The organism is Kluyvera ascorbata ATCC 33433 (genome assembly GCF_000735365.1).
Taxonomy (GTDB): domain Bacteria; phylum Pseudomonadota; class Gammaproteobacteria; order Enterobacterales; family Enterobacteriaceae; genus Kluyvera; species Kluyvera ascorbata.
Window position 1 is genome coordinate 1 of the sequence record NZ_JMPL01000025.1, and the last position, 46,789, is coordinate 46,789.

45 protein-coding genes and 1 pseudogene are annotated in these 46,789 nt (G+C 55.8%); 35 read left to right on the forward strand and 11 right to left on the reverse strand.

Features of this window, described 5'->3' with window-relative positions; translation table 11 throughout:
• Together dsbB and nhaB are read right to left on the reverse strand one after the other, a co-directional pair.
• A partial coding sequence (dsbB, locus tag GKAS_RS08680) for a disulfide bond formation protein DsbB (RefSeq protein WP_035893497.1) occupies nt 1–445 on the reverse strand: 445 nt, incomplete at its 3' end.
• Between the two features lie 146 nt (nt 446–591).
• The gene (nhaB, locus tag GKAS_RS08685; RefSeq protein ID WP_035893498.1) at nt 592–2,136 is read right to left on the reverse strand and encodes a Na(+)/H(+) antiporter NhaB; all 1,545 of its coding nucleotides are present in this window, start codon (nt 2,134–2,136) and stop codon (nt 592–594) included.
• 212 nt (nt 2,137–2,348) lie between these two features.
• Here nhaB and fadR point away from each other — a divergent pair, with 212 nt between their 5' ends.
• A complete protein-coding gene (gene fadR, locus GKAS_RS08690) occupies nt 2,349–3,068 on the forward strand; it encodes a fatty acid metabolism transcriptional regulator FadR (protein WP_035893499.1) in 720 nt (239 codons plus the stop codon).
• 570 nt (nt 3,069–3,638) lie between these two features.
• Here the strand turns inward: fadR and GKAS_RS08700 are convergent.
• The gene (locus GKAS_RS08700; RefSeq protein WP_035893502.1) at nt 3,639–5,171 is read right to left on the reverse strand and encodes a SpoVR family protein; all 1,533 of its coding nucleotides are present in this window, start codon (nt 5,169–5,171) and stop codon (nt 3,639–3,641) included.
• Nucleotides 5,172–5,491: 320 nt separating this feature from the next.
• On the opposite strand from GKAS_RS08700, the gene GKAS_RS08705 reads away from it, so the two are divergent.
• The 3 genes and pseudogenes from GKAS_RS08705 to GKAS_RS25535 all read left to right on the forward strand — a co-directional run.
• A complete protein-coding gene (locus GKAS_RS08705) occupies nt 5,492–6,790 on the forward strand; it encodes a D-amino acid dehydrogenase (RefSeq protein WP_035893504.1) in 1,299 nt (432 codons plus the stop codon).
• Nucleotides 6,791–6,799: 9 nt separating this feature from the next.
• The gene (gene dadX / locus GKAS_RS08710) at nt 6,800–7,870 is read left to right on the forward strand and encodes a catabolic alanine racemase DadX (RefSeq protein WP_035893507.1); all 1,071 of its coding nucleotides are present in this window, start codon (nt 6,800–6,802) and stop codon (nt 7,868–7,870) included.
• Between the two features lie 10 nt (nt 7,871–7,880).
• Nucleotides 7,881–8,012: pseudogene (locus GKAS_RS25535) on the forward strand (hypothetical protein); the annotation flags it as partial.
• Here GKAS_RS25535 and GKAS_RS08715 read toward each other — a convergent pair.
• Both GKAS_RS08715 and ldcA read right to left on the reverse strand, forming a co-directional pair.
• Complete coding sequence (locus GKAS_RS08715; RefSeq protein WP_035893509.1) at nt 7,950–9,683, reverse strand: potassium/proton antiporter; 1,734 nt, start codon at nt 9,681–9,683, stop codon at nt 7,950–7,952. The pseudogene GKAS_RS25535 and the gene GKAS_RS08715 sit on opposite strands and share 63 nt — an antisense overlap.
• A gap of 95 nt (nt 9,684–9,778) precedes the next feature.
• Nucleotides 9,779–10,693 carry a muramoyltetrapeptide carboxypeptidase gene (gene ldcA, locus GKAS_RS08720; RefSeq protein ID WP_035893511.1) on the reverse strand — a complete coding sequence of 305 codons (915 nt, stop codon included), beginning with the start codon at nt 10,691–10,693 and terminating at the stop codon, nt 9,779–9,781.
• Nucleotides 10,694–10,786: 93 nt separating this feature from the next.
• Here ldcA and emtA point away from each other — a divergent pair, with 93 nt between their 5' ends.
• Nucleotides 10,787–11,401: a membrane-bound lytic murein transglycosylase EmtA gene (gene emtA / locus GKAS_RS08725; protein ID WP_035893513.1), complete on the forward strand. Its 615-nt coding sequence runs from the start codon at nt 10,787–10,789 to the stop codon at nt 11,399–11,401.
• Here the strand turns inward: emtA and ycgR are convergent, their stop codons facing one another.
• Nucleotides 11,402–12,133, reverse strand: coding sequence for a flagellar brake protein YcgR (gene ycgR, locus GKAS_RS08730; RefSeq protein ID WP_035893515.1), 732 nt, complete (start codon nt 12,131–12,133; stop codon nt 11,402–11,404). It abuts the gene before it with no gap.
• A gap of 270 nt (nt 12,134–12,403) precedes the next feature.
• On the opposite strand from ycgR, the gene GKAS_RS08735 reads away from it, so the two are divergent.
• Together GKAS_RS08735 and GKAS_RS08740 are read left to right on the forward strand one after the other, a co-directional pair.
• On the forward strand, nt 12,404–12,658 hold the full coding sequence (locus tag GKAS_RS08735; protein ID WP_035893566.1) for a GlsB/YeaQ/YmgE family stress response membrane protein: 255 nt from the start codon (nt 12,404–12,406) through the stop codon (nt 12,656–12,658).
• 149 nt (nt 12,659–12,807) lie between these two features.
• On the forward strand, nt 12,808–14,922 hold the full coding sequence (locus tag GKAS_RS08740) for a TonB-dependent siderophore receptor (protein ID WP_035893568.1): 2,115 nt from the start codon (nt 12,808–12,810) through the stop codon (nt 14,920–14,922).
• A gap of 74 nt (nt 14,923–14,996) precedes the next feature.
• Here the strand turns inward: GKAS_RS08740 and hpaX are convergent, their stop codons facing one another.
• Nucleotides 14,997–16,409, reverse strand: a complete 1,413-nt coding sequence (gene hpaX, locus GKAS_RS08745) for a 4-hydroxyphenylacetate permease (RefSeq protein ID WP_035893518.1) — start codon at nt 16,407–16,409, stop codon at nt 14,997–14,999.
• Between the two features lie 260 nt (nt 16,410–16,669).
• On the opposite strand from hpaX, the gene GKAS_RS08750 reads away from it, so the two are divergent.
• The 14 genes from GKAS_RS08750 to catA all read left to right on the forward strand — a co-directional run bounded on the left by GKAS_RS08750 (nt 16,670) and on the right by catA (nt 28,462).
• Entirely contained in the window at nt 16,670–17,131 is a 462-nt protein-coding gene (locus GKAS_RS08750; protein WP_035893520.1) for a MarR family winged helix-turn-helix transcriptional regulator, read from the forward strand.
• Between the two features lie 333 nt (nt 17,132–17,464).
• The gene (locus GKAS_RS08755; protein ID WP_035893522.1) at nt 17,465–18,589 is read left to right on the forward strand and encodes an amidase; all 1,125 of its coding nucleotides are present in this window, start codon (nt 17,465–17,467) and stop codon (nt 18,587–18,589) included.
• 101 nt (nt 18,590–18,690) lie between these two features.
• Nucleotides 18,691–19,818 (forward strand): acyl-CoA dehydrogenase family protein, encoded by a 1,128-nt coding sequence (locus GKAS_RS08760; RefSeq protein ID WP_035893523.1) that lies wholly within the window; start codon nt 18,691–18,693, stop codon nt 19,816–19,818.
• A 22-nt stretch (nt 19,819–19,840) separates the two neighbouring features.
• Nucleotides 19,841–20,200, forward strand: coding sequence for a hypothetical protein (locus GKAS_RS08765; RefSeq protein WP_035893525.1), 360 nt, complete (start codon nt 19,841–19,843; stop codon nt 20,198–20,200).
• Between the two features lie 8 nt (nt 20,201–20,208).
• Nucleotides 20,209–20,763, forward strand: coding sequence for a nuclear transport factor 2 family protein (locus tag GKAS_RS08770; protein ID WP_246870727.1), 555 nt, complete (start codon nt 20,209–20,211; stop codon nt 20,761–20,763).
• Entirely contained in the window at nt 20,753–22,063 is a 1,311-nt protein-coding gene (locus GKAS_RS08775) for an aromatic ring-hydroxylating oxygenase subunit alpha (protein WP_035893526.1), read from the forward strand. The genes GKAS_RS08770 and GKAS_RS08775 overlap by 11 nt, the downstream gene beginning before the upstream one ends.
• On the forward strand, nt 22,064–22,546 hold the full coding sequence (locus tag GKAS_RS08780; protein ID WP_035893528.1) for an aromatic-ring-hydroxylating dioxygenase subunit beta: 483 nt from the start codon (nt 22,064–22,066) through the stop codon (nt 22,544–22,546).
• 10 nt (nt 22,547–22,556) lie between these two features.
• Entirely contained in the window at nt 22,557–23,297 is a 741-nt protein-coding gene (locus GKAS_RS08785) for an SDR family NAD(P)-dependent oxidoreductase (RefSeq protein ID WP_035893530.1), read from the forward strand.
• 10 nt (nt 23,298–23,307) lie between these two features.
• A complete protein-coding gene (locus GKAS_RS08790) occupies nt 23,308–24,240 on the forward strand; it encodes a PDR/VanB family oxidoreductase (protein ID WP_035893532.1) in 933 nt (310 codons plus the stop codon).
• 10 nt (nt 24,241–24,250) lie between these two features.
• Nucleotides 24,251–24,745: a flavin reductase gene (locus GKAS_RS08795; RefSeq protein ID WP_035893534.1), complete on the forward strand. Its 495-nt coding sequence runs from the start codon at nt 24,251–24,253 to the stop codon at nt 24,743–24,745.
• A gap of 21 nt (nt 24,746–24,766) precedes the next feature.
• On the forward strand, nt 24,767–26,110 hold the full coding sequence (locus GKAS_RS08800; RefSeq protein ID WP_035893536.1) for an MFS transporter: 1,344 nt from the start codon (nt 24,767–24,769) through the stop codon (nt 26,108–26,110).
• Nucleotides 26,097–27,209 carry a muconate/chloromuconate family cycloisomerase gene (locus tag GKAS_RS08805; protein ID WP_035893572.1) on the forward strand — a complete coding sequence of 371 codons (1,113 nt, stop codon included), beginning with the start codon at nt 26,097–26,099 and terminating at the stop codon, nt 27,207–27,209. The genes GKAS_RS08800 and GKAS_RS08805 overlap by 14 nt, the downstream gene beginning before the upstream one ends.
• Before the next feature lie 12 nt (nt 27,210–27,221).
• Nucleotides 27,222–27,500 (forward strand): muconolactone Delta-isomerase, encoded by a 279-nt coding sequence (gene catC / locus GKAS_RS08810; protein WP_035893537.1) that lies wholly within the window; start codon nt 27,222–27,224, stop codon nt 27,498–27,500.
• A gap of 35 nt (nt 27,501–27,535) precedes the next feature.
• Nucleotides 27,536–28,462: a catechol 1,2-dioxygenase gene (gene catA / locus GKAS_RS08815; RefSeq protein WP_035893539.1), complete on the forward strand. Its 927-nt coding sequence runs from the start codon at nt 27,536–27,538 to the stop codon at nt 28,460–28,462.
• Nucleotides 28,463–28,584: 122 nt separating this feature from the next.
• On the opposite strand, the gene proX is transcribed toward catA, so the two are convergent.
• Both proX and GKAS_RS24810 read right to left on the reverse strand, forming a co-directional pair.
• Nucleotides 28,585–29,580 carry a glycine betaine/L-proline ABC transporter substrate-binding protein ProX gene (proX, locus tag GKAS_RS08820; RefSeq protein ID WP_035893541.1) on the reverse strand — a complete coding sequence of 332 codons (996 nt, stop codon included), beginning with the start codon at nt 29,578–29,580 and terminating at the stop codon, nt 28,585–28,587.
• A gap of 688 nt (nt 29,581–30,268) precedes the next feature.
• Nucleotides 30,269–30,550 (reverse strand): hypothetical protein, encoded by a 282-nt coding sequence (locus GKAS_RS24810; RefSeq protein WP_147281556.1) that lies wholly within the window; start codon nt 30,548–30,550, stop codon nt 30,269–30,271.
• Between the two features lie 358 nt (nt 30,551–30,908).
• Here GKAS_RS24810 and GKAS_RS08825 point away from each other — a divergent pair, with 358 nt between their 5' ends.
• From GKAS_RS08825 to GKAS_RS08870, 10 genes are read left to right on the forward strand one after another with little or no spacing between them, the layout of a single operon-like run.
• Nucleotides 30,909–31,481 carry a fimbrial protein gene (locus GKAS_RS08825; protein ID WP_035893543.1) on the forward strand — a complete coding sequence of 191 codons (573 nt, stop codon included), beginning with the start codon at nt 30,909–30,911 and terminating at the stop codon, nt 31,479–31,481.
• 53 nt (nt 31,482–31,534) lie between these two features.
• A complete protein-coding gene (locus GKAS_RS08830) occupies nt 31,535–32,080 on the forward strand; it encodes a fimbrial protein (RefSeq protein WP_035893545.1) in 546 nt (181 codons plus the stop codon).
• A gap of 41 nt (nt 32,081–32,121) precedes the next feature.
• Entirely contained in the window at nt 32,122–32,838 is a 717-nt protein-coding gene (locus tag GKAS_RS08835; RefSeq protein ID WP_035893547.1) for a fimbria/pilus periplasmic chaperone, read from the forward strand.
• Nucleotides 32,839–32,862: 24 nt separating this feature from the next.
• On the forward strand, nt 32,863–35,493 hold the full coding sequence (locus GKAS_RS08840) for a fimbrial biogenesis usher protein (protein ID WP_035893549.1): 2,631 nt from the start codon (nt 32,863–32,865) through the stop codon (nt 35,491–35,493).
• Between the two features lie 16 nt (nt 35,494–35,509).
• Nucleotides 35,510–36,523, forward strand: a complete 1,014-nt coding sequence (locus tag GKAS_RS08845) for a fimbrial protein (RefSeq protein ID WP_051910739.1) — start codon at nt 35,510–35,512, stop codon at nt 36,521–36,523.
• Between the two features lie 9 nt (nt 36,524–36,532).
• A complete protein-coding gene (locus GKAS_RS08850) occupies nt 36,533–37,069 on the forward strand; it encodes a fimbrial protein (RefSeq protein ID WP_035893551.1) in 537 nt (178 codons plus the stop codon).
• A 30-nt stretch (nt 37,070–37,099) separates the two neighbouring features.
• Complete coding sequence (locus GKAS_RS08855; RefSeq protein WP_051910740.1) at nt 37,100–37,591, forward strand: fimbrial protein; 492 nt, start codon at nt 37,100–37,102, stop codon at nt 37,589–37,591.
• Nucleotides 37,591–38,100, forward strand: coding sequence for a fimbrial protein (locus tag GKAS_RS08860; protein WP_035893553.1), 510 nt, complete (start codon nt 37,591–37,593; stop codon nt 38,098–38,100). The genes GKAS_RS08855 and GKAS_RS08860 overlap by 1 nt, the downstream gene beginning before the upstream one ends.
• Before the next feature lie 14 nt (nt 38,101–38,114).
• A complete protein-coding gene (locus tag GKAS_RS08865; RefSeq protein ID WP_035893555.1) occupies nt 38,115–38,786 on the forward strand; it encodes a fimbrial biogenesis chaperone in 672 nt (223 codons plus the stop codon).
• Nucleotides 38,787–38,790: 4 nt separating this feature from the next.
• Nucleotides 38,791–40,479, forward strand: a complete 1,689-nt coding sequence (locus GKAS_RS08870) for a PglL family O-oligosaccharyltransferase (RefSeq protein ID WP_051910742.1) — start codon at nt 38,791–38,793, stop codon at nt 40,477–40,479.
• A gap of 2 nt (nt 40,480–40,481) precedes the next feature.
• On the opposite strand, the gene GKAS_RS08875 is transcribed toward GKAS_RS08870, so the two are convergent.
• Nucleotides 40,482–41,168: a helix-turn-helix domain-containing protein gene (locus GKAS_RS08875; protein WP_035893557.1), complete on the reverse strand. Its 687-nt coding sequence runs from the start codon at nt 41,166–41,168 to the stop codon at nt 40,482–40,484.
• Between the two features lie 241 nt (nt 41,169–41,409).
• Between GKAS_RS08875 and GKAS_RS08880 the strand changes: the two genes are divergently transcribed.
• From GKAS_RS08880 to GKAS_RS08890, 3 genes are all read left to right on the forward strand, one after another.
• Complete coding sequence (locus GKAS_RS08880) at nt 41,410–42,024, forward strand: hypothetical protein (protein WP_035893559.1); 615 nt, start codon at nt 41,410–41,412, stop codon at nt 42,022–42,024.
• Nucleotides 42,025–42,105: 81 nt separating this feature from the next.
• Nucleotides 42,106–43,032 carry a LysR family transcriptional regulator gene (locus GKAS_RS08885; RefSeq protein WP_035893561.1) on the forward strand — a complete coding sequence of 309 codons (927 nt, stop codon included), beginning with the start codon at nt 42,106–42,108 and terminating at the stop codon, nt 43,030–43,032.
• Between the two features lie 115 nt (nt 43,033–43,147).
• Nucleotides 43,148–44,305: an NADH-dependent flavin oxidoreductase gene (locus GKAS_RS08890; protein WP_035893563.1), complete on the forward strand. Its 1,158-nt coding sequence runs from the start codon at nt 43,148–43,150 to the stop codon at nt 44,303–44,305.
• 9 nt (nt 44,306–44,314) lie between these two features.
• Here the strand turns inward: GKAS_RS08890 and GKAS_RS08895 are convergent, their stop codons facing one another.
• Nucleotides 44,315–45,271: an AraC family transcriptional regulator gene (locus tag GKAS_RS08895; protein ID WP_035893564.1), complete on the reverse strand. Its 957-nt coding sequence runs from the start codon at nt 45,269–45,271 to the stop codon at nt 44,315–44,317.
• 115 nt (nt 45,272–45,386) lie between these two features.
• Here GKAS_RS08895 and GKAS_RS08900 point away from each other — a divergent pair, with 115 nt between their 5' ends.
• Nucleotides 45,387–46,583: an MFS transporter gene (locus GKAS_RS08900; RefSeq protein WP_035893565.1), complete on the forward strand. Its 1,197-nt coding sequence runs from the start codon at nt 45,387–45,389 to the stop codon at nt 46,581–46,583.
• Nucleotides 46,584–46,789 lie beyond the last annotated feature (206 nt).

The following is a 46,789-nucleotide window of genomic DNA, read 5'->3' on the forward strand; positions in this document are numbered from 1 at the left end:
TACCGACCAGCCACTGCGGCATCTCCAGCGATAAGAATTCCCACTGACGAACAGAACAGTCACCTGACGCGACAAATACCTGCGGCAGCCACTTATCGAGCGGCAGCCAGCTTGGGAAACGCGCCATAAAATCACAGGTCATAAACGGCGACGGGTGAAGCTGAATCATGGTGTGTTCCCACGCCAGCTGTAACCCTCTGAAAGCGCTGTACAGCCAGATAAGCAGGGCAACATAGCGTAACGGACTTTTCGGTGCGATGGCACCCACCAGCCCCGCGCCCATAATCCCAAACAGCGCACAACGCTCGTAAATACACAGTACGCACGGTTTTAATAACATCACGTGCTGGAACCATAATGCCACTAACTCAAGCGCAAAAGCGGTTAACGCCAGTAATAACCAGGCACTGCGGCCACGTGAGCTCTGGTTTAAATATCGCAACATATACATTTCCCTGGAACGTGCTTTGAAAGCGCAGTGTAAACGAAAACGATAGCTGTGCCATCCGGCTATACGTAATTATTCATAAATAACGAGTCAACGCCCGAACAAAGTTTGTCGGGCGATAATCATTGGACGTTATTAAGTCGTTACTTAGGCAAAACTAATAACCCATTACTCATCATCCAGTCTATCGACGGCTGCAGCGTGAATTCAACGCACAGCAGACCTACCAGCGTCAGGACTATCGTATACGGCAGCGCCATCCACACCATGCGTCCGTAGGAGAGGCGAATCAGCGGTGCCAGCGCTGAGGTGAGCAGGAACAGGAAGGCTGCCTGACCGTTTGGCGTCGCTACCGACGGCAGGTTGGTGCCGGTGTTGATGGCCACCGCCAGCAGTTCGAACTGTGGCAGGCTGATAGCACCGTTATCCAGCGCGGCTTTGGCTTCGTTGATATAAACGGTACCGACAAACACGTTATCTGAGATAGACGACAGAACGCCGTTAAAGACATAGAACAGCGAGCGCTGGGCATGCGGTGAAGCCTGGAGCACAAAGTCAATAATGGGCGCAAAGAGGTGCTGGTCAATAATGACCGCGACGACGGCGAAGAAGACCGTCAGCAAGGCGGTGAAGGGCAGCGCTTCGGTGAAGGCTTTACCAATAGCGTGTTCGTCGGTAATGCCGGTAAATGAGGTGGCGAAGATAATCACCGACAGGCCAATCAGCCCAACCTCAGCCAGGTGTAACGCCAGCGCCAGCACCAGCCAGACGCCGATGACGCCCTGCACGATCAGCCGCATATTCTCTTGCTTTGAGCGTTGTACGCGGCTGCGTTCATCAAAGTCGTACAGGATTTTACGCACCGGCTCCGGCAGTTCGGCGCCATAGCCAAATACTTTGCATTTCTCCAGCAGCCAGCAGGTCAGTAGCCCGCAGATAAACACCGGCACGGTAACCGGTGACATGCGCAGGAAAAACTCACCGAAATGCCAACCAGCGACTTTAGCAATGATCAGGTTCTGTGGCTCGCCGACCATCGTCATCACGCCGCCGAGCGCCGTACCGACGCCCGCATGCATCATCAGACTGCGTAAGAAGGCGCGGAACTGTTCAAGCACGATGCGGTTATGCTTGTCGATATGGCTGTCGTCGAGCAGGTCGTCATCGTCGGGGCGCGATGATGCCACCTGGTGGTAGATGCTATAAAAACCAACGGCGACGCTGATAATCACCGCCACTACCGTCAGCGCATCAAGGAACGCTGACAGAAATGCGGCGGCCAGACAGAACGCCAGCGATAGCAGGCGCTTGCTGCGAATGGAGAGCAAAAGACGGGTGAAGATAAACAGCAGAAGCTGCTTCATAAAATAGATGCCGGCGACCATAAAGATCAGCAACAGTAGCACTTCGAGGTTGGCCGCAATCTCATCACGCACGTGGTTAGCGGAGGTCATGCCGATAAACACCGATTCAATCGCCAGCAGCCCGCCAGGGATCAGCGGGTAGCACTTCAGCGCCATCGCGAGAGTGAAGATAAACTCCACGACCAACAGCCATCCGGCGACAAATGGATTAATTAAAAATACCAGCGGATTGATGACTAAGAAAATAATCAGCAGCAGTTTGTACCAGTCCGGCGACTGGCCAAGAAAGTTACGCCATAGCGCGCGACCGTAAGAGATTTCCATAACAACCGTTTTCCTCCCGAAAAGATGTCATTTTTTACCACTAAATCAGTGCTACTTCCAGAATTCAGCCTTTGTGGGTACTTTCCACTACGACAAAGAAATGTGAAAAATGAAACGGCGATCCCTTTTTAATTCATTTGTCCTGCTACCTGCACTATGTTGCCTCTGGTATGATGAGTCCAATTGCAACGCTGTGTAATGGAATTTTTACTATGGTCATTAAGGCGCAAAGCCCGGCGGGTTTCGCGGAAGAGTATATTGTAGAAAGCATCTGGAATAACCGTTTTCCTCCAGGGTCTATTCTTCCCGCTGAACGTGAACTCTCTGAATTAATTGGTGTGACTCGCACCACCTTACGTGAAGTGTTGCAGCGTCTGGCTCGTGATGGCTGGTTGACTATTCAGCACGGTAAGCCGACGAAAGTGAATAACTTCTGGGAAACGTCAGGTCTCAACATTCTGGAAACGCTGGCGCGTCTCGATCACGATAGCGTACCGCAACTGATTGATAATCTGCTGTCCGTGCGTACCAATATCGCGACCATTTATATCCGTACCGCTTTCCGTCAGCACCCGGAAAAAGCGCTGGAAGTGCTGGCCGCGACACGTGAAGTCGAAGACTACGCTGATGCGTTTGCCGAACTTGACTACGGTGTGTTTCGCGGTCTGGCATTCGCTTCCGGTAACCCTATCTATGGGCTGATTCTTAACGGGATGAAGGGGCTGTATACGCGCCTGGGGCGTCATTATTTCTCTAGCCCGGAAGCGCGTAGTCTGGCGCTCGGTTTCTATCATAAGCTGGCGGAACTGTGTGAGCAGGGCGCGCACGATAAGGTGTATGAGACGGTGCGTAGCTATGGTCATGACAGCGGTGAGATCTGGCATCGTATGCAGAAGACGTTGCCGGGGGATTTGGCGATTCATAGCCGGTAGTTATCTGTTTTATGGAGTGCGTTGGTTCCGTTCACTTTGCATTGGTGAAAGGTTTCGTTATCTTTGTATTGGTGAAGGGTTCCGTTCACTTTACGTTGGGTGGAATATGAAGTCCCTTCACCGGTGAACGGGCCAAGGGGTGCAGCCGCGCACCCCTTCGCAATCCCCGCGGCCTCGCAGGGAAATCGGTGCTTCGCACTACGCTCGCCTACGACTCCAGCCTGCGGCACGGCGAAACTCGACATCCTGTCTCGGTTCGCCTCAATCCGCCATCCCTGGCAGATTGACCTTGTCTTTCGTGCTACGGCTCGCCGATTTCCAGCGGGGACTCGCCGTTCCAGAAGCATTTGTACTGGTTCCAGTAACGTTGGTTCTTTTGCTGTTAACTGAAAGACCGCACGGGTGCAGGCGGCGGCGATTGGCCGCCCCTTGCGCGCTCTCTGCGCCCACGCAATTTATATGGCAAGAGCTGGAAGAGAGCGCAACCAGGTGATGAATCCACAAAAGTAATTGCGAATCCGAGTTCCCCGGAGTCGGTGCATCGCACCTCATCCGGGCTACCATGATAGGTTACAGCGCGTTTGGCCGCGGCGGGCAACGCTCCAGCAACTCCACGCTACCATCCGCATTCTGCTGCTCCAGATGCACATCAAACCCCCACAGACGATGCACATGCTTAAGCACCTCACGACGCCCCTTATCCAGCGGCGCGCGGTTATGCGGCACATAGCGCAGCGTCAGCGAACGGTCGCCGCGAAGATCCACGTTCCACACCTGAATATTCGGCTCCAGATTGCTGAGGTTGTACTGGGACGAAAGCTGCGAACGAATCTCCCGATACCCCTCCTCATTATGGATAGCCGAAATTTCCAGATAGTTATTACGATCGTCATCCAGCACCGTGAACAGACGGAAATCGCGCATGATCTTCGGTGACAAGAACTGGCTGATAAAGCTCTCGTCTTTAAAATCACGCATCGCGAAGTGCAGGGTAGTGAGCCAGTCGGAGCCCGCGATATCCGGGAACCAGTACTTATCTTCCTCGGTCGGATTCTGGCAGATGCGCTTAATATCCTGGAACATGGCAAAGCCCAGCGCATATGGGTTAATTCCGCTGTACCACGGGCTGTTGTACGGCGGCTGGTACACCACGTTGGTATGGCTGTGCAGGAACTCGAGCATAAAGCGTTCGGTCACTTTTCCTTCATCGTACAGATGGTTAAGGATGGTGTAGTGCCAGAAGGTGGCCCAGCCTTCGTTCATCACCTGGGTCTGCTTCTGCGGATAAAAATACTGGCTGACCTTGCGCACGATGCGCAGGATCTCACGCTGCCAAGACTCCAGCAGCGGGGCGTTTTTCTCCATAAAGTAGAGCAGATTTTCCTGCGGCTCGGACGGATAGCGGTGGGCAGACTCGATGGCTTTCTCTTCATCGCGTTTCGGCAGGGTGCGCCACAGCATATTCACCTGGCTTTGCAGATACTCTTCACGGCTCTTCTGCCGCGCTTTCTCTTCCTGCATGGAGATTTTGGATGGTCGTTTGTAGCGGTCTACCCCGTAGTTCATCAGCGCGTGACAAGAGTCGAGCAGACGCTCCACCTCGTCCACGCCATAGCGTTCTTCGCAGTCGGCAATGTATTTGCGGGCGAACAGCAGATAGTCGACGATAGAGCTGGCATCGGTCCAGCTACGGAATAGATAGTTATTTTTAAAGAAGGAGTTGTGGCCATAGCAGGCGTGCGCCATCACCAGCGCCTGCATGGTGACGGTGTTCTCCTCCATCAGATAGGCGATACACGGGTTGGAGTTGATGACTATTTCGTAGGCCAGCCCCTGTTGTCCGTGCTTATAGCCGCGCTCGGTCTCAATAAATTTTTTGCCAAACGACCAGTGGGTGTAGTTAATCGGCATCCCGACGCTGGAGTAAGCGTCCATCATCTGCTCGGAGGTGATGACTTCAATCTGGTGTGGATAGGTGTCCAGCCGATACAGCTTCGCTACCCGGTCGATCTCTGCCAGGTAGGTTTCGAGCAGCGGAAACGTCCAATCGGGTCCATCGCTCAGACGAGTGGTGTCCTTATTCATCGAGTCAATCGTAGCCATTAGCGCGCCCTCATTGTTGGCGACTCTCTCTGTCTGGAGAGCCTCTCTTCAAGAATAGAACACCGCAGAAATTCTGTAACAAGCGGCATTTCTTTTCTTCATGATTTATTCATTTTGATAGCGACTATTTTTCAATTTTGCAGAATTTAATGCTGACAAAAAATAGAGGGTAGCAGGAGATGTCAAATTCTCCGCCACCCCGTGTAATGGGCACTCTGTGAGGTAAGTCACCATAAAAAAAGCATATGTTGAATAATATTTTCATCTGGGTTATCAATTTGTAATTAGAAGATTGTTCTTTTACTCATTCTGGAGTGGCTATGCACATTGTCATACTGGGAAGTGGCGTGGTTGGCGTAACCAGCGCCTGGTATTTAAGTCAGGCGGGGCATCAGGTTACGGTAATTGACAGGGAAGCCGGTCCGGCGCTGGAAACCAGCGCGGCCAACGCGGGGCAAATTTCGCCGGGGTATGCGGCACCCTGGGCAGCACCTGGTGTGCCGCTGAAGGCGATTAAGTGGATGTTCCAGCGCCATGCGCCGCTGGCAATTCGTCTGGACGGCACCGGTTTTCAGCTGAAGTGGATGTGGCAGATGCTGCGCAACTGCGACACCCGCCACTATATGGAAAACAAAGGTCGGATGGTGCGGCTTGCCGAGTACAGCCGCGACTGCCTGAAGACGCTACGTGAAACCACCGGTATTGCTTATGAAGGGCGTCAGGGAGGCACGCTGCAGCTGTTCCGTACCGAACAACAGTATGAAAATGCTACTCGCGATATCGCGGTGCTGGAAGATGCGGGTGTTCCGTATCAACTGCTGGAAGCCTCGCGACTGGCGGAAGTTGAACCGGCGCTGGCGGAAGTGGCCCACAAGCTGACCGGCGGGCTGCGCCTGCCAAACGATGAAACCGGCGACTGCCAGCTTTTCACCCAGCGCCTGGCGAAAATGGCCGAACAGGCGGGCGTACAGTTCCGCTTTAATACTCCGGTCGACAGTCTGATTCAGGAAGGGGACCGCATCGTCGGCGTAAAATGCGGCGATGAGCTGGTGAAAGCCGATGCCTATGTGATGGCCTTTGGATCTTACTCTACCGCCATGCTGAAAGGGCTGGTGGATATTCCAGTTTACCCGCTGAAAGGCTACTCGCTGACCATTCCGATTGTTGAAGAGAGCGGGGCGCCAGTCTCGACCATTCTCGACGAAACCTACAAAATTGCCATTACCCGATTTGATAACCGCATCCGCGTCGGCGGCATGGCGGAGATCGTCGGTTTTAACACCGAACTGCTGCAACCGCGTCGCGAAACGCTGGAAATGGTGGTGGGCGATCTCTTCCCGCGCGGCGGTAAAATCGAAGAGGCTACCTTCTGGACCGGCCTGCGCCCGATGACCCCAGACGGCACGCCGGTGGTGGGCAAAACCGTGTTCAAAAACTTGTGGCTCAATACCGGGCACGGCACGCTGGGTTGGACCATGTCCTGCGGTTCTGGACAGTTGCTGAGTGATTTAATGTCTGGCCGAATGCCGGCTATCCCCTATGATGATCTTAGCGTTGCACGCTATTCGCCGGGCTTTACGCCAGCACATCCTCAGCATTTGCATGGCGCACACCAATAAGGAGAACGCATGTCACGTCCCGTGCTCGCCACGATTGATTTGCAGGCGCTGAAGCAGAATCTGGGCATTGTCCGCCGCGCGGCGGGCGGTGCTCGCGTCTGGTCGGTGGTGAAAGCCAACGCCTACGGCCACGGATTGGATCGCATTTGGAATGCGCTGCGGGAAACCGACGGTTTTGCGATGCTCAATCTTGAAGAGGCCATTTTGCTGCGCGAACGCGGCTGGAAAGGGCCGATTTTGTTGCTGGAAGGCTTTTTCCACGCCGATGAGCTGGAGCTTTTTGATAAGTACCGGCTGACCACCAGCGTGCACAGCAACTGGCAAATTAAGGCGCTGCAAAACGCGCGCCTGCATGCGCCGATTGATATCTACCTTAAGGTTAATAGCGGCATGAACCGCCTCGGCTTTGCGCCGGAGCGCATCCATACCGTCTGGCAGCAGCTACGGGGCATTAGTAACGTCGGGGCGATGACGCTGATGTCACATTTTGCTCAGTCTGAACTGACCGACGGCGTAGCCGAGCCGATGCAGCGTATTGAACAGGCCGCCGAAGGGCTGGAGTGCCCGCGCTCGCTCGCTAACTCTGCGGCAACGCTCTGGCACCCGGAGACCCATTTCGACTGGGTGCGTCCGGGGATTGTGCTCTACGGCGCTTCACCGTCCGGGCAGTGGCAGGATATTGCCAATACCGGGCTCAAACCGGTCATGAGCCTCAGCAGTCAGATAATCGGGATTCAGAATCTGAAGCCCGGCGATGCCGTCGGTTATGGCAGTCGCTATCGTGCCAACGAGGAGCAGCGCATAGGCATCGTAGCCTGTGGCTATGCTGATGGTTATCCGCGCATTGCTGCCAACGGCACGCCGGTGCTGGTGGACGGTATCCGTACCGGCACCGTTGGGGCGATTTCGATGGATATGCTGGCGGTGGATTTAACGCCGTGTCCGCAGGCCGGAATTGGTACCGCCGTTGAGCTGTGGGGGCAGGAGATCAAGATTGATGAAGTGGCCGCCAGCGCGGGAACCGTCGGTTATGAGCTTATGTGTGCTCTGGCGCCGCGCGTGCCAGTTGTGACAGTGTAACTTTTATACCATTGCCCGGTGGCGCTTCGCTCACCGGGCATGTAGGCCGGATAAGCGCAGCGCCATCCGGCACAACAAACTACTCCGACTCTTCCTCAGCGACCCGCACGCCAACCTTCAGCACCTGATTTTCCTCTTTCTCGGCCACCGTCCACACCATACCGGCAAACTCCACCTGGTCACCCACAACCGGTGCTGCGCCTAACAGGTGTTCGACAATGTCCCCTAGCGATTGCTGGTTATCGCGGAACTCTTCACCGCCGTCCAGACCATAAATCATGGCAACGTCGGCAAACTTCGCCCCGGCTTCCAGAATAAAATCACCAAAGAAGCTTTGATCCAGCGCGACCGGCGGCGACTGGCTGAACATTTTGCCGAGCGACGGCAGGTCACGTTCACGACCAATCACGCACAGAATATCGTTTTCACGCAGGCGCGTGCTGCCGGTCGGGTGGAGCATCACGTTATCGCGGAACAGCGCGGCAATACGCGTTTCCGGCGGCATATGCAGGTCGCGCAGGGCCGCCCCCACGCACCACTTTTCGGCGCTAAGTTGATACACAAACTGTTCCCACGGATTCTCCGGATGAATATCCAGACCCACGCGGGAAATCGGCCAGCCGACCGGCGGCACCACGACTTTGGCCTTCTTCGCCGCCCAGGAGAGCGACGTCCCCTGCAACAGCAGCGATACCAGCACCACGAAGAAGGCGACGTTAAAGAACAGGCGGGCGTTATCGAGCCCGGCCATCATCGGGAATACCGCCAGAATGATGGGCACCGCGCCGCGCAGGCCAACCCAGCTGATAAACGTGCGCTCGCGCAGGTTAAACCCGCGGAACGGCAGCAGCCCGGCGAACACCGACAGCGGGCGGGCGACGAAAATCATCCAGATAGAAAGCAGCAGCGCCGGAATGGCAATAGGCAGGAGATCGGAAGGCGTTACCAGTAGCCCCAGCACCAGGAACATACCAATCTGCGCCAGCCAGGCAAGGCCATCGAAGTTTTGCAGAATGCCAAAGCGGTTACGAATCGGCCGATTGCCGAGCAGGAAACCGCACAGGTAGACCGCCAGAATGCCGCTGCCGTCGAGTTTAGTGGTGACGGCAAAAATCATGATCCCGCCGCTCAATGCCAGCAGCGGATAGAGCCCGGCGGGCAGGGAGATGCGGTTGATCATCTGCAACAGCAGGTAACCGCCGCCGATGCCAATAATAATCCCCAGTCCAAACTGTTGGAGAATGTGCACGAGGAACATCCAGCTCAGCCCGGTTTCATGCTGCTGGATCATCTCGATAAGCGTGATGGTCAGAAACACCGCCATCGGATCATTGCTGCCGGACTCAATCTCCAGGGTCGAGCCTACGCGCTCGTTAAGGCCTTTACCGCCAAGCAGCGAAAACACCGCGGCGGCGTCGGTGGAGCCGACGATAGCGCCAATCAGCAGCCCATCCATCAGATTGAGGTTAAACAGCCAGGCCGCCATCATCCCGGTGAGCCCGGAGGTTATCAGAACGCCAACGGTTGCCAGCGACAGCGCCGGGCCTAAAGCGACGCGAAAGGAGCTCGCCTGGGTGCGCATCCCGCCATCAAGCAGGATAACCGCCAGCGCCAGGTTACTGACCATATAGGCGAAAGGGTAGTTATCGAAGGGGATGCCGCCGATGCCGTCGACGCCCGCCAGCATGCCGATGGCTAAAAAGATAACCAGAATAGGGATACCGAGACGGGAAGAAAATGAGCTTAAGAGAATACTGCAGGTTACTAAGACCGAACCCAAAATAAAGAGACTAATGACTGCCGTGGCGTCCAATGTTCACGCACTCCCCGATAACGTACAAGCTAGTTACAAAACGTTACCATAATTGCGGCGCGAACATTGGACTAATAAACGGTGATTATTGTTTTTTATTCAACTAATACAGGATGACCGGTTATCGTCAGCCGGGATTGCCCGTCGGCGTGGGCCAACTGTGCCTGCGCGCCAAGCGCCAGCGTCACCGTGCGCTGTTCATGGCCAAAGTCGAGGCCGGTGATGACCGGAATAGACAGCCGTGAACGGAGGTACTCATACATCGACTCAAGGGAATATCCGGCGTCGTAGTCGTTCGGCGTCGCGCCGGTAAAACTCCCTAATACAATGGCGCGCTGGCGCGGCAGAATGCCCGCATAAAGCAGCTGTAATAGCATGCGTTCGACGCGGAAAGGATGTTCGTTGATATCCTCCAGCACCAGAATGCCGCCTTCAATATCCGGCATCCACGGCGTGCCAATCAGTGACACGAGCATCGCCAGATTGCCGCCCCACAGCGTCCCTTGTTCATCGCATACCGGGCCATCGCCGTTCCACTCAACGCTATAGCGTGGTTGACGCAGGGCGCGCCAGAAGTGCTGTTCGGTAAACGCATTCAGGGTTTCCGCGCCGAAGTTTCCGGCCAGCATCGGGCCGCTGAAGGTAATCACGTTGCCTTTTGCCAGCAGACCGGACTGAATGGCGGTGAAGTCGCTATGGCCGCAGATAAGTAGCGGATCTTGCCGCTGGCGGGCTGCCAGTGCCTGCCAGTCAATGGTATCCAGCAAACGGCTGGCACCATAGCCGCCGCGTACTGCCAGCACTATCTGATTCTTCTCTTTGAGGGATGCCAACGCGTTGATATCGTGCAGACGTTCCGCTTCCGTTCCGGCAAAACGGCGGTCGCGACGAGTGATAACCTGCTGGTTATTCACCCGATGCCCGGCCTCTTCTAATCGCTTGACCCCGCACTGCGCGGCGGACTGATTGATGCAATAACCGGAAGGGGCGACGAGATGAAACTGAGACATGGCATTTCCTTGCAGAGAATGAAACGAGTATCATGCCGCCTGAGCCCATGGTTGTCATTAACGGCGGCAAAGTTCAGCTAAAAGGATAGATGCGTGAAATTGAGATGGTTTGCTTTTTTAATTGTATTACTTGCTGGATGTTCTTCTCACCAATCGGATTATCGCAACCCACCCTGGAACCCCGAAGTGCCGGTGAAGCGCGCAATGCAGTGGATGCCAATCAGTGAAAAAGCCGGTGCGGCATGGGGCGTAAGCCCGCGTCTGCTGACGGCGATTATCGCCGTGGAGTCAGGCGGCAATCCGTCGCTTGTCAGTAAATCAAACGCGGTAGGGCTGATGCAGCTTAAAGCCTCTACGTCTGGTCTGGATGTTTATCGTTACATGGGCTGGAGTGGACAACCGTCGACCAGCGAACTGAAAAACCCGGAGCGGAATATTTCCATGGGAGCCGCTTATCTGAGCATTCTCGAACATGGTTCGCTTGCTGGGATAAACGATCCGGAAGTGATGCAGTATGCGCTGGTGGTCTCCTATGCTAACGGTGCCGGCGCGCTGCTGCGTACCTTCTCATCGGATCGTAAAAAGGCGATTGCCGAAATTAACGACATGGATAAGGATGAGTTCTTCCAGCACGTCGTGAAGAATCACCCTGCACCGCAAGCGCCCCGTTATATCTGGAAGGTTCAGAAAGCGATGGACGCCATGTAATCAGCGGACGTTATTCGCCCGTTCGCGCGCTTCACGCTCCAGTGCAAAGATAATGCGCTGGAGCGAGCGCTCAAGCACCGGATTCATATGCAGAAAACGGAAGCTTAAGCGCGGCGTGACGATGGTTTCGTTCTTGCTATCCACCACTTTGCGCTCGCTAATTCCCAACAGCTGCGCATCAAAGCGAAAGCGCCCCCACTGCGCCATATCCAGCTCAATCTCGTTAAGTTGCATACCCGGAACTAATCCATCCGGTGCTGGCGCATCCAGCAACGCCCCCATACCGCCGAGCGAAAGATCGTACAGACGAAAGCGCAGCGTGCTTTTATCCGGTAACGTGGCTTTGCCGAAATAGGGCGGATGCAGCGGAGCAGGAATGCGGAAAAACTCCCGACGCTGGATAAACCAGACTGCCGCAGGCGTAGGCATCACGAAAGCCGGCAAGTTCTGATAATCCTCGACCGCCATCGCTGGTACCGTGAATTCAATTTTGGCACCGTTGGTTTCGGCGACGATGGTGATATTTTTTGCCGTTCTGGCCGCAATGTTATCTTCCTCCCGACTGCCAAAATCAATCACCAGCCGCTGCTGGCTGGCATCAAGAATACGGCTAATAAACTGTCGGGACGACCAGCTGACGCGCAGCGCGGCGTTAGCCTGCTGAAGATCGCGCAGAATACTTAATACAGCTAATGGGTTTTGCTTTAGAAACTGTGTGTTGTGCTCACTCACGTGGAATGGCTCCTGAATGGCAGAGGCTTAATTATGTATCGGCGTAGCAATCTATAACTTCAGCGCCCAAATGAAAATATTTAACATCTTCGCAGCTTTAGGCTGACCAAAGCACTTAAGACAGTGCTTACGTCAAAATTCGTATTTATCCGTATAAAATATCATCGCCTTTCCAGGTTTTTTAAGAACAATTACCTATACTTGAAGTATTAGCGGCGCAGAATGTCGGCGCTTTTATGGCTGTTTAATGGAACTGAAGAGGTGGGAAAAATGGGTATTATTACCTGGATTATTTTTGGTCTGATTGCCGGTGTTATTGCCAAACTGATTATGCCGGGGCGCGATGGGGGTGGATTCATCCTCACCTGTATTCTGGGGATAGTCGGTGCGGTTGTGGGCGGCTGGTTAGCGACCACGTTTGGCCTCGGCGGCAGCGTCACCGGGTTTAACCTGCACAGCTTCCTGGTTGCCGTAGTCGGTGCCATCGTTGTGCTGGTGGTTTTCCGCCTGATTCGCCGCGAATAATGTCTCTCAACGGCCCCGCAAGGGGCCGTTCTTCGTTTTATCCCCCGCGTGTTTTTCCACTTTTTATCGTTGCCTGCATTTTTATGTTGAACTAAAAACACAAATGATAATAATTATCGTTCTTTGTGCGTTTTGAGTTCACCTATAAAATGAAAAAAACCGTTTTTCGTCGTTGTACGCTTTCAGGGATGATTGCCGTTGCGCTCTCCACGTCGGCCTGGGCTGATAAAAATGAAACCACGATGGTCGTCACCGGGTCGGGCGAGAGCAGTGAACTGCCAGCATGGACCAACAGCGCCACCAAATCCGCGGTGGCCGAGAGTAAAACCCCGCAGGTGATTAACACCATCAGCCAGCATGAAATCAGCGAACGCCATGCCACCTCGGTGAATGAGATCCTGCGCTATGCGCCGGGTGTATCAACCGAGTCTCGCGGCAGTACCACCTATATGAGCGAATATAAAATCCGCGGTTTTACCGTCGATAACGAGTTCTATAACGGTCTGCAATTGCCTTATAACGTCACCGGCAATACCAAAGCGCGTATCGATCCGCTGCTGATTGAGAGCGTCGACATTCTGAAAGGGCCTTCTTCCGTGCTGTACGGCAACGGTTCGCCGGGCGGGCTGGTCAACATTCAGGGCAAAAAACCACAGACTACGCCGCGTACCGAAGTGGGCTTTAATACCGGTACTCGTAATTTGAAAGAGGGCTACCTCGATTCCACCGGGCGCATTGCCGACAGCGACTGGAGTTACCGCCTGCTGGGCAAGGCGACGGAAGGCGACGATCAGCCGCACACCTCCCGCACCGAGGATTATCTGGTTGCGCCGAGCGTCACCTGGCAACCGAGTGATAAAACCCGGCTGACTATTGATGCGCTGGCGCAAAACACGCCAAGCCTGACGCCGTCGAACCCGCTGCCGCTCTCTTATCTGCGCTCAAACTATGCTGATAAGCGCGATTATGCTGGCGATAAATGGAACGGTTTTAAGCAGCGACAGTGGATGGTGGGCTACAGCTTTGAGCACGAATTTGATAGCGGCTGGGGCATTGCGCAGAAGGCACGCTACTTCGATATCGACACTCACCAGAAGAGCATTTACTCAACGGGGAATGCGGGCAATCCCGTTTATGAGTTAGACCGTTTTGCGTACACCACGGATGAAGACCTGCATAGCTTCAATATTGATAACCAGGTGACGCGCACCTTCACCTTCGGTGATTGGCAGCACCATCTGTTGGCTGGGTTTGACTACCAGAAGCTGAACTCGCATTACCACTATCGTTATGCTCCCGCGTCTACAACGCCGGGTATTGATATGCGCAATCCGGATTTCGGCCTGGTCAATGAAGATGCGCTGGGGCTGTATACAGCCCAGAAAAACCGTCTCTCCTACAACCAGAAAGGGTACTACCTTCAGGACCAGGTTGAGTTTGGCGGTCTGAATCTGCTGGCAAGTCTGCGCTACGATGAGTACCAATCTGCCACTACCGATTATCTTAACGCTGACCAGAAAACGTGGATTTCTCAGGATAGAGTAACGAAACGACTGGGGGCGCTGTACGCCTTTGATAACGGTATTTCGCCGTTTATCAGCTATTCCGAAGGATTTAAACCGGTATCACCGGCGCGTAACCTGACGGCCGATCAGGTGAAACCGACCACCAGTAAACAGGTGGAGGGCGGCGTGAAGTACCTGCTGGCGGAATATGCCACCACCTTCACCGCCTCGGTGTTTAACATTAAGCAGAAAAACGTGCTGAGCCTGGACCCGAGCTGGAATTACCATCAGACGGGGGAGATTGAATCAAACGGTGCGGAGCTGTCGGCCATTAGCCGACCAACCGATAACATCAACCTGATCGCCAACTACGCCTATACGCACGCCATTAATACCGAAGATGAAACCTATCAGGGTAAACGTCCGACGCAGGTTCCGGAAAACGCGTTTAACCTGTGGGGAGACTACACCTTCGATCAAAGTCTGGTGCGCGGGCTGACGGTAGGGGCCGGGGTGCGCTATACCGGGCCAATGGAGATTGCGCCGGATAATACGGCTGGCAAACTCGGTGGCACCACGCAGTACGATATGTCGCTCTCTTACGATATGTCGGCGGTGGACAGCAGTCTGGCTGGGTTGATGCTGAAAGCCAGCGCGCAAAACCTGACCAACAAAGAAACGTTGACCTGCTATGACAGCACCAACTGCTGGATTGGTCGAGACAGAACGGTGCAGCTCGGGGCGAGCTACACCTTCTGACGGGAATCAGCCTTCCCGGCGTCGCTTTGCTCGGCCGGGCTACGGGATGGTTTCTTGTAGCCCGGACGAGGCGTTTACGCCGACTCCGGGGCGGCACCGGCCGTGGCTGATTGACGCTGCGTCGCCTTCATCGGAATAAACGCGATAATCACCGCGCCCAGCACCAGGAACCCGGCGACCATATAGATCCCCGCGTTAAAGCTGCCGGTCACGTCCTTCATCAGCCCCATCAGCAGCGGGCCGAGCGCCGCGCCGGTCATCCCGGTGCCGTTAATCACCGCAATGCCCAGCGCACGGGCGCGCAGGGAAAGCGCTCTGTCCGGCGTGGTCCAGAAAATGACCATCGCGGCAAAGGCGCCCATCGAGGCCATCACGATACCGGTAAACTGCAACGGCGGGTACGGACTGGTGGCGGTGAGAACCCAGCCCGCCGCGGCGAAAAGATAGGGCAGTAAAGTGTGCAGCTTACGCTCGTTATGGCGGTCCGAACGCTTGCTCCACCAGATCATCCCGACAATAGTACAGACCTGAGGAATAGCGCTGAGCAGGCCGATGGTCACGTTGCTGCTCTCAGCGTTAAAGCTACGCAGGATAAGCGGGGTCCAGACGCTCAGGGCGCTCAGCGTATTGGTCAGGCAAAAATAGGCCAGCGTATAGAGCATAATGGTCGGCGTCATCAGCTCGCGCAGTACGCTCTTTTGACCCACCGATGCCGCCTGAATCGCGCTCTGGGTTTGCAGCGCGTTCTGGCGGTCGGCCTCCATCATCTCTTCGAGGCAGGCTTTATCGTCGTCGGTCAACCATTTGGCTTTCGACGGGCTGTCGTCCAGCCAGAACCAGACCACCAGACCGAGCAGCACGGACGGGAAGCCTTCCAGCAGGAACAGCCACTGCCAGCCCTTGAGGTTCAGCAAGCCGTCCATGTTGAGAATATAACCTGAAGCCAGTGACCCCAGCGCCATGGTTACCGGCATGGCAATCATAAACAGGGCGTTGGCGCGAGCGCGATAGTGCGCCGGGAACCAGTAGGTTAAGTAGTAGAGCAGACCGGGCAGGAAGCCCGCTTCGGCGATACCGACCAGCATACGCAGCGCGTACAGGCTGTTCGGCCCGGTGGCGAACAGGGTGGCGGTCGAGGCAATACCCCAGACTATCATCAGGATGGCAATCCAGCGGCGGGCGCCGACGATGGTCAGCATGACGTTGCTGGGAATACCGCACACCACGTACATCACATAGAACAGGGTTGTCGCGAGACCAAACATGGTACTGGTCAGCCCCAGGTCTTTGCCCATGGTCAGGCCGGCAAAGCCGATATTAATACGGTCGAGATAGGAGAAAACGAACAGCACGAATAAAAATACAATTAAGCGGCGGAAAAGCTTATTGATAACCGCCTGTTGGCGAGGGTTCAGCGGCCGTTGCGCCGGGGGCGGAGTGGCAAGCTCCCCGTCGCGTTTGTGTCCCAGAGAAGGGCTATCGTTCATGAAAAGCTCCACATTGTGTTTATTAGTATGGGTACCGAGATGCAGGCTGCTAACGTATAGAAAATAGCCATCACAAATGTCAATTTTACGTAGTTAAAATGATACGTAATTGTTATGTGTGTGGCATTTGTGAATCATAATGAGATCTGCGTCGCGCTAATTCTTAAGCCGCCGGTATTCGGGGTGAAAAGGGGTCAGGACGGGCGTAACGACTCAGGGTATAATCGAAAAATCTGTGGTTTGATGGGGTAAGGAAACGCATGAGTCATATAAAAAAAGTATCGGACGATACCGCCTTTCATCGTGAAGAGTTTCCGTTCTACTGGATTGTTAACGTCTATGCGCGTTACACCCAAACCGTAGAAGTGGCGCTGAAAAAGATTGCGCTCGACGTGTCGCGCTTTCGCGTGTTGATGATAACGCACCAGTACGGCGAGGCGAGTATTTCGCAAATCTCCGAATACGCGCTGGCGAAAATGCCGACGGTCACCAAGATTGTGGGCCGACTGCGCGAAGATGGCCTGGTCACCACCGCAAATAGCGCCAGCGATGCGCGGGTAACGGTGGTGATGCTGACCGAAGCGGGCCAGCAAAAAGTGGCGGAAGCGATGCCGCTGGTGGGTAAAATTTTCGACAAAGGCTTTAAGGGGATGAGCGTAAGTCAGGTGGAGAAAATGAACCAGTCGCTGTCGAAAGTGCTGGATAATCTTAACGAACTGTAGCCGCAATACGACACAATGACAAAATTGTGACCCGCGTAGAAAATTATCATAACTCACTGTAAATAAACTCTTTTTTTATGACTGCCGTTGGCCTCATCGCCAACGGCAGCGCCCGCCTGTATTCGCCATTTTGCTTTGTAATTCATCAAACTGCGCGATTAACCCTTATCAATAAAAGGTTAATTAATTGTTATTTTGCAGTAAATTTAACGTGAAAATTTACTTGAATTTTCATCTAAATATTCCATAGTGATTACACATCGGTCAGGGCAAAAAAGCAGCAACGACTGCGCGCCTGAATATGATTCATTTTTTCTGGTTAAGGTGTTAATCATGAAGCCAGTTTGTGAGAGCAATGGGTTTATCGAACGGTTCATCCTCGGCGAGGGTGACCTGAGCTTTGCCGTCAAAGACACCCTGGACGTGGCGGGATTCCGCACCCAGGCCGGTTGTCAGGCGCTGGCGGATACGCCAGTCGCCGCGCAGCATGCAATCGTCGTTGCTACCTTGCTGGCAAACGGCTGCGTGCTGTCAGGAAAAACCACGTTACACGAACTGGCGTTTGGCGTGACCGGGGTAAACCCCTGGAGCGGCACCCCGGTGAATCCTCATTTCCCGTCGCTTATTCCCGGCGGTTCTTCTAGCGGTTCGGCAGCGGTCGTGGCGGCGGGCGAGGTCGATTTTGCGCTCGGCACCGATACCGGCGGCTCGGTACGCATGCCAGCAGCCTGCTGCGGCGTTCTGGGGCTGAAGCCCGGCTATGGCGTGCTGAGCCGACACGGCGTGATGCCCGCCGACAGCTCGCTTGACAGCGTCGGTCTGTTTACCCGCGATGCAGGCACGCTCCGTCAGGCGCTGAACCGTCTGCACATAGTCGTCGAATCCCCGCTGGAGGCGCTACCAGCCATCACCTTTATCCCGGCGGCGCTGCCGGAAATTGATGCCGCGCTGCTGCGTTTCCTTGCCGAAGCGGACGTGCAGCCAGAGCAGGGCGAACTCTCAACGCTTACCGATGCCCATCTTGCGGGTATGGCCATTATCAGCCATGAAAACTGGCAGGCCTTCAGCGCGCTGCTGGCGACAAACACCGTCTCTGCCGATGTGGCAACCCGCATTCGTGCCGGGGCTAACGTCAGCGCCGATGCGCTGGCAGAGGCGGAAAAAGTGCGCCAGCGCTTCAGCGACGACGTGGATGCGCTGCTGGCTATCACGCCGCTGGTGGCGCTGGCGACGTTGCCAGAATTGCCGCCCACGCTTGACGAGGCGAAAGACCCACTCAGCGTGGTCAACCTGACTCGGCTGGTGAGGCCGTTTAACCTCAGCGGACATCCGGCGCTCACGCTACCTGCGGGCACGCTTGATGGCCGCCCGGTTGCCCTGCAACTGGTGGCCCGCAAAGGCGCCGAAGGGTTGCTGGTACAGGCCGCCGAATGGCTCACGGCGCGACAACGCCGCTAAGCCAACCCGTTTTACCTTTTCCCTGATGACTCAGTGAGTTCGACTCATTGCGGCCTCGTTCGCTCTGCGAACGGCTGCCTATAAAAATTATGGAGAAAACCATGTCTGCCATCCAGGTTCGTGAATCGCTGGTTCCGCTGCTGAGCGAAGTGAGCGCGCGCAGCACCGATTTTGAGCATCAACGCCATATTTCCGACGACATCATTACCGGTTTTAAACAGGCGGGCGTGTATCGTGCGCTGGTGCCAAAAATCTACGGCGGCGACGAGTGCACTCCGGCGGAGTTCTGCGAGCTGATTGAGCAGATTGCCACCGCGGACGGTTCCGCAGGCTGGGTGGCGAGCTTCGGCATGAGCCCGTTTTACCTCGGTGCGCTGCCGGTAGAAACGTTAAAAGCACTTTATCGTGACGGCCCGGACGTGGTCTTTGCCGGCGGGATTTTCCCGACACAAAAAGCGCGACAGGCCGACGGTGGTTATCGCGTCAGCGGACGCTGGAGTTTTGCCAGCGGCAGCATGGGCGCGTCGGTGCTGGGCGTGGGTATTCTGCCCGACGGCGACCAGGCGCTGCCGCGCATGGCGGTGCTGCCCCGCGCCAGCGTGCAGATTGACCCGGTATGGGACACCGTAGGCCTTGCCGGAACCGGCAGCCATGACCTGCTGGTGGACGACGTGTTTGTGCCACAGGATTGGACCTTTATTCGCGGCGGCGCCTTGAACCTCGAAGGCCCGCTGTACCGCTACCCGGTGCTCTCGTTAGCCACTCAGGTGCTTTCTGTGGTGGCGCTCGGCGTGGCCCGCGCGGCGCTCAACGAAATTTATGCCATTGCTCATCGCCAGCAGTCGGTCACCGGCGCACCGCGTCTGGCCGACCGCCCGCAGGCGCAGATGCAAATTGCCCGCTGCGAGGCTGACCTGCGATCCGCCCGCGCCTGGTTCTATGACGCTATCGACGATGTCTGGCAGCAACTGCTCAGAGGCGATGATGCGGACTGCGCGCAGATCAACGCCTTACGACTTTCCTCAACCCACGTGACCCGTGTCGCTGCCGATGTGGCGCGCCAGGCGCTGGCGCTAAACGGCATGGGTGGCGTCACCATGACCAGCCCGCTGCAGCGCTACGTCCGCGACACGATGGTGATTACCCAACACGCCTTTATGGGCGACCTCTCGTACCTCAACGCCGGTACGGTCTTTTTCGGCGGTAAACCGATGCCCGGTTACCTGTAATTTTTAACCTAAGGAGCAACCAATGAGCCAATCAACCACACTGCGCGTGCTGTTTTGCATCGGCGTGAACCAGAACTTTTTTGACGCCAGCCAGGCCGAAGCCAAACAGGTATGGGCCGCTTTCGGCGTGATGATGAAAGGGATGGAAGAGACCCCGGGGATCACGGTAATCGGCAACATGGACGACGACCAACTGATGGTCGGGCCGTCCACCACCGCGCCGTGGACCACCTACGTGCTGGCGGACGCGCAGGCGCTGGAAAACGTGGCGGCGGTTTGCAACCTGTTCCGCACCACCCCGGTCGGCGACGGCGGCAGCAAGCTGTGGAAGTACTGCAAAATCGAAGCCCGCGTGGGTCGTGAACTGATTATCCAGGGTTAAGGGAGCCGATGATGACCTCTCAGGATGCGCTGCGCCTCCAGCAGCTCGAAGACCAGCAGGCCGCGCGGGTGTGTATCAGCCACTACATGTACCTGTGCGACCGGCTGGATGCACTCGACACGGTACAGGCCATTGGCGCGCTGTTCTCTGTCGACGCCTGCTGGCAAGGCGTGGGCGAACCCTACGCCGCGCGACTGGGGCGTCATCAGGGACGCGCGGCGATTATCGCGATGATGGCGGGCTACGTCCGCCAGCCCGCGCACTTTGCCATGAACGCGCACTTTCTCTGTTCAGAGGCGCTGACGAACGCAGCAGGCGGAGAGGTACAGGGCCGCTGGCTGATGCTGCAAACGTCGGCCTTCAGCGCGGGCGGCGCGCACCTCAACGCCGCCGAATTAAACGTCACCTTCCGGCGCGAAGCGGGGGAGATGGTGATGCACCATTTCACCACCCGCAACCTGTTTAGCCGACCCGTAAGCCACTGGCACGCCGAGGATACGCTCCCGGTGCCGGACCAAAATCAGACCGTCGAAGACGTGCAGGAGAATGGACATGCAGTGTGACCACCTGATTAATGTGAAGAATATCGATACCACGATGCCGAACGCGCCGAGCCGCGAAGCGCTTGCCTCGCTGGTACAGCACGACCGTGTACACACCTCGCTGTACACCTCTGAAGAACTGTTCAATCTGGAGCTGGATCGCGTGTTCGGTAAAACCTGGGTTTGGGTGGCGCACGCCAGCGAAATTCCGGAGACCGGCAGCTTCAAAACGACTGAAATTGGCACCCAGCCGGTGATTGTGGTGCGCGACCGTAAAGGCAACGTCCACACGCTGCTTAACCGCTGTCGCCATCGCGCGGCCACCGTCTGTGAACATCGCAGCGGCAAAACTAACAGCTTTGTCTGCCCGTACCACGGCTGGGGCTATGCGCTGGACGGCAGCCTGCGCGGCGTGCCGCACCCGGAAAGCTATGCCGACCAGTTAGAAAAGGGCGAACTGGGGCTGGTGTCCCTGCGCACCGAACAGTACGCGGGCATGATTTTCGCCACCTTTAACGACCACATTGAACCGCTGGAAGATTTCCTCGGCGCGGCGAAAAAGTGGATGGATCTGTTTATGAAGCAGGGCGCGGGCTACCCGATCAAAACCGGCCCGGCACACCGTTTCCGCTTCCCGGGCAACTGGAAAATCCAGCTCGAAAACACCACCGACGGCTACCACTTCCCGGTGGTGCACCGTTCGTTTTTAAGCTCGGTCGATAAGCAGACCGAGGAGATGCTCAACTTCGTCGACGGCAGCGGTTACGTCGAAGACCTTGGCAACGGCCATAGCGTGATGGTGATGATCCCGGAGCTGGTGGATCTGGAAGCCAACCTTGATGCGCCAATCCCTGAACGCTTTACCGAACTGGCCGACGCCCTGCGCGCCGATCATGACGAAGATCAGGTACGCCGCATCGTCCGCGCGGTCGGCGGCTCCGGCTTCAACCTCAATATTTTCCCGAACATTGCCTGCTCGATGGCTTTCTTCCGCGTCCTGCAGCCGGTGTCGGTAAATGAAACCGAAATTCACCATGCGGTGATCACCATGGACGGTGGCCCGGAAATCGCTAACCAGGCGCGTCTACGTCTGCACGAACACTTCCAGGGGCCGATGGGCTTCGGTACGCCGGACGACTCGGAAGCATGGGAGCGCGTACAGCGCGGAGCCACCGCCGGTGACGACCTGTGGATCATGCTCAACCGTGGCCTGGCGGGGGAATACCGCACCGACGACGGCTGGCGTAGCGACGTTAGCGCTGAAACCGGCATGCGTGCGGCCTACCAGCAGTGGAAAAAACTGATGACGGAGATGGAATAAATGACGACCGCTGAATCTGTACTGTTTAACGCCATCGCGGTTATCAACCTCGAGGGCGACCTGCTGGATCAGGGCGAGTTCGATGCGTGGCTGGATCTCTGGCAGCACGACGGCCTGTACGTAGTGCCGATCGATCCGACCGAAACCGACTTTAAAAACACGCTCAACTACGCCTGTGACGATCACGAAATGCGCGCTAAGCGCGTGAAGCGTCTCTACAGCGGCGAGTCCATTTCCACCACGCCGCGCGCCAGAACGCTGCGCACGCTGTCGCGCTTCCGTCTGCTGGAGGCCAGCGAAAACGAAGTGGTGGTGCGCGGCGCACAGTCGCTGTGGGAGCACCGTAAAGGCCACAGCCGCCACTACGCCGCCGACATTACCTGGCGTCTGCGCCCGCAGGAAAGCGGCTGGCGTATCACGCAGAAGGTGATTCGCCTGGTCAACAGCGACGATGTGCTGCACAGCATCGGCTACATCCTGTAAGGAACCGTTTATGACGCAAACCGTATTAGTAACCGGAGCGGCTTCCGGTCTCGGCAACGTGATTGCCGCTCATCTGCTGGCCGAGGGCTTTCAGGTGGTGCTGACCGATGTTGACGCCGCCCGCGCCGAAGCGGCTGCCGCAAACCTGGATAACGGCGAAGGCAAAGTCCTGGCGCTGGGGCTGGATATCCGCCAGCCGGAAGCCTTTGACCGTGCGCTGACGGCGACCATCGAACGTTTCGGCAGCCTTCAGGTACTGGTCAACAACGCCGCGCTGACGCTCGCCACCCCGGTAATGGACATTACCGCCGAAGAGTTTGACCAGGTGATTTCCACCAACCTGCGCGGCACCTTTGTTGGCTGCCAGACGATGGGGCGCTACTTCGCCCGTCGCGGCTACGGTCGCATCATCAACCTGGCGTCGCTCGCCGGGCAGAACGGCGGCACCGCCTCCGGGGCGCACTATGCGGCGTCAAAAGGCGGCATTCTGACGCTGACCAAAGTCTTTGCCCGCGAGCTGGCGAAATCCGGCGTGACGGTTAACGCCATTGCACCGGGGCCGATGGACCTGCCGACGGTGCATGCGCTGGTGCCGGAAGAGAAGATGCCCGGCCTGTTACAGATGATCCCGGTAGGTGAGCTTGGCGACGCGGCATTTGTCGCTCAGGCCGTGGCCCTGCTGGCTTCCCAAACATCGTCGTTTGTCACCGGGGCCACCTGGGACATTAACGGCGGGCTGTTTATGCGTTAAGGGGCCATCGATGCTGACATTACAGGTTATTCGTCGCGAGCTTCAGGGTGAGGTGGTGCTTCTGACGCTGGCGAAAGCCGACGGTACTGCGCTGCCCGCGTTTACCGCCGGGGCGCATATCGACTTGCATCTGGGCGAGGATCTGGTGCGCCCGTACTCGCTGTGCGGCGATCCGTGCGAACTCAATCACTACCAGCTTGGCGTGCTGAAAGATAGCCAGTCCAAAGGCGGCTCGCTTGCCGTTCACAGGCTACAGGAAGGCGATGAGATTCAGGTCAGCGAGCCGCGCAACCTGTTTGCACTGGATGAAAAGGCGAGCTTCAGCCTGCTTATCGGCGGCGGTATCGGTATTACGCCGATGCTGGCGATGGCGGCGGAGCTGATGGCGGCCGGGCGCGCTTTCAGCCTGCATTATTGTGCGCGAAGCCGTGCACAGGCGGCGTTTGTCGCCCAGTTGACGGCGTCGGCCTACGCCCCGCAGGTGCATCTGCACTTCAGCGATGAACAGCGCATTAATCTTGATGCGGTGCTGTGCGACGTGCCTGCTGGCACCCACGTCTACGTCTGCGGTCCGACACGGCTGATGGATGCGGTCAGCGAGCAGGCCACTGCCCAGGGCTATGCGCCGGAACAGATCCACCAGGAGTGCTTTAGCGCCGAGGTGGAAACCGGTGGTCAGCCGTTTGAAGTGGTGGCAGCCGCCAGCGGCATCACCGTGCAGGTAGCGGCAAACCAGACCATCGTTGAAGCACTGGCGTTAGCGGGGCTCAAGGTCTGCGTCTCCTGTAAACAGGGGATCTGCGGCAGTTGCCTGACCGACGTGCTGGAAGGTGAGCCGGATCATCGTGACCACTATCTGACCGACGAAGAGAAGGCCGATGGCGATCAGATCCTGCTGTGTTGCTCCCGGGCGAAAAGCGCCCGTCTGATAATCGATCTTTGAGGATCTCCCTATGACTCTGCAAACCGAGTTTCGAAACGCCATGGCGCAGTTGGGCAGCGCGGTATCGGTGATCACCACCGATGGCCCCGCAGGTAAATTTGGCTTCACCGCTTCTGCCGTCTGTAGCGTGACCGACCAGCCGCCGACGCTGCTGGTGTGCATGAACCGCAACTCTTTTGCCCACGCGCATTTCAAGCAAAACGTCGCGCTGTGCGTCAACGTGCTGTCGAGCGACCACCAGGCGCTGTCGGGCATTTTTGCCAACGCCAGCCTGCGCTCCGAAGAGCGTTTCTGCCACGACAGCTGGCAGGTGATGGCCAGCGGCGCGCCGGTGCTGAGTTCTGCGGTGGCGAGCTTCGATTGTGTGATTGATGACTGCCACGAAGTGGGCAGCCATTCGGTCTTTTACTGCCGGGTGCAGGCGATTCGCGTCAGCGAGCAGCCGCGCGGGCTGGTCTATTTCAACCGCCGCTACCACACGGTTGGCTGCGACGTGGAAGCCTGATAACGAAAAGGGGAATGCCGGATGAGCAATGTCGTTTCTGAAACTGCCGTCACATCAACGACCGTCCGCCAGGACGCGCAGCAAATGCGCAAGCTGGTTGTCGCGTCGGTACTGGGTAATGCGCTGGAATGGTATGACTTCTTTCTCTACGGCACCGCCGCGGCGCTGGTCTTTGGCCCACTGTTCTTCCCGGTGGGCGGCGACCCGTTGCAGGGCACGCTGCTGGCGTTTTCCGGCTTCGCGGTCGGTTTTCTGGCGCGCCCGCTTGGCGGCATCTTGTTCGGTCATATCGGCGACCGCTATAGCCGCAAGATGACGCTGATAATGACCCTGACGCTGATGGGGGCGACGACCTTTGTTATTGGCCTGCTGCCGACCTACGCGCAGATAGGCATCTGGGCGCCGCTGTCGCTCATCATCCTGCGCTTTTTACAAGGCGTGGCTTCCGGCGGCGAGTGGGGCGGCGGCGTGCTGATGCTGAGTGAAAACGCACCGGCCTCGCGCCGTGGCTTCTACACCGCGTGGAGCCAGATGGGCGTCTCCGGCGGCTTTGTGCTCTCGGCCTTCGCCTTTTACCTCGTCCAGCAGTTACCGGAGAGCGATTTCCTGAGCTGGGGCTGGCGCGTGCCGTTCTTGCTGAGCATCGTCATCTTCCTGGTCGGCGTTTATATCCGCAAAAACATTCGCGAGAGCAAAGCCTTTACGCAGGCAAAGCCGGAAGACAAACACGAAAAGATCCCGCTGCTGGTGCTGGTACGCGAACACCCGAAAGCGCTGTTACAGGCCATTGCCCTGCGCCTGCCGGAAAACGGGGCTTCCTACATTTTCTTCACCTTCTCGGTGGTCTACGCCAAACACATTGGTATCGGCACCGGGGAGATTATCAGCGCGGTGACGCTGGCGATGCTGATTGAATTCTTCTCGATCCTCTTCTGGGGCGCGCTGTCGGACAAGATTGGCCTGAAACCCGTTTACTACATCGGCGTGATTGGCCTGTTGGTCATGGCGTTCCCCTTCTTTTGGCTACTCTCCACCGGCAGCTACGGCGCGGTGATGCTGGCGATGTTCCTCGGCCTGCCGGTGTGCCACGGCGCGATGATTGGCACTCAGCCGTGCATCATGAGCGATCTCTTCCCTGTGCGGGTGCGTTACTCCGGGCTGGCGCTGGGCCACGAAGTGGGGTCCATCTTCTCCGGCGGCCTCGGCCCGATGCTGGCGGTGGCGCTGCTGATGGCCTTCGATGCCTCGTGGCCGGTCTCTTTATTGTTGATGGCCTACGCGCTGCTGGCATGGATTGCCCTGAGAAGCCTGCCTTCAACCCCTTTACCACACAACAATGCAGGAGCTACGGATGTTAACGATTGAATCACTGACCTGCTGGCTGGTGGATATTCCCACCATTCGCCCGCACAAGCTGTCGATGGCCACCATGGGCTGCCAGACCCTGACCATCGTGCGCATGCAGTGCGCCGAGGGCGTGGTTGGCTGGGGTGAAGCCACCACCATCGGCGGGCTGAGCTACGGGGCAGAAAGCCCGGAAGCCATCCGCTCGGCTATTGAAACCTACCTGTCGCCGCTGCTGTGCGGCCAGACCTTCAGCGGCGTAGCGGCGCTGGCCGAGAAAATGAACGCCAGCGTCAAGGGCAACACCTTTGCTAAATCGGCGCTGGAAACCGCGTTTCTGGATGCCCAGGGCAAACTGCTGGGGCTGCCGGTGAGCGCGCTGCTCGGCGGGGCGATAACCGACCGCCTGCCGGTGCTGTGGACGTTGGCGAGCGGCGACACCGATAAAGATATTGAAGAAGGGAAACGGCTGCTGGCGGAAGGGCGACACGACACCTTCAAGCTGAAAATTGGTGCCCGGGATCTCAAAACCGATATCCGCCACGCGCTGGCGATTAAAGCGGCGCTTGGTGACGAGGTCAGCGTTCGCGTTGACGTTAACCAGGCGTGGGACTTTACCACCGCGGTGAAAGGCATGAGTCAGCTACAGGATGGTGGTATCGACCTCGTCGAACAGCCAACCCCACTTTGGGATAGAGAGGGGTTGATTACCCTGAGCCAGCGTTTTGACGTCCCGATTCTCGCCGATGAGGCGGTGGCAACCAGCCACGACGGTTTTGCTCTGGCGCACGGCGGTTTTAGCGGTGCCTATGCGCTGAAGATTGCTAAAGCGGGTGGCCCGGCGCAGGCGCTGAAGCTGGCGCACGTCGCACAGGCGGCGGGCGTGGCGCTGTACGGCGGCACCATGCTGGAAGGCTCGCTCGGCACGGTAGCTTCGCTGCACGCCTGGTCCACCGTAAAGATGCAATGGGGCACCGAGATGTTCGGCCCGCTACTGCTTAAAGACGACATCGTGGTCACGCCGTTCGACTTCCGCCAGGGGCAGGTTTCGCTGCCGCAGGGGCCGGGATTGGGCGTAGAGATTGACCTCGACAAACTGCGTTATTACGCGCGCCACTAAAAGGACATCCCGATGCTGTTCAAAGTTGAAATGACCGTCAATATCCCGTCGTCGTTGCCCAAAGCCGAGGCCGATGCGATCAAGGCCCGTGAGAAAGCCTACGCCCAGCAGCTTCAGCACGAAGGGAAATGGCTGCACATCTGGCGCGTCGCCGGGCTGTACGCCAACGTCAGCATCTTTGACGTGGCCGATAACCAGGAACTCCACGACCTCTTAACCGCGCTGCCGCTGTATCCGTACATGGATATCAGCGTGCAGCCGTTATGCCGACATCCGTCGGCCATTGATTAAAACAACAACCCTTACCCTACGAAGAGGAATACGCAATGTCCGTTAATCCCGCAAAACAGACCGAACTGGAATCCTTACTGGCCATCAGCAGCGGCCTGAACGCCGAGCAGGGCAACGAGCGCTTTAAGGCTATCATGCATCAGCTGCTGAGCGACCTGTGCCAGACCATCCGCAAATTTGATATCACCGACGAAGAGTTCTGGCTGGCGGTGAACTACCTGAATGAACTGGGCGAGCGCAAAGAAGCGGCGCTGCTGGCGGCAGGGCTGGGGCTGGAGCACTATCTGGATATGCGCGCTGATGAAAAAGAGGCCGCCGCCGGTAATGACGTGGGCACGCCGCGCACCATCGAAGGGCCGCTGTACGTGGCGGGCGCCCCGCTCAGCAAGCAGTTTGCGCGCATGGATGACGGCAGCGAGCAGGGCGAGCCGATGTGGCTGCACGGGCAGGTGACCGACCTTGAGGGAAAACCGGTGGCGGGCGCAATTGTCGATATCTGGCACGCGAACACGCTGGGCGGCTACTCGTTCTTTGACCAGTCGCAGAGCGAATATCATCTGCGTCGTCGCGTGGAAACCGGTGCTGATGGGCGCTACGCGGTACAAAGCATCGTGCCTTGCGGCTACGGCTGCCCGCCGGATGGCCCAACGCAGAAGCTGCTCAACCAGTTAGGCCGTCACGGTAATCGCCCGGCGCACATTCATTTCTTCGTGTCGGCACCGGGCTATAAGCACCTGACCACGCAGATTAACCTCAACGGCGATGCCTACCTGTGGGACGATTTTGCCTTTGCCACCCGCGAAGAGCTGATTGCCGATCCGGTGAAAATCACCGACGTTGCGCTTTCTCAGGAGCGCAACATCAACCAGCCGCATACCGAAGTGAGCTTTAGCTTTGCGCTGGTGGAATCGGCTGAAACCAGCGAAGAGAGCCGTATTAAGCGTGCGCGTGTGATGGAGTGATTTGAGGCGTGGTACCGCCCCGGCGGCGCTGCGCTTGCCTGGGCGACAATCGTGCAAAACTCACCATCGGGCGTAGCCCGGGCGAGGCGTTTACGCCGACCCCGGGTTTCCCACAACGCAGCTTACTTCGCCGCCAGCGCCTCTTTTATCCAACCATCAAATGTTTCCTGGTGGGCCTTAATCCAGCCGTCGACGTGGCTTTGAATATCCTCCGGTGTTGATTTCCCGGTATGCATCAGCTGGTTCTGGGCGTTCACGTCCGCCAGCGGCAGTTTCGCCACCGCAAACAGCTTCGCCGCCGCCGGGTTTTTTGCCGCCCATTCTTTATTGGCGACGATGTACTCGTTGTTCACGGCAAAACCGTAGTTCTTGCCGTTTGGTAGTTCGGTATTCAAATCCTTAAGCGTGCCCGGATTCGCCGAGAACGGCACGGTCAGCCACACTACATCCTTCCCCGGTTTAAGCTCATCGCTGACCCAATACGGCGTCCAGGTCCAGTAAAGCACCGGCTTTCCGGCCTTATAGCGGGAGAGGGTATCGGCAATAATCGCCGCATAGTTGCCCTGGTTTTGCGTCACCGTCTTATCAAGGCCGTAAGCCTTAATTTGGGTATCAATCACCGAGCCGCACACCCAGCCGGGGTTACAGCCTGCTAAATCTGCTTTGCCGTCACCGTTGGCGTCAAATAGCTGCGCGAGCTTAGGGTCTTTCAACTGTGAAATATCGGTAATGTGATATTTGTCGGCGGTTTTTTTATCAATCAAATAACCCTGTGCCGCGCCGCTAATATAGGTGCCCTGACGGTAGAATTTCTTATCGCCGCCGCTGGCGTGATACATATCCTGCTGCAGTGGCATCCAGTTGACCGCCATATACGTGGCGTCACCGGAAGCAATTGAGGTATAGGCAACGTTGTATTCTACCTCTTCGATAGGCGCGACATCGTAGCCAAGCTGCTTCAGCGCCCGGTTGATAATTTCGGTTTGAAACGTCTCTTCCGGTAGAGGACTTTGTACTGGATGCACCGTAATGCCTTTGCCGGGGAGGTCTGCGGCATAGAGGGTAGAAGAGGTAAGTAGTGCGGCAAGCGTAAGGGCGCTTTTTGTTGTAGTTTGCATAATAAGACCTTGTTATTTTCGCGTGTTAAGCCAGAAACGACAGGTTATTCCCGCTTGGATAAAAGGTGGAAATAAAGAAAGGTGTGCGAATATTCCCTCAGATAATTAACAATAATAACCTTACCCTAACATATCGTGACGGGTTGGCAATCCGGAATACCTACAGAATGGCCGTTTTATCGTCTTTTTATGGTGAGGTTATTCTTAAAGTTAATATGATACAGCTCGCAAAATTACGGATAAAACAGATAAATACGACAAATAACGGATACCGATAAAAATGGCGAGAACTATAGTTATCAGGATGACTTTTTCATTGCGAAACAGGCATTAAAAGGAGGCAGGGCGATAATTCCGCGTTGCCGATATTGCTCACAGGATGTGGGGTCTAAAATGAATACAGCACGCGTAGTTTGTCTGGCCTTGGCCGCTTTAACGTTATCGACAATGGCTCAGGCTCAGGACCGAGCCACATCGGGAAGAATCCACTTTATCGGAAGCATCGTGGAGGGCGCTTGCAGTGCGGTGCCCCAGAGACAAGCCCTACAGGTCACCTGCTACCGAAACGGTGAAAAACAGACGCACCGGATGGTGGTTCCGACATCCGGTGATTCGCGCTTTATGCAGTCGCTTGGCTCCGTCAGTCAGAGAACGTTACCCGGTCATCCTGAACTTCGCGAAGTCACCATTAGCTATTTTTAAGTTTTCGATAAAAAACGGCCTTTCTCCTGCCCAGCGTGAAGGCCGTTTCCCCATTTTCCCTGTACATCCCCTCATTCGTCAGGCGGTAATACCCGACTAAACGAGTAAGAAAACGACGAGTAAAAAAGTCTTTTCCTATGAATATCCTACAGACATTTTTATAAATAAAAAGTGCATTTTTATTTACTGTTATTTTGTACCCAGGAGATTTATTTTGGGGGTATAAAAAATAAATATTATCTACCGCTGAAACGCTATTCCATTTCATTGCATCATTACCACCAAGGTGGTAATGACACGTAAATTTAACAATTTTTGTTTTGCTATTTTCATTTAAAACAAATGGTTACGCCACACTCTTCGAATGAAGCACCAACGAAGGAAAAAGTAACTGTCCACTATCGGATAAAAACGGCGTTGTAAAACATTAATCGTATTGTGGATAATCTGCGCCGTCGGATGAGGATTATCTGATGACAGAATATTATTTGTAGCGATTGCTGCGAGAAAAATTATCCAACTCAATAATTACTTTGCGGACTATTTAATTTATTAAATGGGAACGTTCCCGTATTTTGTCTTAAACATCAGGGAAATATTAATTTTACAACCCAAAGGCAATGAGAATGAAAAATTTTACGGTTAAAGGACTGACGCTGGCATTAATGATGGTAGGGACGTCTGCAATGGCAATGGGCGGTTCTAGCGATGCTACGGGGCCAACGACCGTGACCGGTGGCTCCGTTCACTTTACCGGCTCGGTGGTTAACGCGGCCTGTGCCGTTTCGCAAGACTCCGTCAACAAAACCGTTGATATGGGTCAGGTTCGTCTGGCGGCTTTCGGTGATCAACCGGTGGCAGGCACGGCGGCAAACCAGAAAACCCCGTTCAGCATCACGCTGACCGACTGCGACACCAGTGTATCTACCGAGGCAACGGTGACCTTTAACGGCGCGGCGGCAGAAGGTAGCGCCGGTGTACTGGACAACATGGCCGGTGCGGGCGGGGCGCAGGGGGTTGGCGTGCAGATTTATGACACCGACGGCACGGCGCTGGATCTGGGCAAGGAGTCTAAAGCCGCCACGCTTATCGACGGTGATAACGTCATGAGCTTCTCTGCGGACTACGTCAGCACCTCCAGTACGCTGACCGCTGGTAACGTCGACGCGACGGCGACCTTTAACGTTACCTACCAGTAACTTTTCAGGAATGGCTTAAGCCACGGACGGCAATTTTGTGAAGAGGAGTAGGGATGAAGCTATCGCAACCGGGTCTGGCGCTGTTGCTGAATGCCCTGATACCGCTCGCCTGGGCGGGTAATCACCATGTGGTGACCGTACCCGGCGGCGATGTGCATTTTACCGGCGCGGTGGTGGAAGCCGCCTGTGCGGTGGATACCAATAGCGATGCCCAGACGGTGGACATGGGGCAGGTGCGATCCAGCCTGTTTAGCGGCACCGGTACCTGGGGAAACCCGCAGCCGTTCACCATCGTGTTAAAGGACTGTGACATCACCATTAGCCAGCAGGTCGGCGTGGCGTTTAACGGTGTGACCGACGAGAGCGATCCAACCGTACTGGCGGTGACCAGCGGCGCAGGCAGCGCGGCTCATGTGGGTATCGGCATCTTTGATAGCAGCGGGAGTGTGATTGTCCCTAATACATCGCCGCAGCTTTTTACCACGCTGAAAGATGACACCAACGTGCTGAACTTTGTCGCCAAATATCGGGCTACTGCGGAAAACGTCTCTCCGGGTGAGGCGGATGCACAAACCTGGTTCACGCTGACTTACATGTAATTATTCCGCCGCGGCGGGCGTATTTTATTAAAAGGTAACTCATGTCTATTTTTTCCCGAACCGGCTTATGGGCGACGGCGCTGACGTTAGCCAGCCTGCCGTTATTCTCGCCGCTTGCCCAGGCTGCCGACTACGGCGGTATTGCGCTGGGTGCCACGCGGGTTATTTATCCTCAGGGCAGCGAGCAAATTTCATTGTCGGTTAATAATACCGACGGCCAGGGCGTCTTTTTAATTCAGTCGTGGGTGGAAAACGCCGATAGCAAAAAGAGCAGCGATTTTGTGGTGACGCCGCCGCTGTTTGTGATTAAACCGAAAAAAGAAAATACCCTGCGGGTGATGTATATCGGCCAGGATGCGTCATTGCCCAAAGACCGCGAAAGCCTGTACTGGATGAACGTCAAAGCCATTCCGGCAGCCACGAAGGAATCGCAAAATAAAAATACGCTGCAAATTGCTGTCCTGAACCGCATCAAGCTGTTTGTCCGCCCGAAAGGCTTAAATATGCCGCCTGCCGAAGCGCCTGCGAAGCTGCGTTTTCATCAGACCGGTTCACAGCTGACGATAAAAAATCCCACGCCGTATTACGTGACGCTCGTTGAGCTTACCGAAGGTAGCGCAGCGCTTCCTGCCACGATGGTTCCGCCATTAGGGCAGAGCAGCCTCGTTGTGCCTTCAACGGCGCACGGTGATATCAGCTTCCAGACGGTAAATGATTACGGCGCGAATACGCCTAAACAGCATGCGGTGATGGACTAATCTGTGGGACAGGTCGGCGAAATAATGACACATCGTATTCGTTATGCCACGCGGTCCATTGCGCGAATTTTGCGCCGTCGACAGTATGGCTACACCTTTATTTTGCCGGCGGCGCTAGGCGCTATTCCCTATACGGCGTATGCGGATAGCTATTTTAACCCCGCGTTTCTATCCGGTGATAATTCAGCGGTGGCGGACCTGTCGCGTTTTGAAAATAGCAATGGACAGGCCCCGGGGAAATATCGGGTTGATATTTATATCAACCAGCAGTTTATTTCCAGCGAAGATGTCGACTTTAAAGCGGATAAAAAAAGCCAGGACGATACCGGGCTGTCGCCGTGTTTTACCCTTACGCGTCTCGAAGCGATGGGGCTTAACCGGAACGCCTTCCCGGCGCTTAAAACGCTCGCGGCGGACCAGTGCGTGCCGTTTGACGCCATTCCTGACGGCAGCACGCGTTTTGATTTTGAACACCAGAAGCTGGATGTCAGCATCCCGCAGGCCGGAATGCAGCAGAGCGCGCGCGGTTATATTCCGCCTGAACAGTGGGATCAGGGAATCAACGCCATGACCCTGAACTATGACTTTTCCGGCAGTAACAGCGGCGGGACCAGCAGCCAGGACAGTTACTACCTGAACCTGCAAAGTGGTCTGAACCTTGGCGCCTGGCGTTTGCGCGACTATTCGACCTGGAACTACAGCCACGGCGAGGGGGATTCGCAGAATGAATGGGAGCATATCAGCACCTACGCCGAGCGAACCATTATTCCTTTAAAAGCCGAGTTGACGCTCGGCGAAAGCTATACGCCATCAGATGTGTTTGACTCGCTCGGCTTTCGCGGCGCGCAGATAGTCTCTGACGACAATATGCTGCCCGACAGCCTGAAAGGCTTTGCGCCGACCGTGCGCGGTATTGCCCGTAGCAACGCCAAAGTGACCATTAAGCAGAACGGTTACGTCATTTACCAGACCTACGTGTCGCTGGGGGCGTTTGCCATTAACGATCTTTATCCCACTTCATCAAGCGGTGATTTACAGGTGACGGTTCAGGAGACAGACGGTAGCGAAAATAGCTACACGGTGCCGTATTCGGCGGTGCCGTTGCTCCAGCGTGAAGGGCGCGTGAAATATGCGCTGACCGCCGGGAAATACCGCAGCAGCAACGATCAGCAGGATGAGGTCAACTTTACCCAGGGGACAATCATCTGGGGGTTGCCAAAGGGCTTCACCGCCTATGGCGGCAGCCAGGTATCGTCTGACTACCGGGCGTTTGCCTTGGGTATCGGGCTCAATATGGGCGATTTTGGCGCGGTCTCGACGGATATCACACAGGCCAACAGTACGCTGGTGGACGGCAGCCAGCACGAAGGGCAATCCGTACGTTTTCTGTACGCCAAGGCGTTGAACTCGCTCGGCACCAACTTCCAACTGCTGGGCTATCGCTATTCGACGCAGGGCTTTTATACCCTTGATGAAACCACCTATCAGCATATGGACGGCTATACCGGTAACGACGGTTTTCAGGATGAAGACCATGACGGCAAGCAGGATAAGCCCGACTGGACCGATTTTTACAATCTCTACTACACCAGGAAAGGCAAGGTGCAGATCAACATTTCGCAGTCGGTAGGCGATAACGGATCGCTTTTTGTCACCGGCTCGGAACAAAGCTACTGGCACACCGACGACACCGACCGGCTTATCCAGGTGGGTTACAACGGTAGCTGGAATGACATTTCCTACGGCTTGAGCTGGAACTATGACCGAACGCCTGGGGAGAGCGAGGCCGACCAGGTTTACGCCTTTAACGTGTCGCTCCCTATTGGCGAATGGCTATCCGGGCGCGGAAACGCCGATGTGTACCACGCGGCAAATACCCTGAATGCGTCGTACAACATGAGTACCGACCGTCACGGTAAAACCTCACAGACGGCGGGCGTCAACGGCACGCTGCTTGCTGAAAACAACCTGAGCTACAACGTGCAGGAGAGCTACGGCAACCATGGCACCGGCGACAGCGGTAACGCCAGCCTTAGCTATCAGGGCACCTACGGCAACCTGAAGGCCGGCTACAACTACAGCGATGGGTATCACCAGCGTAACTACGGTATGAGCGGCGGCGTGGTGGTGCATCGCAACGGCGTCACCCTCAGCCAACCGCTGGGCGATACCAATATTCTGGTGAAAGCGCCGGGTGCCGCGGGTATTGCTCTGGAAAACACCACCGGCATTAAAACCGACTGGCGAGGCTATGCGGTAGTGCCTTACGCCACCACCTATCGGCAGAACCGTGTGGCGTTGGACACGAATTCAATGGGGCAAAACGTCGACATCGATGACGCGGTGGTGAACGTGGTACCCACCCAGGGTGCGATGGTGCGTGCAGAGTTTAATGCCCACATCGGCGCGCGCGTGCTGATGACGCTCAACCACAGCCACAAACCGGTGCCGTTTGGTTCGACGGTCACGGTGAACGATAGCCAGCAGAGCAGCCTGGTGGGGGATGACGGGCAGGTCTATCTCTCCGGTTTACCGCAGTCTGGCACCCTGACGGTGCAGTGGGGGCAGGGTGATGATAAGCGCTGCTCCGTGGCCTGGCAGCTATCAGCCGAGCAGATGGACACCTTTAATCGACTTGCTGAAACCTGCCATTAACGATGTGGAAACGGTCATGAAAACGATAAAAAATCTTCTGTTCTTTCTTGTGTTGATGGGCGCGGCCAGTACGGCATTTGCCAGCTCATCTGACAGCTGTACCAATGCTTCTGGGTCTACGCAAAACGAAAATTTCGACGTCACCACGTCGCTGACGGCGGATACCAACGTGGCGGGGAAAACCACTCAGGTGGTTCGTTCTGGCGATATTAATATGCACGCGATCTGCCCGAAGGTGAGTTCTAACAAGAACAACTATACCTACCGCTCCTACGTTTCGAATTACCCCGTGGTCGAAACCTCTGGCAACTGGAAATACCTGTCACTCAACGATTATCTCGAAGGGGCGCTGCGGGTGACTGACGCGGTTGCCGGGGATATTTACGCACCGGCGAACTACGCCAAAATGGGCCAGGACAGCTGCGTTTCCAAGGGCTGCAATTTCCCCGTCTCGGATTCGGACATCACGTTGCAGATAAAAATCGCCAAGCCTTTTGTTGGCAACGTGACGATTCCCCAGACGCGGCTGTTTAACGTCTATATCAACCGTAACAACACATCGTCGTTCGGCACGCCGGTTTATACCATCTCGTTTAGTGGCTCGATTACCGTACCGCAAAGCTGCGAGGTGAATAGCAATCAGGTTATCACCATCGACTTTGGCACGATCTCCTCCGGCAACTTTAAAACCAAAGGGCAAAAACCCTCAGGGTTTACCCCGGTCAGCAAACAGGTGCCGGTGAAGTGCTCGGGGGGCGTGAGCGAAATGGCGAGCCTGAGTTTCCGTTTCCAGGGGCAGGCTGACGTCAACGAACCGACGGCGATTGCCAGCGACAACAGCGATATCGCCGTGCAGTTCACCGATATTCTCGGCAATGTGATTACCCCTAACACCGGCACTATCCCGTTCCAGCTTGAAAACTATACCGCGACGGTGCCGTTTACCGTCTTTCCTATCAGCGCTACCGGTAAAAAGCCGCAGCAGGGGGTATTCCATGCTCAGGCCTACATCGTGGTCGACTTTAACTGAGGCACAAGGATGAGCGGAAAACAGAAATACTGGCTGGCGGCAGGATGGGCGCTTTGCATGACAACCTGCCATGCCTCGGATAACGGCGTGGAAATTGATATGAGCGGCACCGTCGTGGCGGCAACCTGTGATGTTGATACGGCGGACACGGCACAAACCATTTTTATCGGCAACTTCAGCAGCAACGCGTTTCATGCGGTGGGGGACGTTTCATCGACGGCTAACCTGGTGATTCGGCTGACTAACTGTAGCAGCGATATCGCCGGAGCCTCGGTGATGTTCAGCGGTTCGCCGGATAACGACAACAGCAAGCTGCTTGCGTTATCCGACACCACCGGTAAAGGCGGAATGGCCTCCGGCGTCGGCGTGGAGATCCTCGACGGTAATAAAAAAAGTGTGCCCATCAACACCGCAAGCGACAGCCAGACGCTACAGGAAGGTGACGACAACGCGTTGAACTTTTTCCTGCGCTATCAGGCGACGAAGATCCCGGTCACCGCCGGTAACGCCTCGTCGGTGATGTATTTCGATGTGACCTACCAGTGAGTGGACGATGAAAGCCTTTGTCTTTTTTTGATGAGTACGCTGAGCCTGGCGGCAATGGCCCATGACGGCACGGTCAACATTACCGGGTCAATTTATGCCAGCAGCTGCGACGTGGACAGCAACAGCCAGACCAAAAATATCCGCATTGGTGATTTTGCCGCCAACAGTTTTAGCAGCGTAGGTGACGTTCAGGGTAACGCGTTGTTAAGCATTACCCTGAATAACTGCACGGCGGAAATCGCCGGTGGGGCCATTACCTTCAGCGGCGATGCCGATACCGATAACACAACGCTATTGGCGCTGAGCGATACCAGCGGCGGCGGCAATATGGCGAGCGGCGTGGGGGTGGAGGTACTGGATAAAGATGGCGGGCAGATTCCGCTCAATAGCCAGAGCAAGCCTTTTGCGTTGAGTGAAGGGGATAATACGTTGACCTTTTACCTGCGCTATATGGCGACGAAAATCCCGGTGACCGCCGGTAACGCGTCGTCGGTCATGTACTTTGACCTGAGTTATCAGTAATGAAAGCTAACCTCATGTTTCTCCTGCTGGCCTGTGCTGGCGCGCAGGCTCACGACGGCACCGTTAACGTCAGCGGCACGATTCAGGACAATACCTGCATCGTGGCGCCTTCTTCCCAGGCGCAAACCGTGCCGCTGGGCGACATTTCCGCGAAACAGTTTGCCACTCAGGGTAGCGGCTCGCAGCCGGTGGCCTTTGTCATCGACCTGCAAAAGTGCGGTGCGGCCGCTACGGGCGTGGATTTTACTTTCAGCGGCACGGCGGATAGCGATGATAAAACCCTGCTGGCTGTCGACAGCGGCAGCGACGCGGCACAGGGGATTGGTATCGAACTGCAAAATGCGGATCACACTCGTCTGCCGCTGAATCAGGCCTCCACGCGTTATGCGCTGGACCCGACGCTCACCGACAATCAGTTTACTTTTTACGCCCGCTATATTGCGACGGCGAACAGCGTGACCAGCGGTACGGCGAAGGCGACCGCGACGTTTACGCTGACCTGGCAATAGCGAGGGACTCTGTGATGAAAAAGGCCGTTTTTGCGCTGCTGGCTTGCTGCTTTGCGGCCCATGCGGGCGTCACCGTTGACGGTACCCGTTTTATTTTTGATGCCGACAAACCGAGTATTACGTTTACGGTGAATAACACTGCGCAACAACGTTATCTGGTTCTGTCGAAAGTGCTGAATGCGCAGGGCCAGGCCGGTAATGACGTACCGTTTATGACTACGCCGCCCCTGTTTCCACTGCTGCCAGGCCATAGCAATATTGTGCGCATTATGCGCATCGGCGGCGACCTGCCAGCCGACCGGGAAAGTCTGTTCTGGCTGAGCGTGGCCAGCATTCCAGAAACGCAGGGAAAGCAACCACCAAACTCGTTGCAGGTGGCTATTCGTAGCCGGATGAAGCTTTTCTATCGCCCGGCAGGTCTGAAAGGGCGCGAAGAGGAAGCCTATCGCCAACTGGTCTGGAAAAAGCAGGGGCGTCAGATTCAGATAAATAACCCCACGCCTTATTACATCACGCTGTTTAATCTGCGGGTGAACGGCAGCACGGTTGACAATGCCGGGATGGTTGCGCCGTTCGCGACCGCCGCTAAAAGCGAATGTCCGGCGTCGGGTGCCTGCGTGGTGCAGTGGCAAACTATCAATGATTATGGGCGCGTCATGCCCGAACTGACGCAGACCTTGAGGTAAGGCGATGGAGAACCAAAACAGGGACGTTACCGATTCGATTTCCACCATGTTAGTGGTCATGTTGGCCGTGATTTACCTCGGCGTGATGCATCTGGTGATACCCAATATGGGTGGTACCGGCAGCGAACTGCCGACCTCGCTGTGGGTCTGGTTTTGCCTGCTGGTTATGCTCGGCTGCGGTTGGTCATCGTTGATTCGCACCACGGTAATTCTGGCGCCGGGCACCCGGTGGATAATGTTCGGGGCGCTGTTGATGAGCGTACCGATGACCTGGAGTCCAGGCGCGGATTGGCGGCTTGAGGCACTGCCGCGCTTCGCCGGGTTGTGGGGTGGCGTTCTTCTGCTGTTACTGATGACAAACTGCCGCTTTAGCCTTCGTCAGCGGCAGATAGTGCTATATCTGGTGGCGCTAGCCGGGATGATACAAGCGGTCTACAGCCTGCTGGGGCTGCATCTTCCCGTCATACTTCCGCAGTTTGAACAACAGGTACTGGCGGCGTCACCGGGAAATATTAGCGTGTTTCAGCAGCGAAACGTGGCGGGTTCTTTTCTGGCCTGTGGCGCAGCGGTGTGGCTATATAGTTCGGGCTGCCCATCTTTTCGCTGTCAGAATCCGCGTCTGGAAGCCTGGCGCATGGCGCTGGCCAGCGCGGCGATTGTGGTGTTGTTCTGCGCATTAACCGAGATTCAATCCCGCATTGGTTGGCTTAGCGCGCTTGGCGTATATGGCGGGATGGCCTGTCTCTACTGGCGTGGAAATCCAGGCTGGCGACGGGGCGTGCTGCTGGGGTTGCCGCTGGTCGGGGTCTATGTCGGGGCGCTGATGATGCCTCTTTCACTTGCCGATGCGCTAGCGCGGCATCAAGGCTCCACGTTGCAGCGGCTGATGATTTTGCACGAAACCGTTCGCATGATTGCACAGCGTCCCTTTTCCGGCTGGGGATATGGTAGCTATGTCTGGCACTTTAGCCACTTTATTGCCGACCGCGCGGTGCCGATTGACAACGGCATCCGCGTCATCCCGCATCCGCATAATGAAATCCTCTACTGGTGGGTGGAGGGGGGGATTATCGCGCTGCTGGGGCTGGTGATGATGGCGTGGGCGGGCGGGATGATATTGCTACGGCGAGCCACCCGCTCAAGGCTGTCGCTGCTGTGCTGCTTACTCCCTTTATTGCTCCATACCCAGGTGGAATACCCGTTTTATCAATCGACCGCGCACTGGCTGACCTTTATTTTATTGCTGAGCCTTGCCAGCGCGGAGCAGGACGCTGCGTATACGTTGACGTTTTCACGGCTTCCCTGGTTTTCTGCGCTGATATTGAGCGGTGTTTGTCTGTGGGCGTTTGTGGTTTTAGCGGCGCTGCGCCAGCAGGACGTTTTAACCCATTTTGAGCAGCAGCCCGACAGCTATTACCGTGAGGTGTTAATGCTGCATGAGACGGGGTTAGGTATCGAGCGGTTAAAGAAAGATCGTGCACAGGCATTGATTGTGGAATATCAACATTCCGGCAACCGGCAGGCGTTATTGGCATTCACCGCCCAGGCGGGAAACTGGCTAAATATCTGGGTTGATGACGACATGTACGATAATCTGATCAATATTAATTTATTTTTGGGTAACACGTTTGCCGGCCAAACGTTAAAATCTGAAGCGCAACGGATATTTAGCGAAGAACGTCGTTTCCAATAATATCAGAACGCGACAGGTAATTTATCCATAGCAATCAGTACGCCTGATTTCATTTCGATATAATTTCCTTTTTTTAACTCAGCAAGAACATCCATGATTCGGCTGCGCGAAATTCGGGTGCGGCGTTGAATAAATGACGAAACCTTGATTTGCAGGCGTATATCCTCAGGATACAGCCATAATTCCATGAGCAGTGAACGAATTTTACTGTAGGCATCGTTGCCCACCAGTTCACTGTCACGGGCGCTCATTACCATCACGCGCTGTGCCAGAATTCGGGCAATATCATGCCATAAATTAAATTCATCACACTTCTCAACAAAGAGATCCAGCGGAATAATCCATCCGGTACATTCTGTTTCTGCACGAATATAGTGTTGTGGGCGTGCCTGAACATCGTAATATAGGCTGTAACCGTCGATGAGTCCTACGACGGTAGGCGCGAATACGGTCGCCATATGCAAATCAACCTGCGCGTGACTTACGGAAAAACATCCGGTCGTCACCAACAAAATAAACGCCGTTTCCCTATCGTTACTGAGCAACATTTTAGTGCCGGCATTCAGGGTAAAGGCCGTACCGAAAGGTGCCAGTACTTTATGTAAATCCATTATTGCCTTTAGCGGCTTAGTTTGTTGGCTAAACTCGAAGGCGTGCAATGGACGAGGTAAATCATCTGATTGCGACATGCATTATTTCTCGGTGAGTAATATGAAAGGAGTATAGCATGCCGAAATTGGATTATATAGCTGATATTAATGATTGTTTTTGATTTGTTTTATCGAATAAGACTAATCCTTTAACAGAGTCCGAAATCGTTATTTTTAGATGCAGGGGATGAGTCCAATAATGGACGGCGACACCTATTGTAATAATATTTCGTGCTGGTTAGTATTTTGCAGTGAGAAAGACCAGTGAGAGTGGTGTGAAATGGAGGTTATCAGTTATAGTGATAATATATTTCTTAATTATGGTATTAAGGAAATATTAAGGTTTTCGTCTTCAGAACCGCATCAGTATAAAATCAACAATGCGCCGATAGATTCTATTATCATCCTCAATGACCTGGATATTCGTCAGACGATTGATGCCCTGAAAGCGGAAAGCGCTCGTTTTTTGTACCAGAACGTCATGGTACTCACGGAGATCGTTTCACCGCTGATTGTTGGCTATTTATTGCGCAAATGCCGAGGGCTGGTGGTTTATAGTATTAAAAACAACGTGAGCCACGTGCTGATAGATGTGCAGAGTCGGGAACCTCGCAAGGAAATAGAACAGGCGCACTATTTCTCGTTGTCAGATAATGAACTCTTTATTCTGCTGTCACTTAGTATGGGAATGAAGCCAGAGCTATTAACCCGTATTACAGGGCGCTCGGAAAAAAGAGTCAGCGCCATCAAGCGCGATGCAATGAGTCAACTCAACATCAAAAATAGCCATATTTTTTACGATGTGATTAAGGCGATTCTCATTCCGCAGGGGGGCGCTGCCCCATGTAAAAAGCACAAACTCACCAGCGAAATATTGTCAGTTTCTGGACGCTGATTTTGTCGCTATCCGGGGAAGTTTGTGCTCGCTATACTGCACGCATTTGGGGAATATTTTTCCCGTATAGGTGAGGAATGCATGGAACTCAACCGTATTGGTGATATTGCGGCGTTTATTGCCGCGGTCGATGCTGGCAGCTATACCCGGGCGACTGCCAGCGTGGGTTTGTCGCGTTCGGCTATTGGTAAAAGCATTACGCGCCTTGAAGCACAGCTCGGCGTGCGGCTGCTCAACCGCACCACGCGTCAGCTTAGCTTGACGGAGGAAGGGTGCATTATGTATGAGCGCTGCAAACGTATCCTGGAAGACCTTGAAGCTGTAGATGACGCCATGGCGCTGCGGCGTGAAAAACCGACCGGGACGCTACGGCTAACCGCACCACTTTCCTTGGGGCAGCGCCATATTTTGCCGGTTATTGACCGCTTTTTACGGGCATCGCCCGCGCTACGTGCCGATGTGGTGTTTACCGACCGCTTTGTGGATCTCATCGATGAAGGGTTTGATATCGCCATTCGTATTGGCGCGCCGCGCGTGGATTCACAGATCCTGACCCGTACCATCGCGACCCAGCATATGATTACCTGCGCGTCGCCCAGCTATCTTGCTGACCGCGGTATACCGACCACCCCAGAGGCGCTTTGCGAGCACGATACCATTTTCTTTCGCAGCGCAGAACGGCGCAGGAGTTGGCGCTATGCGATGCCCGACGGGGAATTTGTCTATGAAGGGCCAGGGCGTATTGATATTGATAGCTCGGAGGCGATGCTCTCCTCCGCGCTGTCTGGTTTTGGTATTATTCAACTGCCGGACTACCTTGCCGCCGAGGCGCTGGCACAAGGCACGCTGGTGGCTATTCTGACCGAATTTAAGATCCCACCGGATCCGGTACGCATTATTTATCCCAGTAAACGCTATCTATCTCCGCGCATCCGTGGCTTTGTCGACCTGATTGCCGAAGAGTGGCAGACGCTCGGCGCGCCCTGGGAGCGCATTACCCCTCCGTAGGCCTTTTCTGCGCGTGGTGCGCCCCTGGTATGGGACGCACATTCCCGAATGTTTGTTTTAGTATGCCCACCATCGATGACCATTCCGGTCTTAGTATTTTCATCGTGGAGCAGACATGAAGGACTATCGTTTTCTTAAACATATTACCTTGCCGAATGGCGTAGAAATTAAAAACCGCGTGGTGCTGCCGCCAATGACGGAGCAAATGTCATTTGAAGATGGCTCCGTCACCCTGGAAGAAATTCACTATATGCAGCAGCGTGCCGGTGGCGTAGGGCTGTTTATTACCCCGGTGGCGTATATCAACAAAGAGGGTAAAGGGTTTGAAGGGCAATTAGGCGTTGAGGATGACGGTAAAATCGCCGGGCTGGCAAAACTGGCGTATGCGATAAAAGCCCGGGGCGCTAAAGCCATTCTGCAAATCTTCAGCGCCGGCCGGATGACCAATCAGTGGATCACCCGCGGTCTCCAGCCGGTAAGTGCCAGCGCGGTCGCTGCGCCGCGTCACGGTGCTGAAACGCCGCGCGAGCTGAGCGGTGATGAAGTCGTCGGCCTCATCAATGATTTTGCCGAAGCGACCCGCCGCGCCATTCTGGCCGGTTTTGACGGGATTGAACTGCACGGCGCGAATACCTATCTGCTCCAGCAGTTTGTGTCACCGCACTCTAACCGCCGTACCGACCAATGGGGCGGTTCGCTCGATAAACGTCTGGCGCTGCCGATGGCGGTTATTGACGCGGTGATGAAGGTGAAACAGCAGTACGGCCGCGCGGATTTCATCGTTGGCTATCGCCTGTCGCCGGAGGAGATTGAAGAGCCCGGCATTAGCCTCGACGATACCCGCTATTTCGTCGAGAAACTGCAGGAGACGGCGCTGGATTATATTCACGTATCGTTAGGTTCCGTTTGGCGACCATCCCTGCGCGATAAGCACAATACGGCGCCAATTGTGACCCAGCTTAAAGCGGTGAGTCCGTGCAAACCTATTATTGCCGTCGGTAATATCCGTACGCCGGAGCAGGCGGAAGAGGTGATGCAGAGCGGCATTGATTTTGTGGCGCTGGGACATCAGTTAATCATTGAGCCGAACTGGGTTGAAAAGGTGGCCGCGGGTAACGAAGAGGCGATCCGCTATCACCTGCACGCGGCGGATTTCGACCTGCTCGGCATTGCGCCTCCGTTCCTCGAATTCATTCGCGATATGCCCGGGTTTGATATCCAGGGGCTGAACGATGAAACGCAGCGCCAGATTGATAATGTGACCTACCTGTAGGCGAGAAGGCTATACCTCCTCGGGGACAGGCAGCGCTTCGCGTAATGTCCCCGGCGAGTGGCCAACCACCCGCTTGAACGCCCGGCTAAAGGCGGCGACTGAACCGTATCCCAGACGAAGGGCAACGGTTTCAATCGTTTGCTGTTCCTGACCGATATACTGGATAGCAAGCCGCATCCGCAGCTCGCCGAGGTATTTCGCCGGAGTGGTGCCGGTTGCGGAAAGAAAACGTTCGGCAAATACGGATCGCGACGTTCCCGCCTCTTTGGCAAGATCGGCGACGCTCCAGTTAGCGCCCGGCTGCTGGTGCATGGCGTAAATCGCCCGGCTCAGACGCGGGTCGCGCAGTACCTGAATCCAGCCGGTTGCTTTCCCACAGCCGCTCTCGACCCAGCCACGCACAATCAGCGCGGCCACTACGTCCGCCAGACGCGCTAAAATCCCGGCAAAACCGACCTGACGGCCCAATGATTCGCGTTCCATCGCGGAAAGCAGCGCCTGTATTTCAGGTCGCGATGACATCAGGCTGCTCACCATCATCACTTCCGGCATCGCTTTGATAAGCGGCTGCATCCCGCCCAGTTCAAAATTCATACAGCCGGTAAAGATAATCACGTTTTCGCCGTCCGGGCAGGTCTGACAGTGAATATCGTAGACCTCACTGCAGATAGGCTCGCTGGGAAAATCGGTAATGGGCGTGACCGCGGCGGCGTCATCAGAGAGCAGGGCATGGCCCTCACCGTTGGGAATAAACACCGCGTCACCGCTGTTCAGGGTAAAGCGCTCGCCGCTCTGCATGCGCAAAATTGTCGGTCCACGGCTGACAAAATGAAACTGCGCTTTTCCTGGCACATCACCGAACGACACGCCAAATGGGGCGCTGGCTTCAAAGCGGCGATAGTTGACGCCGGAGAGACGCATGCCGCGCAGCAGTTCGCTAATCATATCAGGGGCATTCAGGGCCATTTTCGCAACTCCGGACGAATTATCAAAAAATGAAGATTATCCATCATAGATCGTCCTGACGTAACTTTCTATGCTTTGCGACACACATCACAATTTTATAACCGGAGATTAACCGATGAATTCATACGTCGCAGAAAGCGAGTCGTCCGCCCCTGCCAAACCCGCCTGGCGCGCCGTGTGGTCACTGGGCCTTGGGGTATTTGGGCTGATTACCGCCGAGTTTTTACCTGCCAGCCTGCTCACGCCGATGGCCTCAAGCCTGGGTGTTACCGAGGGGGTTGCCGGGCAGACGGTGACCGCCACGGCGCTGGTTGCGCTGGTGACCGGCTTGCTGATTACCTCGGCGACCAAAAGCATCGACCGCCGTTGGGTGCTGATGTTCTTCACGTTCTTGCAGATTATCTCCAGCCTGTTGGTGGCCTTTGCGCCGTCGTTGCAGGTGCTGTTGATGGGACGATTGCTGCTTGGGGTGGCAATCGGTGGTTTCTGGGCGATGTCGACGGCGACCGCCATGCGCCTGGTACCCGCGCGCGATGTGCCGAAGGCGCTGTCGATAATCTTTGCCGGTGTCTCTATCGCCACCGTTGTTGCCGCGCCGCTGGGGAGTTTTCTCGGCAGCCTGATTGGCTGGCGTAACGTGTTTATCCTCTGCGTGGTGCCGGGTGTGCTGGCATTGCTGTGGCAACTGTGGGTGCTGCCGTCGATGCGTCCGGAAAACGGCGGTAGCCTGCGTACGTTGCTGCACGTGCTGCGTCGTCCGGGAATGATTGGCGGGCTGCTGGCCACCATCTTTATCTTCAGCGGCCACTTTGCGTTCTTCACCTACCTGCGTCCATTCCTGGAAACGGTAGGCCGCGCCAGCGTAGAGACGATTTCGCTTATCCTGCTGGGCTTTGGTCTGGCTAACTTTGTCGGCACCTCGATTGCCGGGCATCTGCTGGCACGTAACCTGCGTCTGACGTTGGCGCTGGTACCATTTGGCATGGGCGTGCTGGCGCTGCTGATGGTGGCGTTTGGGCATCTGGCACTGCTGGATGGGCTGCTGGTGACGCTGTGGGGCTTTGCCTTTGGGCTGGTGCCGGTCGGTTGGTCAACCTGGCTTGCGACGACCGTACCCGACGAAGCGGAGAGCGCAGGCGGGCTGATGGTCGCCTCTATCCAGTTGGCTATTAGTGCGGGGGCCGCGGGTGGCGGGCTGGTGTTCGATCTTAATGGTGCTAGCGGTGTGTTTACCGTGAGCGGGGTGCTGCTGGTGGGGGCGATGGTGATGGTGTTTGCGGGGGTGAGGGTGAAGCCGGCGGCTGCTGAGTAGGGCTTTTCTTTGAGCTGATTGCTGTGCGTACAATTGTGGGCGGTTATCAGGTAAGGGGGGATCTATTTGGGTTTATCACTCCGTTGCGCTCTCTTTCAGTGCTAGCCATATAAATGGTTCCGGCGCAGAGAGCGCGCAGGGGGAGGCCAATCGCCGCCGCCCCCTGCACCCCCGGGCTCTGGCGGCAAAATCGCCACTTCGTGGTT

Coding starts and splice junctions, on each gene's coding strand:
- GKAS_RS08830 (WP_035893545.1), top strand. CDS start 31,535: ATGAAGCTATCGCAACCGGGTCTGGCGCTGTTGCTGAATGCCCTGATA.
- GKAS_RS08775 (WP_035893526.1), top strand. CDS start 20,753: ATGCAGTGTGACCACCTGATTAATGTGAAGAATATCGATACCACGATG.
- GKAS_RS08740 (WP_035893568.1), top strand. CDS start 12,808: ATGAAAAAAACCGTTTTTCGTCGTTGTACGCTTTCAGGGATGATTGCC.
- catC (WP_035893537.1), top strand. CDS start 27,222: ATGCTGTTCAAAGTTGAAATGACCGTCAATATCCCGTCGTCGTTGCCC.
- GKAS_RS08780 (WP_035893528.1), top strand. CDS start 22,064: ATGACGACCGCTGAATCTGTACTGTTTAACGCCATCGCGGTTATCAAC.
- GKAS_RS08700 (WP_035893502.1), bottom strand. CDS start 5,171: ATGGCTACGATTGACTCGATGAATAAGGACACCACTCGTCTGAGCGAT.
- GKAS_RS08800 (WP_035893536.1), top strand. CDS start 24,767: ATGAGCAATGTCGTTTCTGAAACTGCCGTCACATCAACGACCGTCCGC.
- dadX (WP_035893507.1), top strand. CDS start 6,800: ATGTCACGTCCCGTGCTCGCCACGATTGATTTGCAGGCGCTGAAGCAG.
- GKAS_RS08835 (WP_035893547.1), top strand. CDS start 32,122: ATGTCTATTTTTTCCCGAACCGGCTTATGGGCGACGGCGCTGACGTTA.
- GKAS_RS08785 (WP_035893530.1), top strand. CDS start 22,557: ATGACGCAAACCGTATTAGTAACCGGAGCGGCTTCCGGTCTCGGCAAC.
- GKAS_RS08765 (WP_035893525.1), top strand. CDS start 19,841: ATGAGCCAATCAACCACACTGCGCGTGCTGTTTTGCATCGGCGTGAAC.
- GKAS_RS08860 (WP_035893553.1), top strand. CDS start 37,591: ATGAAAGCTAACCTCATGTTTCTCCTGCTGGCCTGTGCTGGCGCGCAG.
- GKAS_RS08705 (WP_035893504.1), top strand. CDS start 5,492: ATGCACATTGTCATACTGGGAAGTGGCGTGGTTGGCGTAACCAGCGCC.
- GKAS_RS08760 (WP_035893523.1), top strand. CDS start 18,691: ATGTCTGCCATCCAGGTTCGTGAATCGCTGGTTCCGCTGCTGAGCGAA.
- GKAS_RS08735 (WP_035893566.1), top strand. CDS start 12,404: ATGGGTATTATTACCTGGATTATTTTTGGTCTGATTGCCGGTGTTATT.
- nhaB (WP_035893498.1), bottom strand. CDS start 2,136: ATGGAAATCTCTTACGGTCGCGCGCTATGGCGTAACTTTCTTGGCCAG.
- GKAS_RS08855 (WP_051910740.1), top strand. CDS start 37,100: ATGAGTACGCTGAGCCTGGCGGCAATGGCCCATGACGGCACGGTCAAC.
- GKAS_RS08865 (WP_035893555.1), top strand. CDS start 38,115: ATGAAAAAGGCCGTTTTTGCGCTGCTGGCTTGCTGCTTTGCGGCCCAT.
- GKAS_RS08795 (WP_035893534.1), top strand. CDS start 24,251: ATGACTCTGCAAACCGAGTTTCGAAACGCCATGGCGCAGTTGGGCAGC.
- ldcA (WP_035893511.1), bottom strand. CDS start 10,693: ATGTCTCAGTTTCATCTCGTCGCCCCTTCCGGTTATTGCATCAATCAG.
- GKAS_RS08770 (WP_246870727.1), top strand. CDS start 20,209: ATGATGACCTCTCAGGATGCGCTGCGCCTCCAGCAGCTCGAAGACCAG.
- GKAS_RS24810 (WP_147281556.1), bottom strand. CDS start 30,550: ATGAAATGGAATAGCGTTTCAGCGGTAGATAATATTTATTTTTTATAC.
- GKAS_RS08895 (WP_035893564.1), bottom strand. CDS start 45,271: ATGGCCCTGAATGCCCCTGATATGATTAGCGAACTGCTGCGCGGCATG.
- GKAS_RS08825 (WP_035893543.1), top strand. CDS start 30,909: ATGAAAAATTTTACGGTTAAAGGACTGACGCTGGCATTAATGATGGTA.
- GKAS_RS08790 (WP_035893532.1), top strand. CDS start 23,308: ATGCTGACATTACAGGTTATTCGTCGCGAGCTTCAGGGTGAGGTGGTG.
- GKAS_RS08875 (WP_035893557.1), bottom strand. CDS start 41,168: ATGTCGCAATCAGATGATTTACCTCGTCCATTGCACGCCTTCGAGTTT.
- GKAS_RS08890 (WP_035893563.1), top strand. CDS start 43,148: ATGAAGGACTATCGTTTTCTTAAACATATTACCTTGCCGAATGGCGTA.
- catA (WP_035893539.1), top strand. CDS start 27,536: ATGTCCGTTAATCCCGCAAAACAGACCGAACTGGAATCCTTACTGGCC.
- GKAS_RS08880 (WP_035893559.1), top strand. CDS start 41,410: ATGGAGGTTATCAGTTATAGTGATAATATATTTCTTAATTATGGTATT.
- GKAS_RS08845 (WP_051910739.1), top strand. CDS start 35,510: ATGAAAACGATAAAAAATCTTCTGTTCTTTCTTGTGTTGATGGGCGCG.
- hpaX (WP_035893518.1), bottom strand. CDS start 16,409: ATGAACGATAGCCCTTCTCTGGGACACAAACGCGACGGGGAGCTTGCC.
- GKAS_RS08840 (WP_035893549.1), top strand. CDS start 32,863: ATGACACATCGTATTCGTTATGCCACGCGGTCCATTGCGCGAATTTTG.
- GKAS_RS08805 (WP_035893572.1), top strand. CDS start 26,097: ATGTTAACGATTGAATCACTGACCTGCTGGCTGGTGGATATTCCCACC.
- GKAS_RS08870 (WP_051910742.1), top strand. CDS start 38,791: ATGGAGAACCAAAACAGGGACGTTACCGATTCGATTTCCACCATGTTA.
- proX (WP_035893541.1), bottom strand. CDS start 29,580: ATGCAAACTACAACAAAAAGCGCCCTTACGCTTGCCGCACTACTTACC.
- fadR (WP_035893499.1), top strand. CDS start 2,349: ATGGTCATTAAGGCGCAAAGCCCGGCGGGTTTCGCGGAAGAGTATATT.
- GKAS_RS08850 (WP_035893551.1), top strand. CDS start 36,533: ATGAGCGGAAAACAGAAATACTGGCTGGCGGCAGGATGGGCGCTTTGC.
- GKAS_RS08900 (WP_035893565.1), top strand. CDS start 45,387: ATGAATTCATACGTCGCAGAAAGCGAGTCGTCCGCCCCTGCCAAACCC.
- GKAS_RS08885 (WP_035893561.1), top strand. CDS start 42,106: ATGGAACTCAACCGTATTGGTGATATTGCGGCGTTTATTGCCGCGGTC.
- GKAS_RS08750 (WP_035893520.1), top strand. CDS start 16,670: ATGAGTCATATAAAAAAAGTATCGGACGATACCGCCTTTCATCGTGAA.
- GKAS_RS08755 (WP_035893522.1), top strand. CDS start 17,465: ATGAAGCCAGTTTGTGAGAGCAATGGGTTTATCGAACGGTTCATCCTC.